This window comes from Pseudomonas sp. RIT-562 (assembly GCF_026241895.1).
GTDB classification, from domain to species: domain Bacteria; phylum Pseudomonadota; class Gammaproteobacteria; order Pseudomonadales; family Pseudomonadaceae; genus Aquipseudomonas; species Aquipseudomonas mandelii_F.
In genome coordinates, this window is the sequence record NZ_JAPJIV010000013.1 from 115,344 (window position 1) to 168,794 (window position 53,451).

Annotated in this window: 45 protein-coding genes (1 of these 45 cut by a window edge); 17 read left to right on the forward strand and 28 right to left on the reverse strand. The window is 59.9% G+C overall.

Translation table 11 applies throughout. The features are described from left to right. From ORL50_RS17120 to ORL50_RS17140, 5 genes are all read right to left on the reverse strand, one after another. A protein-coding gene (locus tag ORL50_RS17120; RefSeq protein WP_266016635.1) for a hypothetical protein crosses the window boundary here: on the reverse strand, window positions 1-1,046 show its 5' portion. The gene continues 217 nt to the left of window position 1, outside the view; the window shows 1,046 of its 1,263 coding nt (coding positions 1-1,046); the start codon lies at window positions 1,044-1,046; its stop codon lies off the left edge, out of view. Continuing rightward, the gene (locus ORL50_RS17125; RefSeq protein WP_266016636.1) at window positions 1,043-1,552 is read right to left on the reverse strand and encodes a CS1 type fimbrial major subunit; all 510 of its coding nucleotides are present in this window, start codon (window positions 1,550-1,552) and stop codon (window positions 1,043-1,045) included. Before ORL50_RS17125 ends, ORL50_RS17120 begins: the two co-directional genes overlap by 4 nt. Before the next feature lie 15 nt (window positions 1,553-1,567). Then, window positions 1,568-2,308 carry a molecular chaperone gene (locus tag ORL50_RS17130; protein WP_266016637.1) on the reverse strand — a complete coding sequence of 247 codons (741 nt, stop codon included), beginning with the start codon at window positions 2,306-2,308 and terminating at the stop codon, window positions 1,568-1,570. Between the two features lie 39 nt (window positions 2,309-2,347). Continuing rightward, the gene (locus tag ORL50_RS17135; protein WP_266016639.1) at window positions 2,348-4,870 is read right to left on the reverse strand and encodes a TcfC E-set like domain-containing protein; all 2,523 of its coding nucleotides are present in this window, start codon (window positions 4,868-4,870) and stop codon (window positions 2,348-2,350) included. A gap of 107 nt (window positions 4,871-4,977) precedes the next feature. Continuing rightward, on the reverse strand, window positions 4,978-5,472 hold the full coding sequence (locus ORL50_RS17140; RefSeq protein WP_266016641.1) for a CS1 type fimbrial major subunit: 495 nt from the start codon (window positions 5,470-5,472) through the stop codon (window positions 4,978-4,980). A gap of 466 nt (window positions 5,473-5,938) precedes the next feature. Here ORL50_RS17140 and ORL50_RS17145 point away from each other — a divergent pair, with 466 nt between their 5' ends. Next, on the forward strand, window positions 5,939-6,514 hold the full coding sequence (locus tag ORL50_RS17145; protein WP_266016643.1) for a PadR family transcriptional regulator: 576 nt from the start codon (window positions 5,939-5,941) through the stop codon (window positions 6,512-6,514). Beyond that, the gene (locus ORL50_RS17150; RefSeq protein ID WP_266016644.1) at window positions 6,511-7,296 is read left to right on the forward strand and encodes a siderophore-interacting protein; all 786 of its coding nucleotides are present in this window, start codon (window positions 6,511-6,513) and stop codon (window positions 7,294-7,296) included. Before ORL50_RS17145 ends, ORL50_RS17150 begins: the two co-directional genes overlap by 4 nt. On the opposite strand, the gene ORL50_RS17155 is transcribed toward ORL50_RS17150, so the two are convergent. Together ORL50_RS17155 and ORL50_RS17160 are read right to left on the reverse strand one after the other, a co-directional pair. Continuing rightward, window positions 7,263-7,925: a Pr6Pr family membrane protein gene (locus ORL50_RS17155; RefSeq protein ID WP_266016646.1), complete on the reverse strand. Its 663-nt coding sequence runs from the start codon at window positions 7,923-7,925 to the stop codon at window positions 7,263-7,265. The two genes, ORL50_RS17150 and ORL50_RS17155, sit on opposite strands and share 34 nt — an antisense overlap. Before the next feature lie 2 nt (window positions 7,926-7,927). After that, window positions 7,928-8,158 carry a VF530 family protein gene (locus ORL50_RS17160; RefSeq protein ID WP_007903672.1) on the reverse strand — a complete coding sequence of 77 codons (231 nt, stop codon included), beginning with the start codon at window positions 8,156-8,158 and terminating at the stop codon, window positions 7,928-7,930. 271 nt (window positions 8,159-8,429) lie between these two features. Here ORL50_RS17160 and ORL50_RS17165 point away from each other — a divergent pair, with 271 nt between their 5' ends. The 8 genes from ORL50_RS17165 (at window position 8,430) to cmoB (ending at window position 18,616) form a co-directional block, all read left to right on the forward strand. Next, complete coding sequence (locus tag ORL50_RS17165; protein WP_266016654.1) at window positions 8,430-9,812, forward strand: carbohydrate porin; 1,383 nt, start codon at window positions 8,430-8,432, stop codon at window positions 9,810-9,812. Window positions 9,813-9,982: 170 nt separating this feature from the next. Beyond that, window positions 9,983-12,394, forward strand: coding sequence for a glucose/quinate/shikimate family membrane-bound PQQ-dependent dehydrogenase (locus ORL50_RS17170; protein WP_266016656.1), 2,412 nt, complete (start codon window positions 9,983-9,985; stop codon window positions 12,392-12,394). A 137-nt stretch (window positions 12,395-12,531) separates the two neighbouring features. Next, on the forward strand, window positions 12,532-14,949 hold the full coding sequence (lon, locus tag ORL50_RS17175; RefSeq protein WP_266016658.1) for an endopeptidase La: 2,418 nt from the start codon (window positions 12,532-12,534) through the stop codon (window positions 14,947-14,949). A gap of 167 nt (window positions 14,950-15,116) precedes the next feature. After that, window positions 15,117-15,578, forward strand: coding sequence for a hypothetical protein (locus ORL50_RS17180; RefSeq protein ID WP_266016660.1), 462 nt, complete (start codon window positions 15,117-15,119; stop codon window positions 15,576-15,578). Between the two features lie 138 nt (window positions 15,579-15,716). Beyond that, window positions 15,717-16,109, forward strand: a complete 393-nt coding sequence (locus ORL50_RS17185; RefSeq protein ID WP_266016662.1) for a protease inhibitor I42 family protein — start codon at window positions 15,717-15,719, stop codon at window positions 16,107-16,109. 2 nt (window positions 16,110-16,111) lie between these two features. Continuing rightward, on the forward strand, window positions 16,112-16,753 hold the full coding sequence (locus tag ORL50_RS17190; RefSeq protein ID WP_266016663.1) for a lysoplasmalogenase: 642 nt from the start codon (window positions 16,112-16,114) through the stop codon (window positions 16,751-16,753). Between the two features lie 130 nt (window positions 16,754-16,883). Continuing rightward, a complete protein-coding gene (gene cmoA / locus ORL50_RS17195; RefSeq protein WP_266016665.1) occupies window positions 16,884-17,663 on the forward strand; it encodes a carboxy-S-adenosyl-L-methionine synthase CmoA in 780 nt (259 codons plus the stop codon). Further along, window positions 17,660-18,616, forward strand: a complete 957-nt coding sequence (cmoB, locus tag ORL50_RS17200; protein ID WP_266016667.1) for a tRNA 5-methoxyuridine(34)/uridine 5-oxyacetic acid(34) synthase CmoB — start codon at window positions 17,660-17,662, stop codon at window positions 18,614-18,616. The genes cmoA and cmoB overlap by 4 nt, the downstream gene beginning before the upstream one ends. Window positions 18,617-18,747: 131 nt before the next feature. Here cmoB and tadA read toward each other — a convergent pair whose 3' ends face one another. From tadA to ORL50_RS17230, 6 genes are all read right to left on the reverse strand, one after another. Then, window positions 18,748-19,245 carry a tRNA adenosine(34) deaminase TadA gene (gene tadA / locus ORL50_RS17205; protein ID WP_266016669.1) on the reverse strand — a complete coding sequence of 166 codons (498 nt, stop codon included), beginning with the start codon at window positions 19,243-19,245 and terminating at the stop codon, window positions 18,748-18,750. Next, the gene (locus ORL50_RS17210; protein ID WP_266016671.1) at window positions 19,245-20,621 is read right to left on the reverse strand and encodes a multicopper oxidase family protein; all 1,377 of its coding nucleotides are present in this window, start codon (window positions 20,619-20,621) and stop codon (window positions 19,245-19,247) included. The genes tadA and ORL50_RS17210 overlap by 1 nt, the downstream gene beginning before the upstream one ends. Before the next feature lie 182 nt (window positions 20,622-20,803). Next, window positions 20,804-22,381 carry a glutamine-hydrolyzing GMP synthase gene (guaA, locus tag ORL50_RS17215; RefSeq protein WP_266016673.1) on the reverse strand — a complete coding sequence of 526 codons (1,578 nt, stop codon included), beginning with the start codon at window positions 22,379-22,381 and terminating at the stop codon, window positions 20,804-20,806. Between the two features lie 96 nt (window positions 22,382-22,477). Next, on the reverse strand, window positions 22,478-23,947 hold the full coding sequence (gene guaB / locus ORL50_RS17220; protein WP_266016674.1) for an IMP dehydrogenase: 1,470 nt from the start codon (window positions 23,945-23,947) through the stop codon (window positions 22,478-22,480). 107 nt (window positions 23,948-24,054) lie between these two features. Continuing rightward, entirely contained in the window at window positions 24,055-24,603 is a 549-nt protein-coding gene (locus ORL50_RS17225) for a sugar ABC transporter ATPase (RefSeq protein WP_266016676.1), read from the reverse strand. A gap of 159 nt (window positions 24,604-24,762) precedes the next feature. Beyond that, window positions 24,763-25,530, reverse strand: coding sequence for a sulfite exporter TauE/SafE family protein (locus tag ORL50_RS17230; RefSeq protein WP_266016678.1), 768 nt, complete (start codon window positions 25,528-25,530; stop codon window positions 24,763-24,765). 99 nt (window positions 25,531-25,629) lie between these two features. On the opposite strand from ORL50_RS17230, the gene ORL50_RS17235 reads away from it, so the two are divergent. From ORL50_RS17235 to ORL50_RS17245, 3 genes are all read left to right on the forward strand, one after another. Next, window positions 25,630-26,577 (forward strand): LysR family transcriptional regulator, encoded by a 948-nt coding sequence (locus ORL50_RS17235; RefSeq protein WP_266016720.1) that lies wholly within the window; start codon window positions 25,630-25,632, stop codon window positions 26,575-26,577. An 89-nt stretch (window positions 26,578-26,666) separates the two neighbouring features. Continuing rightward, entirely contained in the window at window positions 26,667-28,046 is a 1,380-nt protein-coding gene (gene xseA, locus ORL50_RS17240) for an exodeoxyribonuclease VII large subunit (protein ID WP_266016679.1), read from the forward strand. A gap of 3 nt (window positions 28,047-28,049) precedes the next feature. Beyond that, window positions 28,050-28,871 carry a peptidoglycan DD-metalloendopeptidase family protein gene (locus ORL50_RS17245; protein WP_266016680.1) on the forward strand — a complete coding sequence of 274 codons (822 nt, stop codon included), beginning with the start codon at window positions 28,050-28,052 and terminating at the stop codon, window positions 28,869-28,871. 16 nt (window positions 28,872-28,887) lie between these two features. On the opposite strand, the gene ORL50_RS17250 is transcribed toward ORL50_RS17245, so the two are convergent. The 7 genes from ORL50_RS17250 to purL form a co-directional block, all read right to left on the reverse strand. Then, the gene (locus ORL50_RS17250) at window positions 28,888-29,157 is read right to left on the reverse strand and encodes a PAAR domain-containing protein (RefSeq protein ID WP_266016682.1); all 270 of its coding nucleotides are present in this window, start codon (window positions 29,155-29,157) and stop codon (window positions 28,888-28,890) included. Next, window positions 29,154-30,833: a type VI lipase adapter Tla3 domain-containing protein gene (locus ORL50_RS17255; RefSeq protein ID WP_266016684.1), complete on the reverse strand. Its 1,680-nt coding sequence runs from the start codon at window positions 30,831-30,833 to the stop codon at window positions 29,154-29,156. The genes ORL50_RS17250 and ORL50_RS17255 overlap by 4 nt, the downstream gene beginning before the upstream one ends. Then, window positions 30,830-32,860 carry a T6SS effector phospholipase Tle3 domain-containing protein gene (locus tag ORL50_RS17260; RefSeq protein WP_266016685.1) on the reverse strand — a complete coding sequence of 677 codons (2,031 nt, stop codon included), beginning with the start codon at window positions 32,858-32,860 and terminating at the stop codon, window positions 30,830-30,832. The genes ORL50_RS17255 and ORL50_RS17260 overlap by 4 nt, the downstream gene beginning before the upstream one ends. Next, window positions 32,857-35,418, reverse strand: coding sequence for a type VI secretion system Vgr family protein (locus tag ORL50_RS17265; RefSeq protein ID WP_266016688.1), 2,562 nt, complete (start codon window positions 35,416-35,418; stop codon window positions 32,857-32,859). The genes ORL50_RS17260 and ORL50_RS17265 overlap by 4 nt, the downstream gene beginning before the upstream one ends. Window positions 35,419-35,561: 143 nt before the next feature. After that, entirely contained in the window at window positions 35,562-35,849 is a 288-nt protein-coding gene (locus tag ORL50_RS17270; RefSeq protein ID WP_266016689.1) for a HigA family addiction module antitoxin, read from the reverse strand. A 279-nt stretch (window positions 35,850-36,128) separates the two neighbouring features. After that, a complete protein-coding gene (locus ORL50_RS17275) occupies window positions 36,129-36,440 on the reverse strand; it encodes a YqfO family protein (protein ID WP_266016722.1) in 312 nt (103 codons plus the stop codon). A gap of 5 nt (window positions 36,441-36,445) precedes the next feature. Continuing rightward, window positions 36,446-40,342 (reverse strand): phosphoribosylformylglycinamidine synthase, encoded by a 3,897-nt coding sequence (gene purL, locus ORL50_RS17280; protein WP_266016691.1) that lies wholly within the window; start codon window positions 40,340-40,342, stop codon window positions 36,446-36,448. A gap of 274 nt (window positions 40,343-40,616) precedes the next feature. Here purL and mltF point away from each other — a divergent pair, with 274 nt between their 5' ends. Next, on the forward strand, window positions 40,617-42,077 hold the full coding sequence (mltF, locus tag ORL50_RS17285) for a membrane-bound lytic murein transglycosylase MltF (RefSeq protein WP_266016693.1): 1,461 nt from the start codon (window positions 40,617-40,619) through the stop codon (window positions 42,075-42,077). 103 nt (window positions 42,078-42,180) lie between these two features. Here mltF and pdxJ read toward each other — a convergent pair whose 3' ends face one another. The 8 genes from pdxJ to lptF form a co-directional block, all read right to left on the reverse strand. Next, window positions 42,181-42,927 (reverse strand): pyridoxine 5'-phosphate synthase, encoded by a 747-nt coding sequence (gene pdxJ / locus ORL50_RS17290; RefSeq protein WP_266016695.1) that lies wholly within the window; start codon window positions 42,925-42,927, stop codon window positions 42,181-42,183. Between the two features lie 49 nt (window positions 42,928-42,976). After that, on the reverse strand, window positions 42,977-43,660 hold the full coding sequence (gene recO / locus ORL50_RS17295) for a DNA repair protein RecO (RefSeq protein WP_266016697.1): 684 nt from the start codon (window positions 43,658-43,660) through the stop codon (window positions 42,977-42,979). 166 nt (window positions 43,661-43,826) lie between these two features. Continuing rightward, entirely contained in the window at window positions 43,827-44,729 is a 903-nt protein-coding gene (gene era, locus ORL50_RS17300) for a GTPase Era (RefSeq protein ID WP_059403406.1), read from the reverse strand. Continuing rightward, window positions 44,722-45,411 carry a ribonuclease III gene (gene rnc, locus ORL50_RS17305; protein WP_010463056.1) on the reverse strand — a complete coding sequence of 230 codons (690 nt, stop codon included), beginning with the start codon at window positions 45,409-45,411 and terminating at the stop codon, window positions 44,722-44,724. Before rnc ends, era begins: the two co-directional genes overlap by 8 nt. 184 nt (window positions 45,412-45,595) lie before the next feature. Then, window positions 45,596-46,450 carry a signal peptidase I gene (gene lepB, locus ORL50_RS17310; protein WP_266016704.1) on the reverse strand — a complete coding sequence of 285 codons (855 nt, stop codon included), beginning with the start codon at window positions 46,448-46,450 and terminating at the stop codon, window positions 45,596-45,598. A 5-nt stretch (window positions 46,451-46,455) separates the two neighbouring features. Beyond that, window positions 46,456-48,255 (reverse strand): translation elongation factor 4, encoded by a 1,800-nt coding sequence (gene lepA / locus ORL50_RS17315; protein WP_247292143.1) that lies wholly within the window; start codon window positions 48,253-48,255, stop codon window positions 46,456-46,458. Window positions 48,256-48,426: 171 nt separating this feature from the next. Beyond that, window positions 48,427-49,488 (reverse strand): LPS export ABC transporter permease LptG, encoded by a 1,062-nt coding sequence (gene lptG / locus ORL50_RS17320; RefSeq protein ID WP_266016707.1) that lies wholly within the window; start codon window positions 49,486-49,488, stop codon window positions 48,427-48,429. After that, window positions 49,481-50,599: an LPS export ABC transporter permease LptF gene (gene lptF / locus ORL50_RS17325; RefSeq protein WP_266016708.1), complete on the reverse strand. Its 1,119-nt coding sequence runs from the start codon at window positions 50,597-50,599 to the stop codon at window positions 49,481-49,483. Before lptF ends, lptG begins: the two co-directional genes overlap by 8 nt. A 392-nt stretch (window positions 50,600-50,991) precedes the next feature. Between lptF and ORL50_RS17330 the strand changes: the two genes are divergently transcribed. From ORL50_RS17330 to ORL50_RS17340, 3 genes are read left to right on the forward strand one after another with little or no spacing between them, the layout of a single operon-like run. Further along, the gene (locus ORL50_RS17330) at window positions 50,992-52,482 is read left to right on the forward strand and encodes a leucyl aminopeptidase (protein WP_266016710.1); all 1,491 of its coding nucleotides are present in this window, start codon (window positions 50,992-50,994) and stop codon (window positions 52,480-52,482) included. Window positions 52,483-52,542: 60 nt separating this feature from the next. Continuing rightward, window positions 52,543-52,971: a DNA polymerase III subunit chi gene (locus ORL50_RS17335; protein WP_266016712.1), complete on the forward strand. Its 429-nt coding sequence runs from the start codon at window positions 52,543-52,545 to the stop codon at window positions 52,969-52,971. Window positions 52,972-52,979: 8 nt separating this feature from the next. Beyond that, on the forward strand, window positions 52,980-53,354 hold the full coding sequence (locus tag ORL50_RS17340) for a DNA polymerase III subunit chi (protein WP_266016714.1): 375 nt from the start codon (window positions 52,980-52,982) through the stop codon (window positions 53,352-53,354). Window positions 53,355-53,451: the final 97 nt, after the last annotated feature.

Below are 53,451 nucleotides of genomic sequence, written 5' to 3' on the forward strand. Positions count from 1 at the left end.
TGGGGAAGACTGACGCTGATCTTCAGTGGCACCACATCGCCTGATTCAGGCTCGCGTAACGAACAGGTTTTGCCGTCCTGGCTGTATTGGCATTCCAGGTTCATCTTGAAACGCGAACTCGCCGAGATATTGAATGTTTGATCCCGGAACAATCGCGTCGGCTTTCGGCCCTGCTGCAGCCAGGCTTGCCAGCCACCCTGGGGCACCAGTTCGACCTGGTTGCCACCCGGGGGAATATCGACTTTGAGCGTGTGTTTCACGTCCAAGGTGAAGTTGAGGGTCAGTTCCGATTTGTTGGGGATCATCACGTCGCCCATATCAAAATCGGCATTCGGACCGAGCCTGTATGTCAACTGTCCGAAATATTTGCCCGAAGACATGCCCAACGGGTTGGGCGTCTCCAGTTCGTACGCGAAGTCGAGGTTGTCGTAACGCAGCCAGGGAATCTCGAACTGGGCCTGCCGCGAACAAACCCCGTCAGCGGGCGTCTTCCAGAAAAAACTATAGGCGTTGGTCCATATCCACCCTATACCGCTATAAACACACGGCGCCGGCGGGTTGACCCAGGTCACGCCCCATAATTTCCAATGCGCATCTCGATAAGTCTCAGTAGGGCCGACCAGTTTCATGATGTCTTCAGTCACATACTTGGACCCCAATCCGGCAATGCGAACCCTCACCGTTTCCGCTTCACCGGTGGCTTCATGCACCACCGATAAGTCCCGCCATTGTGTCGGGACTTTGAACATGGCGCCCTGACGAACAGAGACATGGTTGGCCAGAATTGGCCCATTGGAGTCGAACTGGATCGGCACCTGCAGACTGAACATCTCATTGTCCCGACACTCACTGGGGTTGCTCGCGCAATAACCGCTGGAAGGCGTGTCGTTGATGAATTTATTGCGCTGCGGGTTGCCGGAGTCCGGTTTGAACGAGGCTTGAATCGAGACCTCTTCAGCCGATGCAATCGGCCAGCAGATCACCAGTAAAAAAAGCGTGGCGATACGACGACGCCCGCTTCGAACGAATGCCATTGAAGGGTTCATTCCATCCTGCCTTCCGGGAGCACGGCATTGAAGATCATGTTGACGCTGCCGAAATAATTGCCGGGTTTGTAAAGCCCGTCCGGGGGCGGCATTGGTACGATTTCCAGCAAGACGCGTTTGCCCATTGCGGCATCGCTCATGGAAACCACTTCTGTATTTTCTGCCTCGCTCAATACCAGGCCGTTAAACGAAACCTGCAAACGAATGTCATGGGCGTCGGTGCCGTTGGACAGGTACGGCCGCCCTTCAAGCCTCGCCTCGATAGAGCCGGCCTGGTTTTTCACATCGAAGTGTTTACGCAAGCTACCCAGCGTCGACGAAGCCAGGTTCCACGGCAGCCGCTGCTCACGATGAATCCAGCCAGGGTCGGACGCAATGACATAAAACGCCTGGGTCGGAATCGTCACAAACACCTCGAAGTGATGCACCTCGCGGGCGGCGAAGACCGAAGAAACTGCCAACACTGCAGCGCTCGACAAAAGTCCAACCGTCAGTTTCTGGAACATGCTCATCACCCGGAGTTACCCCTTTACATCGAGTATTTTGCTGCCTTCGCCTTCGACCAGCCTGAAGTTGTACTGCCGGCCGCCCTGCTTCTCGAACTGGAACGTGCGGCCCGCGAGAATGTGGTGTTTGGTGGTCGGCTGGCAGTCCTGCTCGCTTTTGATCGAGCAATCCTTGAACTCATCGATCACCACCACGGTGTTGCCGTTGTTGCGAATCCGGTAATGGCCCGGTTCGTTCTCGATCACGCTGTCGTAGCGAGCATCTTTAGGCCGCACGAAAAACACGGCGCCGTAACCGGCGAGCACGGTCACTCCTGCGGACAGCTCTTTTTTGTAGCCTTCGCGCTCTTCGCTGGACACCGCGAACTCATCTTCTTTCTCTGGCACCACCGGGACAAAGCGCACACGGAAATAGCGTTCCCGGTCGCGCTCGCCCATGTACAGCAGGCGCGTGCCCTGCATGCCGTTCGCCGGCACGATCAGCCGGGCGGGGCTGGCCATCAGTCCATCGCGGGCATTGCCGTCGGCCTGGGACTGGACCGGCACTTCGCGCGCAGTGCCGTCTGCTTCATAGAGGATCTCGAGGATATTGACCTTGACGAATGCAGTGCTGTCGCCACCATTGAAGACTCGTTTCAGGTACGTACTTTTTTCCCCGTCCAGATAGTCATACACGGTGCCTATATTGATGCTCGGGCCGGCGTACGCCGTCTGGGTGAACAAACTAAAACCAAGTACTGCCAAGAGACGTTTCATCGTCTTTACCTCATCGATTAATTGCGTATGACCGGGCGATCAGCCCGCCGTCGGAGCCATAAGATTCGCGTCTGCCAAGGTGTCCGGCGTGCAACGCAAATCACCGATCATCAACACATTGTTTTCAGTACGGCCTCTGCTGGTATCCAGACGGAACTGGCACAGCAATTGATTGCCATGTCGCACTTCCAGGGTTGGGGAGCCGGCGTTCATTTCCATGGAGAAGAAGCCGTCCACCTCACTCACGCCGCGACTGGCGTGATTGATAATGTGGTGGCCCTTGAGCGGGTTGCCCTGAGGGTCGATCAGGCGGCCCAGCACGGTGAGGGTTCGCATCACTTTGACCTGCCGGTATTCCACGCCGCCCTTGTTCAGGTGATAGCTGGAACGGGCGGGCTGAATGGTCGCGGCCGGGACGTGATTGCCTTCGAAATCAAAACTGACGGAGCTGCTTTTGTACGCCGTGAGCGGCACGAAATTGCGCCCGGGCTTGAGTACCGCGCTGCCGCCGCTCAGATCATCAGCACGCAGGGCGATGTCTTCGATGTCCGATTCGACGTCGATGATCATCCCCGCACCGTTGCGGTGGTACTGGCTGGTCATCACCATCTTCTGCCCGCCAACGGCCACGGTGCTGTCGAGGTTCAGCCCGCCGGTCAAATCGTTGTTATAGGACGAACGCTGGATAAAACCGTCGCCGTTAACCAGGTCGGTACTCATGGTGGCCATGGCATTCAACCCGACGCCGTAGGTATCGGTGATGGCCGTGGCGGAGACGCTTTGCAGCACATGGTCCTGAAGGGTTTTGCGGTAGCTGATCGAGGCATTGTTATCCCGACCGCCCTCACGAGCAGTGCGTGAGCCGATGCTTGCGGAAATCTGTTCGCCGACGCCGCCCAAGGCGACGTTCACACTCAAGTCGATACCGCGGTTGCGATCGTCCCCCGAGCTGACACTGCCCGGCCGGTCGAACAGCGACAGTCGCCAATTGGCGTCACTGCCAAACAGTTGAGTGCGCTGGGTCCAGCCAAGATCCACGCCGGTGCCGTTGGTATTACCTTCACTGTGGGAAACCCGGGCATTGACCGAGTTTTTGCTCGTAAGGCGGTGGTTGATCGACAGCGAAGAATTGCTGGTCTGGCCGACAAACACATTGCGCTGCCGCACGCGCGTGCCGTCGGGCAAGGTCTCGTACAGCCGGGTGGTGTCGAGCCAGCTGCGGTTATGGCTGGCGACAATGCTGCCGCTGCCATAGGAGTAGAGGCCCTGTACATCGAGCCCGGTGCCGTAGTCTTCGGTCTGATAGACGTTGGCGTAGACACTGGCATTGTTGACGATCGTCCAATCAACCGAAGTGCCGTACTGCAGCGAGTCGCGCACCTGTCGCCCGCTCAACCCCAGGATGACGCGTGGGTGCAGCAGGAAGTTGAGCGCCGCACCGGCGGTCACGTCTCCATCATCCTGCTCATCCCAGTTGCTGAGCACTTTGGACTCACGACCGGCAAACAGGTTGTAGCGCCAGCGATCTTCGTGATTGCGCCAGTTATTCGGTTTGTAGACCAGCTCCTGAGTGCTGGAGGTAATTTGGCCGTCTTCGATCAGGCGCACTTCGACTTCGTAGATCCCGCCCGGCAGCGGCCGGGTATCGAGGGTCTGCAACCCGGCGGGTATCGCCTGGGTATTGATCAGTAAACCGTCGCGGTAGATTTCGACCGAGCCTTGACGATTGGCCGTGACATAAATCGGATAGACCGCCGGTTTCGGGTTGTTGATCGCCAGGCTGTCGGAACTGCCATACATGACGCCCACCGCGCTGTCGGGGGTGGTGCCGAAAGTACGCGGTTGGCGGGTCAGCCCTTCGGACGAGGGCGTGAACAAACCCAGGCGCAGAAAACTGCCCTCGAGTTCGCGCTGGGTGTAGAGCTCATTCACCGAGTGATAAAGCTGATTATCCAGGCCACCGAGTCGTGACAGTTGAATGTTGACCGCTTGAGTCCAGTTGCCCAGGCTGCTACTGGCCTCAAGGCCATAGCGCCCGCCAAGGTCCTGGTTTTGACCGCCATTGAGATTCAACTGGTTGCGTACGATCAACCCGGTGCTGCCGTTTTCCGGCAGCCTGTAGTAACGCTGCAGCTGATCATCACGCTCGGCGTTCTGCGTGGCGATCGATACCAGGGAGTTTTCCAGGCTGTAGTGAACAGCCAATAGTTGCTCGGGGCATTTCGCCTGGCAGGCACCCAAAGCGACGCCCTGTTGCAGGTAGTGGGCCCAGATCTCGCGCTCACTGGGTTTGATCGTGCTGTCGCTGATATCGGCGAAGTCAACTAGGGTGAGGCGGTCATCGCGAGTCAACACGACCATCGCCTCACCAAGAAACTGTTGGTCAAGTTCCACACGCACCGCCAGCGGTACATCGAAGAAGTGCTCTTCGAATTCGCTCGGCAACCCTTTGGCCTGCGCCAACAAACTGCGGGGTGTATGGCCATTTTCCATAGGCGCGGCAAGTGCCGTTGTGCAGAAAATAAGGGCAAGCGCCGTCGCGATGGGCGTCATCGGGAACATGAACGAAATACTCTTTGGGTAAATTCGGTAAACCCGACCGGCAGGTGATTACTCAACTGCCGGTCGGTCTGGCCAGCCACCAAGGATCAACCTTGATCCGCAATCTTTTATGGAATACGTGGCATCGCGTCGAAGATCACCACCGGGTTGGCGGCATACAGGCCAACCTGGGTCGCCGTCGGCTTGGCCGCCTTGATGCGCAGCTCGGCACGCATGCCGCCATTGGACTCGGTATCACCAACCACCTCCTGGCTTACACCGGTCAACGTCACGCCGTTGAAGGTGTAGGTCAGGGCGATGTTTTGCGCTGGATTACCGTTGAACAGGGGTTGCGGACCACCTTCGACATACGCGCCGACCGAACCAAGGGTGTGCTGGATGTCGTACGTGCCGGTCACATCAGTCAGGCTGCCGGTACCGACAAGGTATTGCATTCTTTCGTCTTTACCGAAGTCCGGGTTGACTGGCTGTGCGTGAAAGACCTTGCTTGGAATGTCAGCGGTGATGTTGATGGAAGAGCGCGATTCCTCTGCAGCGAACGCCATCGAAGAACTCAGGGCCAGGACGGTCATAGGAACGGCGATTGCAAACTTCTTGAACATTGTTGAGTACCTGTATTTTTTCAAAGGAATGGTCTGTTGAAATTTGGGCCCTGTTGCCATCCGTGATGGCAATTTGATCCAACTTTCGACGGGGAGAATGATCAACCAATTCTTCAAGAAAGTAAGTACGTAACTTCCGATAAACATGTAGTAAAAGTGATCCACGACTCGCGGGAAAATTCATTTAAAAACAGCAACTAATAAGTTTAACCTTCAGAACTATACTACACACAGTTTTAACTAAAAAAGCATACAGAGTTAATCCCCTTTATTTCCGGGCATGTCGTCACTTATATATAAATAACAGCAGGATAATTAGGTTAATCACTCTAAAATGCAACACGGTTTTTTCGGTGAAAGGCTCAATTTCCTACAAGGCGAAGCCCTTGACCGCTCGTCCGTTGTGCTTGCGCCGACCATAAGATATATCTTACGTTGTATCTAAACACGACGAGAGAAGACGCAGATGAGAGACCATCATTCCCCCCACCGCGAACACGGCGACGGTCGCGACGGTTTCGAAAAACGCCCAGGGCGCGAGCGCGGTGGCCGCGGGCCACGGGTGTTTGCCCCAGGCGATCTGAAACTCCTGCTGCTTGCGCTAATCGCTGAGCAGCCCTGTCACGGTTATGACCTGATCCGCCAGATCGAAGGCATGTTCGATGGCGCCTACAGCCCCAGCCCCGGCGTGATCTACCCAACCCTGACGTTCCTGGAAGAGAGCGAAATGATCCAGGGCGACGCTGAAGGCGGAAAAAAACGCTACAGCGCGACCGATGCCGGACGTCTGTCCTTAAGCGAGCAAGCGATTGCACTGGAAGGCGTGCGCACACGCATCGATGTGAGCAAACGCTCGCTGCGCGGCCATGATCGCCCACCAGAAATCCACGAAGCGGTGCATAACTTGCGTCACGCTTTGCAACTGCACCACGGACGCTGGAGCGCACAAGAGATCGTGAGGGTCAGCGCGCTGCTCAACGACACCGCCAAAGCCATAGTCGACGGCCCTGCCGTTCAACCCGTACAGGAGAAAGCCGAATGACCGCAGTCGATACCCAGACCATTCACCGAGTGATGCATGAAATCAAACGTCGACGCCTGGAAGTCCTGCGCGTGGTGGACCTGACTCCGCGGATGCGCCGCATCACTGTGGGTGGGCCCGAGCTGGCAGGTTTTGTCAGCCTCGGCGCCGACGACCACGTCAAGCTGCTGTTCCCGCAGAACGCTGCAGAACAGGCCGCCATGGAGAACCTGGTGCTCGGCGCAGGCAAGGACAACGGTCCGATGCCGGCCATGCGCGATTACACCCCGCGCCGCTACGACCTTGATGCCCTCGAACTGGATATCGACTTCGTCCTGCACGGCGATGGCCCTGCCTCGACCTGGGCCGAGCAAGCCCGGCCCGGACAATTCCTGCACATTGGCGGCCCCCGGGGCTCGATGATCGTGCCGGATATTTTCGACAGCTACCTGCTGATCGGCGACGAGACCGCCCTGCCGGCCATTGCCCGACGCCTCGAAGATCTGGCGCCCAATCGGCGAGCGCTGGTGGTGATCGAGGTGGAGAACGGCGCCGAGCAGCAACGGCTGGAAAGCCCCGCACAAGTCGACGTGATCTGGGTGTTGCGCGAGGGTGGCAAGGATCACCTGTTGACTACCGTGCAACAACTGACCGTGCCTGGTGGCAGCCTTTATGCGTGGGTCGCAACGGAGTCCAAGGTGTCACGCCAGATCCGCCGGGTGTTGCTGGACGAGCATGGCCTGGACGAGAAATTCCTCAAGGCGGTTGGTTACTGGCGCCTGGATGACAGTGACGAGGAATGACCCCAACGGTCCAGACCGATCACTACCAGGGAAATCAACACAAATCCCGCAAGCAACCCGGCCGCATTGAGAAACACCTGTGGATAACCCAGCTTGTCCACGTCAATGAACGGATAGGGATAAACCGCCAGCTCATGCCCGCGAAGCAGCGAGTAGGCGAAGTACAGCAGCGGGTAAATCACCCAGAGGCCAATGTGGCGCAAGCGCAATGTGCCTTTGGGTACGCACCACCACCAGTAGCCCAGGAATAACAGGGGCATGACGTCGTGCAGCAACTCATCGGCCAGAAACTGCCAGCCTTCGGGATGCCACAAGTTTCGCAGCAGGATGCTGTAAGTCAGGCCGACCACGACGATGCTCACTGCCACGGCGCTGGACACCCATGGCTGCAGGAACCAGCGGCGCATTGCCGATGGCCGGGAAGTCCATTCGCAGGTCAGCACAGTCGCCACCAGGGTGTTGCTGAGCACCGTGAAGAAGCTGAAGAAGCTCATCAGGCCGCCCAGCAGACTGGCTTCAATGCTCCAGCGTGAGTACAGGATCAGATACAGCTGAATGCTCAGCCCCGCCCAACCGAGAATGGCGGCAACCGCGATGAAACGGTGCCGGGCGGCCGACGGGTCGATCATGCTCAGAGCGGCCGCTTGGTGCGCATCAGCTTCACGTACAAGCGCTCGACCTTCTCCCGGGCCCAGGGCGTCTTGCGCAGGAAGGTCAGGCTCGACTTGATGCTCGGGTCGCTCTTGAAGCAGCGAATGTCGATGCGCTCGGCCAGCCCCGACCATTCATAGTGCTCAACCAGGGCATTGAGGATCTGCTCCAGCGTCACGCCGTGCAGCGGGTTGTTGTTCTGTTCGGTCATGCCGGGCCTTCGAGCGAAGTGGGAATTGGAAGCCGCGCACCTTAGCCGAGGGCTTCGCCGGGGGGAAGTGATCTGTGTGCTGCCTGCTAAATGTAGCCATGGTTGCACCGACTGTTACCGATTTTGAAAGGCAGCATGTCCGTAAAAGCCCTTTCTCTATTTGTAACAGAACATTATCCTTACGCCCGTCACGGCTGAAACGCTTCTGCTGCCTGCTCCACCCTTGCTGCTTTCAGTTCATCCCCCAGAAAAAGATCAAGAATTTCTTCCCATGCCCGATTTCCCAGTTTCGCAAGACAGCGCTGTCTGCACGCCTGTTGCCCGCCTGAAAATGCTCTGCCTGATCAGCGGCTTCACCGCGATGAGCCTGGCCACCTGCGCCCAGGCCGCCCCCGCTTTCGACAGTGAGTCACCCTGGATGCTTGGTGACTGGAACGGCAGTCGCACCGAGCTTGCGGAAAAAGGCTACGACTTCAAAGTCGATTACACCGGCGAAATGGGCAGTAACCTGCATGGCGGCTACGACCATGATCGTACGGCACGCTACAGCGACCAGTTCGGCTTCGGCACTCACCTGGATCTGCAGAAAATCCTTGGCTGGAACGATGCCGAGTTCCAACTGACCGTCACCGAGCGCAGCGGCAACAACATCAGCAACGACCGCATCAACGATCCGCGCGTCGGCGGGTTCACTTCGGCCCAGGAAGTCTGGGGCCGTGGGCAGACCTGGCGCCTGACGCAGATGTGGTACCAGCAGAAATTCTTCGACCAGAAACTCGATATCAAGGCCGGCCGTTTCGGTGAAGGCGAAGACTTCAACAGCTTCCCGTGCGACTTCCAGAACCTGGCGTTCTGCGGCTCCCAGGTCGGTAACTGGGTCGGTGGCATCTGGTACAACTGGCCGGTCAGCCAGTGGGCCCTGCGAGTCAAATATCACCTGACGCCAGAGTTGTACGCGCAGGTCGGTGCCTACGAGCAGAACCCGTCCAACCTGGACCGCAACAACGGCTTCAAACTCAGTGGCAGCGGCACCCAGGGCGCAATCCTGCCGGTGGAGCTGGTGTGGTCACCGAAGGTCAATGGCCTGCCAGGCGAATACCGCGCCGGTTATTACTACAGCAACGCCAAGGCCACCGATGCCTACAAGGACAGCAATGGTCAGCCGGCAGCCCTCAGCGGCGAGGCCTACCGCAGCGCGTCGAGCAAGCACGGCGTGTGGCTTGGCGTGCAGCAGCAACTGACCAGCCGGGCCAGCGACAATTCCCGCGGCCTGAGCGTATTCGCCAACGGCACGATGCATGACAAGAAGACCAACGCCATCGACAACTATGTCCAGGCCGGAGTCGTCTACAAAGGGTTGTTCGATGCTCGGGCCAAGGACGATATCGGTTTCGCCATGGCGCGGGTGCACGTCAACCCGGCGTATCGCAAGAATGCCGAGGCGACCAACCAGGCTCGCAACGTGTCCGACTTCGACGACCCGACTTTCCTGCCGCCGCAAGACACCGAATACAGTGCCGAACTCTACTACGGCGTGCACGTCACCAACTGGCTGACCGTGCGCCCGAACCTGCAGTACATCCGCCATCCGGGTGGCGTGGACCAGGTCGATGACGCGCTGATTGGCGGGATCAAGATCCAGTCTTCGTTCTAATGCGCTACCCCTGTAGGAGCGAGCCTGCTCGCGATGCCATCGCCGGCAAGCAGGCTCCTGCAAGGACAGCGTTCACAGTTTGAGATTTATATCTGAACCATGCCCACGCCAGATCGTCATCTACAGTGAACTTGCGCGGGACTACTTAAAACGTCACGGAGAACCACACTATGAGCACTGATGGTGCTTTGAGTCGAAGCCGTCTACTGCCGACCCTGCTCGGCATTCTGCTTTTGCTAATGGGCCTGGCCATGCTGGCCGGGGGAATCAAGCTGAGCATGCTGGGCGGCTCGCTGTACTACCTGCTGGCCGGTATCGGCCTGACGCTGACCGGCGCCCTGCTGATCGCTGCACGCCGTGCTGCGCTTGGCTTGTACGCTTTGGTGCTGTTTGCCAGCACCGTCTGGTCGCTGTGGGAAGTCGGCCTCGACTGGTGGCAACTGGTGCCGCGTCTGGCACTGCTGTTCGCACTGGGCATCGTCATGTTGCTGCCGTGGTTCCGACGTCCGATGTTGCGCGAAGGCACCGGGCCACTGACCACCGGCGTCCTTGCCGTGGCCGTGGTGATCGCAGGTGCAACCGCACTTGCCAGCCAATTCACCAACCCGGGTGAAATCAAAGGCCAACTGGACCGCGACAGCGTACCTGGCATGGCCAATACCGCCCCGGCCATGCCGGACGGTGACTGGAACTCCTACGGCCGTAGCGCCCATGGCGATCGTTACTCGCCACTGGCGCAGATCACTCCGGAAAATGCCCACAAGCTGGTTCCAGCCTGGGAATTCCGCACCGGTGACATTCCGGGTCCGAACGATCCAGGTGAAACCACTGCTGAAAACACCCCGCTGAAAGTCAACGGCATGCTGTATGTGTGCACGCCGCACAGCCAGGTGATCGCACTGGACCCGGACACCGGCAAGGAAATCTGGCGTTTCGATCCGAAGCTCTCCACGCAGAACGCGGCGAACTTCAAGGGTTGGGCGCACATGACCTGCCGCGGCGTGTCGTATCACGATGACGCGGTGTACGCTTCCGAGCAGAGCCCAACGGGTACTGCCAGCCCTGCACCGGTCAGCAGCGTCTGCCCGCGCCGGATCTTCCTGCCAACCGCCGACACCCGCCTGATCGCCCTGAACGCCGACACCGGCAAGATGTGCGAAGACTTCGGCAACGCTGGCCAGGTAGACCTGAGCGCCAATATCGGCGGCTTCAATGCCGGCGGTTACTACTCCACCTCCCCTCCAGCCGTCACCAAAGACCTGGTGGTGATTGGTGGTCACGTGACCGACAACGTTTCCACCGACGAGCCAAGCGGCGTGATCCGCGCGTTCGATGTGCACACCGGCAAGCTGGTGTGGAACTGGGACAGCGGCAAGCCGGATGACACCACGCCGATTGCCGAAGGCCAGGTCTACACCCGCAACTCGCCAAACATGTGGTCGATGTTCGCAGTCGATGAAAAACTCGGCATGCTGTACCTGCCGATGGGTAACCAGACCCCGGACCAGTTCGGTGGCGCGCGTACCCCTGAATCGGAACTGCACGCTGCCGGCCTGACCGCGCTGGATATCGCCACCGGCCAGGTGCGCTGGCACATGCAGTTCACCCACCATGACCTGTGGGACATGGACGTGGGTGGCCAGCCAACCCTGATGGACCTGAAAACCGCTGACGGCGTCAAGCCAGCGGTACTCGCTTCCACCAAGCAGGGCAGCATCTACGTACTGGATCGCAGCACCGGCAAGCCGATTGTGCCGATCAACGAAGTGCCAGTGCCGCAGGGCGCTGTCGAAGGTGATCACACTTCGCCAACCCAGCCGAAATCCGACCTCAACCTCATGCCACCGCCGCTGCAGGAGCGTGACATGTGGGGTGTGACTCCGTTTGATCAACTGATCTGCCGGATCGACTTCAAATCCATGCGCTACGACGGCCCGTTCACTCCGCCATCGCTGCAAGGTTCGATTGTCTATCCAGGTAACTTCGGCGTGTTCGACTGGGGCGGTATCTCGGTTGACCCGGTGCGTCAGATCGCTTTCGTGAACCCGAGCTACATGGCGTTCAAATCGAAAATGATCCCGGCGGCCGAAATCGCTGCTCAGGGCCCGCGTAAAAGCGAAACCGAAGGCGTGCAGCCGAACAAAGGCGCGCCGTACGGCGTAGTCCTCGAAGCACTCCTGTCGCCAATGGGCCTGCCGTGCCAGGCACCGGCCTGGGGCTACGTGGCGGCAGTCGACCTGACCACCTCGAAAGTCCTGTGGAAGCACAAGAACGGTACCGTGCGCGATAGCTCGCCGGTTCCGATCCCTCTGAGCATGGGCGTTCCGAGCCTCGGCGGGACCTTCGTCACCGCCGGTGGCGTGGGCTTCCTGAGCGGCACCCTCGACCAGTACCTGCGTGCCTACGACGTGAAAAACGGCAAGCAACTGTGGGAAGGCCGCCTGCCAGCCGGCGCGCAGACCACCCCGATGACGTACACCGGCAAGGACGGCAAGCAGTACGTGCTGGTCGTGGCCGGCGGTCACGGCTCGCTGGGCACCAAGCAGGGTGACTATGTGATTGCTTACAAACTGTCGGAATAACAGTTAACGACGGTTAAACGAAAGGCGACTCCTGCGAGGGGGTCGCCTTTTTTTGTGCCCGCCGATATTACCCCTGCCATTGAAACCACCCGCCACCTGCCCCATCTAAGACCCATATCCCATTGCGCAGGTGCCCCATGAGCGACCAGCAAGAATTCCCTGAAGACCTCAGCGAGTACGCCGACCCCGAGAACGCCGAGCATCACTCCACCGGCAAAGGCCTCGCACTGCCGGGCCAGAACCTGCCGGACAAGGTCTACATCATTCCGATCCACAACCGCCCGTTCTTCCCGGCTCAAGTGTTGCCGGTAATCGTCAACGAAGAACCCTGGGCTGAAACCCTGGATCTGGTGAGCAAATCCGATCATCACTCCCTGGCCCTGTTCTACATGGACACGCCGCAGGAAGATCCGCGCCACTTCGACACCTCGGCCCTGCCGCTGTACGGCACGCTGGTCAAGGTGCACCACGCCAGCCGCGAAAACGGCAAGCTGCAATTCGTTGCCCAGGGCCTGACCCGCGTACGCATTCGCACCTGGCTCAAGCACCACCGCCCACCGTATCTGGTGGAAGTCGAATACCCGCACCAGCCCACCGAGCCAACCGACGAGGTCAAGGCCTACGGCATGGCGCTGATCAATGCGATCAAGGAGCTGCTGCCGCTCAACCCGCTGTACAGCGAAGAGCTGAAGAACTATCTCAATCGCTTCAGCCCCAACGATCCATCGCCGCTGACTGACTTTGCAGCCGCCCTCACCTCCGCCACCGGCAACGAGCTGCAGGAAGTGCTCGACTGCGTGCCGATGCTCAAACGCATGGAAAAAGTCCTGCCGATGCTGCGCAAGGAAGTCGAAGTCGCGCGCCTGCAAAAGGAAATCTCTGCCGAGGTGAACCGCAAGATTGGCGAGCACCAGCGCGAGTTCTTCCTCAAGGAGCAACTCAAGGTCATCCAGCAAGAGCTGGGCCTGACCAAGGACGACCGCAGCGCCGACATCGAACAGTTCGAACAGCGCCTGGAAGGCAAAGTGCTGTCCGCCCAGGCGCAAAAACGTATTGCCGAGGAAATGAACAAGCTGTCTATCCTCGAAACCGGCTCGCCGGAATACGCGGTTACCCGCAACTACCTCGACTGGGCGACTTCGGTGCCGTGGGGCGTCTACGGCAAGGACAAGCTCGACCTCAAGCATGCCCGCAAGGTCCTGGACAAACACCATGCTGGCCTGGACGACATCAAGGACCGCATCCTCGAGTTCCTCGCCGTGGGTGCCTATAAAGGCGAAATCAGCGGCTCGATCGTGCTGCTGGTCGGCCCGCCGGGTGTGGGCAAGACCAGCGTCGGCAAATCCATCGCCGAATCCCTGGGTCGCCCGTTCTACCGCTTCAGCCTCGGCGGCATGCGCGACGAGGCGGAGATCAAGGGCCATCGCCGCACCTACATCGGTGCGCAACCGGGCAAGTTGGTGCAGGCGCTCAAAGACGTCGAAGTCATGAACCCGGTGATCATGCTCGACGAGATCGACAAGATGGGCCAGAGCTACCAGGGCGACCCAGCCTCGGCGCTGCTGGAAACCCTCGACCCGGAACAGAACGTCGAATTCCTCGACCATTACCTGGACCTGCGGATGGACTTGTCCAAAGTCCTGTTCGTGTGCACCGCCAACACCCTGGATTCGATTCCCGGCCCGCTGCTGGACCGCATGGAAGTGATTCGCCTGTCGGGCTATATCACCGAAGAAAAGATTGCCATCGCCAAGCGTCACCTATGGCCGAAACAACTTGAGAAGGCTGGCGTGTCCAAAGGCAGCCTGAGCATCAGCGACAGCGCCTTGAAAGCCTTGATCGACGGTTATGCCCGTGAAGCCGGAGTGCGCCATCTGGAGAAAGAACTGGGCAAACTGGTGCGCAAAGCCGTGGTGAAATTGATCGACGAGCCCAAAGCGGTGATCAAGATAGGTCCCAAAGACCTCGAAGCCTCCCTCGGCCACCCGGTGTTCCGCAACGAGCAGGTCCTGTCCGGCACTGGCGTGATCACTGGCCTGGCCTGGACCAGCATGGGCGGCGCAACCCTGCCGATCGAGGCCACCCGCATCCATACGCTAAACCGTGGTTTCAAGCTCACCGGGCAACTGGGCGATGTGATGAAAGAATCGGCGGAAATCGCCTACAGCTACGTCAGCTCCAACCTGAAGTCTTTTGGCGGCGATCCAAAGTTTTTCGACGAAGCGTTCGTGCACTTGCACGTTCCAGAGGGTGCCACACCCAAAGACGGCCCGAGCGCGGGCGTGACCATGGCCAGCGCCCTGCTGTCGCTGGCGCGTAATCAGCCACCGAAAAAAGGCGTGGCCATGACGGGTGAACTGACCCTGACGGGACACGTGCTGCCGATTGGGGGGGTGCGCGAGAAAGTGATTGCAGCGCGGCGGCAGAAGATTTTCGAGCTGATATTGCCCGAACCCAACCGTGGAAGTTTTGACGAGTTGCCGGACTACCTGAAGGAAGGGATCACTGTGCACTTTGCCAAGCGGTTCGCGGACGTGGTGAAAGTGCTGTTCTAAGTTAAGAGCGCAGACAAAATGGCCAGGCATAGTTGCCTGGCCATTTTCATTTCAAACTGGATATTTGTTGAAATAATTAACTATTCAAAACCGCCATTTCTATCAGTATCAGATTCTTATATATGACTATACATTCAACGTTCAAACGCACTTACAGGTAATCGTTTATGGACATTGAACAACGCAGAAGTCTTAGCGACAACTGCTTGAATAACGAAATGAAATTTCACCCGTGCTGCCGCGATAACTATTGGAGTGCCAATATTGCCGAGCGCGAGCCATTTGAATCGGAAGTGCTCTACACCAGCGTAGGCACACGGGAAATATTGGCGATTTTCAAAGCTGGGGAAAGCAACACCCCTCGAGATCGTGCCTTCGATATCTACCTTCCCAAAGATATCAAAAGCGGCATCTACCCTTTGAACATTCCGACTCGCCTGATCCAGATTGCCTTCACCGAAAATTTTCCGGCGTACACCACTTACTGGGCGACTGAAGGCGTTGTTGATCTTCAAGTGAGTCCTGATGCGCAGGTATTCAGCGGCAGCTTCGAAATCAAATTCAAAGACCGGCAGAACCGCGAATTTGCCTCCGACGGCAAGTTTGCTTTTTCCCTGGATCAACGCTGAGATTAACGCAGCTCAATAAATCCCAGCATTTGTGAACAGCCTGTTGGAAAAGAGTTTTCTCCAGCAGGCCCTGGTCACACTTTGTCTCATCTTCAGTTATGCTCGCCGTTCGTCGTCAACGCCGGAGCCGCTGAACTTATGTCCCCGATTCGCTTGCTTGTCCCCCTGAGCCTTGCCGTGCTGGCCGCCTGCTCCTCGCAACCGGCACAGAACCTGACCGTGGAAAAACAGAGTCAATGCCCGGCCAAGCTGCACAGCGGTCAAAACCTGATTCTCACCCTGCCCAGCAACCCGACCACGGGCTACCGCTGGGCGATTCAGGATTCGGCTGGCGGGGTGCTGCACGCACTGGGCCCCGAGGTGTACAGCAACCCGGAAGACGCGGGCATCGTTGGCTCCGCGGGAATCTCCACCTGGCGTTTCCAGGCATTCGCCCCCGGTACTGGACGCTTGCGTTTGACCTCCCAGCAACCCTGGGCACCGGAAGTGAAACCGGTGGATACCTTTGACTGCGCGATCTCGGTGAACTGACCGTGGGCTGGCTGATTCTGGCGCTGATGGGCGCGGTTACTTTCCTTTACGGGGTGAGCGTGGATGCCACGCTTCTGTGCCTGCTGGTCAAGCCATTGCCGGTACTGGCCCTGCTGGGTTGGCTGCATGATGCGCCGCCCAGTGAATATCGCCGCTGGATTAGCCTCGGCTTGATTTTCTCCCTGCTTGGCGATGTGTTGCTGGCGTGGCCGATGGATTTGTTCGTCTTTGGTCTGGGGGCGTTTCTGGTGGCGCACCTGGCATACCTGAAGGCTTATCTGAGTGATTGCCGCCGGTTGGCGCTGCTGCCGTTGATTCTGGCGCTCGGTGTGGGTGCCGTATTGCTGGGGATTCTGATCGCCAGCGGTTTAGGTCCGTTGTTGATTCCGGTGATCGTCTACGGGCTGGCAATCAGCGCGATGCTCTGGCGCGCCCTCGCCCGTCTGGGCACCGAGGTGCCACAACGCTCGGCACTGCTGGCGGCGGCCGGCGCAGTGGCGTTCGTGTTTTCCGACAGCGTCATCGGCATCAGTCGCTTCGTGATGCCGTTCCACGCGGCGCCCTATGTGATTATCCTGAGCTATTGGCTGGGGCAGTGGGGGATTGCGGCTTCGGCATTCACCACCGAACCGCGCCGCGCCTGAGAAAAAGATCGCAGCCTGCGGCAGCTCCTACACAGATCGCATTTCAAACGTAGGAGCTGCCGTAGGCTGCGATCTTTTGATTTGGCGGTTTATCAGAGAACCCGCGCATCCCGGCGCCAAGTTGGCTAAAATGCCGGCCTTTTCCATCCAAGCCGCTGGAACCGCCGTGAGCAAAGAACCCGATCGCCTTTTCGCCCAGCCGTTGGCCCAGGTGCCTGACTTCGCCTTCAACGAGGACGTGGTGCGGGTCTTCCCGGACATGATCAAACGCTCGGTGCCGGGTTACCCGACCATCGTCGAGAATCTCGGGGTGCTCGCCGCGCAGTTTGCCCAGCCCAACAGCGTGCTCTACGACCTGGGCTCGTCCCTCGGTGCCGTGACCCAGGCGTTGCGCCGGCACGTGCGCACCGACGGCTGCCGGGTGATCGCTGTGGATAACTCGGCGGCCATGGTCGAACGCTGCCGCGAATACCTCAATGGCCAGGACTCGATGTTCCAGGAGCTGCTACCTGTCGAAGTGATCGAAGGTGACATCCTCGCGCTGGAGTTCCAGCCGGCCTCGGTAGTGGCGCTGAATTTCACCTTGCAATTCATCGCCCCTGAGCAGCGCACAGCGTTGTTGTCGCGCATTCGCCAGTCGTTGCTGCCAGGTGGCGCGCTGATTCTGTCGGAGAAGCTGCGCTTCAACGACCTTCAGGAACACGCCCTGCTCACCGACCTGCACGTCGCCTTCAAACGCGCTAACGGCTACAGCGAACTGGAGATCGCGCAGAAACGCAGCGCCATCGAAAACGTCATGAAGCCCGACAGCCTCGAAGAACATCGCGAGCGCCTGCTGGCAGCCGGGTTCTCGAAAGTCGTGCCTTGGTTCCAGTGTCTTAACTTTGCTTCGTTGATTGCCCTGCCATGATTGATCTGTCTCCCCTCGCCCGCCGACTGGCTGGTACTCCACTGGCCGACTGGGCCAACAGCCTGCAAGCCCAGCTCGACAAAAAAATGGAAAAAGGCCACGGCGACCTCGAGCGCTGGCAGAGTGCGCTGGATGCGCTGCCGAAGATTCAGCCAAGCGAAGTCGACTTGTTGAATGGCCTGCGGCTGGACACCGATTGCGACGACGACACCCGCACGCAAATGCGCACAGCGTTGATGGGCCTGTCGCCATGGCGCAAGGGTCCGTTCGACTTGTTTGGCGTGCACGTCGACACCGAGTGGCGCTCGGACTGGAAATGGTCGCGAGTCGCGCCGCACCTGGATCTCAAGGGCAAACGCATCCTCGATGTCGGCTGTGGCAATGGCTATTACATGTGGCGCATGCTTGGCGCCGGCGCCGACAGCGTGATCGGCGTCGACCCCAACTGGCTGTTCTTCTGCCAGTTCCAGGCGGTGCAGCGCTATCTGTCGGAGCCGAATGCCTGGCACTTGCCGTTTCCCTTTGAAGACCTGCCGCCCAACCTTGAAGGTTTCGACACGGTGTTTTCCATGGGAGTGTTCTACCACCGCCGCTCGCCGATCGAACACTTGCTCGCGCTGAAAGATTGCCTGGTCAAAGGCGGTGAACTGGTGCTGGAGACCCTGGTTATCGAGGGCGATCAGCAGCAGGTACTGGTGCCGGAAGACCGTTATGCACAGATGCGCAACGTGTGGTTCCTGCCGTCGGTGCCAGCGCTGATGCTCTGGTTGCGCCGGGCCGGGTTCACCGATGTGCGTTGCGTGGACGTGAGCACCACCACGGTCGAGGAACAGCGCGGCACGGAATGGATGAAGTATCAGTCGCTGAGCGATTTCCTCGATCCCGAGGATCACAGCAAGACCATTGAAGGTTTGCCAGCGCCGATGCGGGCGGTGATTGTCGCTCGCAAGTAAACCCATCTCTCGGTCTATGCAGATCAAAATGTGGGAGCGGGCTTGCTCGCGAATGCGGTGTGTCAGTCAACTTCATTGTTGAATGACACACCGCATTCGCGAGCAAGCCCGCTCCCACATTAGGTCTGTGTTTAATCGGAAGATCTGGCTCTGCGGGCCTTGAAGAACTCGCTCAACACCGCACCGCACTCCTGCGCCAACACCCCGCCCTCAAACAATACTCGGTGATTCAAAAAGCCCTGGGTAAAGAACTGCCCCTGACTCTGCACAATCCCCGCCTTGGGCTCCAGCGCCCCATACACTACCCGCGCGATTCGCGAATGCACGATCAGCCCGGCGCACATGCTGCAGGGCTCGAGCGTTACGTACAGTGTGCTGCCGGGCAGACGATAGTTGCTGGCAGCCAACGCGGCAGCGCGGATCGCGACCATCTCGGCATGGGCACTTGGGTCATTGCCACTGATCGGGCAATTGAAGCCGCGGCCAATGATTTCACCGTCCTGCACCAGCACCGCACCCACCGGCACTTCACCGAGCGCCGCGCCTTGCGCAGCCAGGGCCAGGGCTTCGCGCATGAAGTCGCGATCGCGACTACGGTCGATGATCGCGGCGGGACGTATCTGACGCATCACGCCACCTCGATAGCGGCCATCAGGCCGGTTTCCATGTGATCGATCACGTGGCAATGGAACATCCACACCCCTGGGTTATCCGCCACCAGGGCCACCTGCGCGCGCTCGTTCTTGCCGAGCAGGTAGGTGTCCGTGAAGTATGGAATAACCTTGTGCCGGTTTGAGGCAATCACTTTGAAGCTCATGCCGTGCAAGTGAATCGGATGCTGGTACTGGGTCATGTTTTTCAGTTCGAAGATGTAGCTCTTGCCCCGTTCGAGCTTGGCGATCGGCCGGTCCGCGCAGGTCTTGTCGGTGATGTCCCAGGCCTGGCCATTGATCTGCCACAGGCTGGGTGGCTTGCCGTTGTCGACGTTCACCGACACCGAGCCGACCCACTCGAAGTTGAAGTTGAGTTTCTCGGCACTGGCCAGGTCCGGCTCGGCCACCGGGTTGGCGGGCAGCGCGGGTGGCCATGTGCTCGGCGTGTCGTTATTGGCCACGGAACGGAACGTGCCCAGGCGAACCGGGCCGTTGCGCAGGGATAATTCTTCGCCAGCCGGCGGAGCCTTGATCGCCAGGCAAATTCGCATGCCCGGGCCAAGCCAGTACTCCTTGCCCAACGGGCGCGGTGCAATCGGGTTGCCGTCCAACGCATAAATCTGCGCCTCGACACCCGGGATGTTGAGGCGATAAGTCAGGGTGTTGTCGAGGTTGAGCAGACGCACACGAGTGATTTGCCCGGCGGGTAGTTCGATCACCGCCTGGGACACTCCGTTGATGGTCGACAGGCGCCCCGCCGTGCCGCCCCGGGCCGCTTCACGAGGAATGCTGAACGCGACGAACGCGCCCTCTTCATCGACGTGCCAGCTTTTCAGGCTCAAGGTTTTTTCGTAGTTGAAACCGGTAGGCTCGCGCTCCTCGACGATCAGCGGACCGACCAGGCCACGGCCAAGTTCTTCGCTGCTGTTCACGTGCGGGTGATACCAGTAGCTGCCGGCATCCGGGACGCGGAACTTGTAGTCGAAATACTCCCCCGGCAGTACCGGAAGCTGCGACACATAGGGCACGCCGTCCATCTCCAGCGGCAGGCGGATGCCGTGCCAGTGGATGGTGGTCGCGACCGGCAGATGATTGATGAAGCGCACCCGCAGCCATTCACCCTGGCGCACGCGCAGCTCGGTGCCCGGCGCCGACGGGCCGAACGCCCAGGCTTGGGTGGTGTGACCGGGCACCAGTTCGACGTCCAGCGGAGCCGCAATCAGCTCATAGTCGTGACCCGCGTCGGCGTCAGCCATCTTGCCTAGCCAGTACCGCGATGCGCCACCCGCTCCGAGACCAACGACAACAAGACCGGCCAGGCCACCGAGGATTTGGCGACGGGTAAAGGACATGAACTCAACTACCTCACGTATCAACGACTGGCCCTGGGGCCTGTAAAAGGCGAATACGATACACCTGCGGTTGAGAAACAGTAAGGGCGGCGCGGCGACAGGTGTAGCGCAAACGTAAAAGACCCCGTGAATTCGCACTCACGGGGCCTTTCAGGTGTTACGGACGATCAGTCAGATCGGGATCATTCCCACTCAATCGTCGCTGGCGGCTTGCTCGACACGTCGTAAGTGACGCGGGAGATGCCTTCGATTTCGTTGATGATCCGGCCGCTGACGGTTTCCAGCAGTTCGTAAGGCAGGTGAGCCCAACGTGCGGTCATGAAGTCGATGGTTTCCACGGCACGCAGGGCCACGACCCAGGCGTAACGACGGCCATCGCCGACAACGCCAACCGATTTCACCGGCTGGAATACCACGAATGCCTGGCTGACTTTGTGATACCAGTCGGCCTTGCGCAGTTCTTCGATGAAGATGTGGTCGGCGCGACGCAGCAGGTCGGCGTATTCCTTTTTCACTTCACCGAGGATCCGCACGCCCAGGCCTGGGCCCGGGAACGGGTGACGGTAGACCATGTCGTACGGCAGGCCCAGTTCCAGGCCCAGACGACGCACTTCGTCCTTGAACAGTTCGCGCAGTGGCTCGACCAGTTTCAGGTTCATTTCTTCCGGCAGGCCACCCACGTTGTGGTGCGACTTGATTACGTGGGCCTTGCCGCTTTTGGCGCCAGCCGACTCGATCACGTCCGGGTAGATGGTGCCCTGGGCGAGGTACTTGATGTTGTCCAGTTTGTTGGACTGGGCATCGAACACGTCGATGAAGGTGCGGCCGATGATCTTGCGCTTCTTCTCCGGGTCGCTTTCGCCAGCCAGGTTGTCGAGGAACTGATCTTCAGCGTTGGCGCGGATCACCTTGACGCCCATGTTCTCGGCGAACATGGCCATCACTTGCTCGCCTTCGTGCAGGCGCAGCAGGCCGTTGTCGACGAAGACGCAGGTCAGCTGGTCGCCGATGGCTTTGTGCAACAGCGCGGCAACTACCGAGGAGTCAACGCCGCCGGACAAGCCGAGCAAGACGTTGTCGGTGCCGACCTGGGCGCGAACCTGGGCGATGGCGTCTTCGGCAATCTTCGACGGAGTCCACAGGGCCTCGCAGCCGCAGATGTCGAGGATGAAGCGCGACAGGATGCGACCGCCCTGCTTGGTATGGGTCACTTCCGGGTGGAACTGCACGCCGTAGTAGCCGCGAGCGTCGTCGAACATGCCGGCAATCGGGCAGCTCGGGGTGCTGGCCAGGATGTGGAATTCCTGCGGCATCTTGGTGACCTTGTCACCGTGGCTCATCCATACGTCGAGGCCAAACAGGCCGTCGGCGTCGATGTGATCTTCGATGCCATCGAGCAGGCGGCTCTTGCCGACCACGTCGACACGGGCGTAACCGAACTCACGCAGCTCGGAACCTTCGACCTTGCCACCCAGCTGTTCAGCCATGGTCTGCATGCCGTAGCAGATACCGAAGACCGGTACGCCCAGGTCGAACACCGCTTGCGGGCAGCGCGGGCTGTTGGCTTCGTGCACGGACTCGGGGCCGCCGGCGAGAATGACGCCTTTTGGAGCGAATTCGCGAATCGCGTCTTCATCCATGTCGAACGGATGCAGTTCGCAGTACACGCCGATTTCACGCACGCGGCGGGCGATCAGCTGGGTGTACTGGGAACCGAAGTCGAGGATCAGGATGCGGTGAGCGTGAATGTCGAGGGCCATGGGGTCAGTCTCGTCTATGCAATTCGGGTGAAGAGAATCAGAAACAACTCGGGGCTGAATAAAACAGCCCCGGTGCTTAACTTTTTGCTTGAAGGCTCAACCTACGCGGTAGTTTGGCGCTTCCTTGGTGATCTGCACGTCATGCACGTGGGACTCGGCCATTCCGGCGCCGGTGATCCGCACGAACTCGGGCTTGGTGCGCATTTCTTCGATGTCGGCACTGCCGGTGTAGCCCATCGAGGAACGCAGGCCGCCCATCAGTTGATGGATGATGGCGCTCAGGGTGCCCTTGTAAGGAACACGCCCTTCGATGCCTTCCGGAACCAGCTTCTCGGCGCCTGCCGAGGAGTCCTGGAAGTAACGGTCGGAGGAGCCTTGAGCCTGGGACATGGCGCCCAGCGAACCCATGCCGCGGTAAGCCTTGTACGAACGACCCTGGAACAGTTCGATCTCGCCTGGCGCTTCTTCAGTACCGGCGAACATCGAGCCCATCATCACGCAGGAAGCACCGGCAACGATGGCCTTGGACAGGTCACCGGAGAAACGGATGCCGCCGTCGGCGATCAACGGCACGCCTGTGCCTTCAAGGGCAGCGGCGACGTTGGCGATGGCACTGATTTGCGGGACGCCGACACCGGCGACGATGCGGGTGGTGCAGATCGAGCCAGGGCCGATGCCGACCTTGACTGCATCGGCGCCAGCTTCGGCCAGGGCCTTGGCGGCAGCGCCGGTGGCGATGTTGCCGCCGATGACCTGCACTTCAGGGAAGTTCTGCTTGACCCAGCGAACGCGGTCGATCACACCTTTGGAGTGACCGTGAGCGGTGTCGACCACCACCACGTCAACGCCGGCATTGACCAGGGCGGCGACGCGATCACCGGTGTCTTTACCGGTACCCACCGCAGCGCCAACGCGCAGACGACCTTGATCGTCCTTGCTGGCCAGCGGGTAAGCCTTGGCTTTTTCGATATCGTTGACGGTCATCATGCCCTTGAGGGCGAATTTCTCGTCGACGATCAATACGCGTTCGATGCGGTGTTTGTGCAACAACTCGCGAACGTCGTTCTTGTCGGCGCCTTCCTTGACCGTGACCAGGCGCTCTTTAGGCGTCATCACTTCACGGACAGTGGCTTCCATACGATTTTCGAAACGCACGTCACGGGAAGTGACGATGCCGACCAGGTCGCCATCGTGCAGCACCGGAACGCCGGAGATATTGTGCTGGCGGGTCAGTTCGAACAGTTCACGCACCGTGGCGTCTGCCTCGATGGTGATCGGGTCCTTGACCACGCCGGCTTCGTAACGCTTGACCTTGCGCACTTCGGCAGCTTGCTGCTCGATGGTCATGTTCTTGTGGATAATGCCGATGCCACCTTCCTGAGCCATGGCAATTGCCAGTCGGGCTTCAGTGACGGTGTCCATGGCGGCAGAAACCAGAGGAATATTCAGCTCGATGCCACGGGTTAGGCGGGTCTTGAGACTGACTTCGTTAGGAAGCACCTCGGAATAACCGGGCACTAGGAGAATGTCGTCGAATGTCAGAGCTTCTTGGCTGATACGCAGCATCGCGGGGGCTCCCGAGCGGGAAAATGGAAGCGCGCCATTATAGTCAGACACCCCCTCGGGTTCAATGTAAAACTCTGTCTATTATCGATACAGTGATCGACGGGGCACTACAGCTCGACTTTGACCCAACTCACCGGCTGGTCGAGCCAATCGGCAAACTCGTCGATAAAACTCTGCTTGAATCCAGCCTCGGCCCAATTGTTGAAGATAAACCCCAGGTTGGAGAACCCGCATTCCTGCAGGAACAGAAACCCGTTGATGTCATCTTCATGCCCGCATTCGGGACAAGTGAAGTTATCGGTACGCCCCGGCATCCAGTCTTCCAGGCTTTCGAACAGTGCTTCACCGACTTCCTTGCGGCACTCGGCGCAGCCCGCCTCCTCCAGAAAACCCTTGGCTGGCGTATAGATGCAGCGCTTGGTAATGATCTCCAGGCCATTGATCGGCTCACCAAAAGGCAGTGCTTCTGGGTGAAGCACCACTGCACGGGCGCCGTCGGCCAGGGCATAGCCCATGCGATTGCCGGTGCGCCCGCAGGTGGTGAGTTCTTCCTTGACGATGTTCTTGCGCACCAGCCAACGCACGATCGCCCGGGCCCGGGGTTCGTGCACCGGCAAAGTGGAGATTTTCGGGACGATGATGCTTTGCGAATTCATGGTGCAAGCCTAGTGCGTCAAATGGATGTTCTGCGGCGATCGTATTGACGTCTTCGCGGGCAAGCCCGCTCCCACAGGGTAAATGCAATCAAGTGTGGGAGCGGGCTTGCCCGCGAAGGCGTCGGAGCGGACGGCAGCTTAATCCCTGACACACACAGGTCAAGTACTCAAATACCGCCCGATCAGTGCGATACCGCTGGCCAGCACCAGCCAGGTCACCAGCCGCACGAACGCCTCGCGGGACAATCTCCTGGTCAACCGCCGACCGACCCACAACCCTGACGCCATGGCCGGCAACAAACACAGCGCCAGTAGCAACAAGGGTAGCTCGGCATACACACCCGCGACAGCAAACAGGCTCAGGCGCACCACCGTGCTGCAGCTGATCAGCGCGCTTTGGGTGGCGCGCGCCGCGTCCTTCGGCAGACGGCTGCTCAGATAGATCGCGTATAAAAAACCGCCGCTGCCAAACAGGGCTCCAAACATCCCGCCGATCGTGCCCATCGGTACCGCCCAGGCGGCCGACAACTGGGAGGGACGGGTTTTGACCCACAGGCTGTAAATCGCATAAGCGCTGATGAACAACCCCATCAGCAGTAACAACAGATCGGATTTCAGATTCAGCAGAAAGATCACGCCCAGCGTGCACCCCAGCGCCATGCAGGGCAGCAGTCGCAGCAACTCCGGCTTGGCCACGTCCCGCCGCGAAGGCAGCAGGTTGCCGAACGCAGCGACAAAATCCAGCAACACCAGCAACGGCACGATCTTCGACAGCGGCATGAACAGAATCAGGACGGGCCCGGCGACCAACGCAGTACCGAACCCGGCGATGCCGAACACGATGTAAGCCAGGGCGATGGCCAGGCCGATCACCAGCCACTCCGTGGCGCCGAATGGCCACTGCTGTAACAACTCAAGCACATTCATCTGCACGGCTTCCTTGAATACCTGTGATGACTTTAGCCAGTGCCGAGTCTCGCGACTAATATCTTCAAAGCCACCCACCCATCTCAAAAAGGCATGACTGTGCTTTCAATCCGCCAATTGCGTTACTTCGTGGAAATCGCCGACAGCGGCAGTTTCAGCGCAGCGGCTGAACATCTGTTCGTTGCTCAGTCAGCGCTGAGCCGGCAAATAAAGGACATGGAAACCCAACTGCAAACGCCGTTGTTCGAACGCACCGCGCGCCAGCCCCGGCTGACGGCGGCGGGTGAAGCCTTTTTGCCCCGGGCCAGAAACCTGCTGCATGAACTGACCAAGGCCAGCGACATGGCCACCCAGGTCGGCTCTGGCCAACTCGGCACCTTGCGCTTGAGCCATTCCAGCACCGTGCCAATGAGCGGCTGGTTGTTAGGCAACATCAGTGCTTATCTGGATCAATACACCGGCGTGTCCATGGACATCGTCAAACTGTCGTCCGAAGCGCAACTGGAAGAATTGGCCGAGGGACGCCTGGATGTCGGTCTGTTGCGTTTGCCGGTGCTGCGCCAGCGTGAAGGGGTGCAGATTGTGCCTTTATATAGTGAGCGCTTGTTGCTGGCCGTGCCGCCGAATCATCGACTGGCTGTGGATAACTCGGGGCGAGGCGTCGATCTGGCGCAGTTGAAGGATGAAGCGTTCATCTCCATCCCTCATCCGCAACGCGGCGGGTTGAGTTACTTGTCGGCCGAGCTGTGCATGCGCCAGGGATTCTTCCCGAAAGCCGCACGGGTGGTGTCGCGCAAGACTACGCAACTGCAGCTGATTCAGGCCGGGTTCGGCATCGCCCTGTTGCCAGAATCAATGCAAGACATTGCCCCGCCCGACATCCGTTTCCTACCCCTGGCCGACCCGGATTGCCAGAGCACGGTGGCCCTCGCCTGTCGGCAGAATCCCACCGCATTGGTCGAACGCTTCATCAAAACTTGCACCGTTCACTGTAGGAGCGAGCCTGCTCGCGATAGCGGTGCAACATTCAATAGTTCTGTCGACTGACACACTGCATCGCGAGCAGGCTCACTCCTACAAGGGGATTTGCGCGCGCGCATGGAGATTGTTCGCCGAATGCCTTTATCATGCACCCCATGATTAAAGATCCCTTTGCAAGACTCGGCCTGGACCGTGAAGTCCTGACTGTCAGCCAGCTCAACGGCCGCGCGCGGGTGTTGCTGGAAGACGTGTTCAGCAACATCTGGGTCGAAGGCGAAATCTCCAACCTCGCGCGTCCGGCGTCCGGCCATGTGTACTTCACCTTGAAGGACAGTGGCGCCCAGGTGCGTTGCGCGCTGTTTCGGCAGAACGCCGCACGGGTTCGCCAGGTGTTGAAGGATGGCCTGGCGGTCAAGGTCCGCGGCAAGGTCTCGCTGTTCGAGGGCCGCGGGGATTACCAGCTGATCCTCGATACCGTCGAGCCAGCCGGTGATGGTGCCCTGCGCCTGGCGTTCGACGCCCTGAAAGAAAAACTCAGCGCCGAAGGGCTGTTCAGTGCCGAACGCAAGGTCCCGCTGCCCGCACATCCGCAACGCATCGGCATCATCAGTTCGCCGACGGGCGCGGTGATTCGCGACATCATCAGCGTGTTTCGCCGCCGGGCGCCGCAGGTTCAGCTGACGCTCATCCCGACAGCCGTGCAAGGTCGCGAAGCCACTGCACAGATCGTCAGGGCGTTGAAGCTGGCGGACGCCCGTGGCTTTGATGCGTTGATCCTGGCCCGGGGCGGCGGCTCGCTGGAAGACCTCTGGTGTTTCAACGAAGAAGCCGTGGCCCGCGCCGTGGACGCCTGCGTCACACCGATTGTCAGCGCGGTAGGTCACGAGACTGATGTGTCAATCAGTGACTTCGTCGCCGACGTCCGCGCACCGACCCCTTCAGCGGCCGCCGAACTGCTGGCCCCGGATTCCAGCGACTTGGTGCGCCGGGTCGAGAGCCTGCATCGGCGCCTGGTAATGCGCATCCGCGATCGCCTGATCCGTGATCGCCTGCGCCTGGAAGGCATGTCCCGCCGCCTGCGCCATCCCGGTGAGCGGCTGCGCCAGCAAGCGCAACGCCTGGATGACCTGGACATGCGCATGCGACGCGCCTTCGAGCGTAGCCTCAATACTCGTCGCGAACGGCTTATCCGCCTGGAAACCCGCCTGGCAGGCCAGCATCCCGGTCGGCAACTGGCGATGCTGCGCCAGCGTCTCGACAGCTTGGCCGAGCGCCTGCCCCGAGCCATGCGCGAAGGTCTCAAGGACCGGCGCATGCAACTGCAAAGTCAGATGCAGACACTGCACGTGGTCAGCCCGTTGGCGACCCTTGGCCGTGGCTACAGCATTCTGCTGGATGAGCGCGGCAATGCAATTCGTAATGCCGCCCAGACCCACACCGGCCAGCGCCTCAAAGCCAGGCTTGGCGAGGGCGAGCTGCACGTAAGGGTCGAAGACAATCACCTGACGCCCGTCACCCTTTCTTTACTGGATTGATCCATGCCGCGCTTTCTCGCCTCGCTGTTTTTGCTGTGCCTGACCTTCAACGCCCACGCCGACAGTTACATCACTCGTCTGCTCAACAAACCGGTGCCGGGCGGCGTGGCCGTGGTGGACCTGGGCACTTCCGCGCAACCACCGAAGGCCAGCTATCAAGGCAAACCGGTGCTGGTGATCAAGGAACAGAACAACTGGCTGGCCATCGTCGGCGTGCCGCTCACCGTCAAGCCGGGCCCGCAGCAAGTCAGCAGTGGCGGTCGCAACCTGGCGCTCAGCGTAGGCAACAAGAAATACCCGGAACAGCACATCACCCTGAAAAACACCCAGCAGGTCAATCCGAACCCGGCCAACCTCAAGCGCATCGAAGCCGAGCTGGCCGAACAGATTCAGGCCTATCGCAGCTTCAGCCCGAACACCCCGAGCAACCTGCTGCTGGATAAACCGGTCAACGGCCCCCTCTCCAGCAAGTTCGGCGTGCGCCGCTTCTTCAACGGCGAGGAACGCAACGCCCATTCCGGACTCGACTTCGCCGTGCCTGCCGGAACCCCGATCAAGACTCCGGCCGCCGGCAAAGTGATCCTGATCGGCAACTACTTCTTCAACGGCAACACGGTGTTTGTCGACCACGGCCAGGGCTTCATCAGCATGTTCTGCCACATGTCGAAAATCGACGTGAAAGTCGGCCAGCAAATGTCCCGTGGCGGCGTAGTCGGCAAAGTCGGCGCCACCGGCCGCGCGACGGGCCCGCACATGCACTGGAACGTCAGTCTGAATGATGCGCGGGTGGATCCGGCGATTTTCATTGGGGCGTTTCAGCCTTGAGTAATGATGGCCCGTTTCACATCACGTGCACGTTCAACGCAGTCGATGCCAGACCGTGACAACCGCAGGCCAGGCGATGACCTTGCAGCACCACGGGAATGCCATTCATGCGCCTGCGCGGATGCCCTTCAATGAAAGCGAACACCCCCTGGTGTAATGGGCAGGTTGCCTTGTCTCCTAACACTGCGGGTGTCTTGCCATTGAGCCGATGAGTGTCCGAAAGCTGGCAGGACACGACCACCCCGCCGCTGCTGGTCGAGTCGCCGAGGCAGATGGGATGAGTCATGGTCTTGGCCCCGGCATGCGGAAGACGAAGGGATCGACGCCGTGGGTTTGCTGGTTTTTCGCTTTGCGGGCGGCGTCCGGTGGGCGGACCATTTGTACGGTGACGCTGTCGTCATCGCCCGCGCAAACCACCGCACTGACGCCGCCAGCTTTGTAGCTGGCAATGGTGGCGAGGTTGATTTCGACCAGGGCGCTGCTGACGCCAGTGTTGCCCAGGCGCCGGCCGATATCGTAGCCCTCTGCGACGTTGCTTAATTCGACGCCATGCCCGTCGGTGTTGAGGCCGTGGAGCGCGTTGGTCAGCGCGATTTCGCCTTGGGAGTTGTCGGTGCTGTCGTAGAAAACCCGTATGGGTTTTTCGCCTTCGGGCAGGGTCTCCAAGGCCTGCTGCCAGCCTGCCTGGAGAGCCTTGGCCTGAAGCGCCGGCTTGAGCAACTTGGCGGTTTCGTCACGCATGGACACTTTGATCGGGCGGTGCAGATAACCAAGGATCGGAGCCTTGTCGAACTCTTTGACTTGATGATCGGCCCAGCGCACTGGCAACCACGGGGAAGGCTCGAAGTAGCCAGGGCCGTGGTTGCTGAGGGTTTTCCAGAGATCGGGGAGCTGGGAATGCCAGTACGCCGAGGACATGGTGCTTGGAGCCCTCGGTCTTTTCACCCCTTTTGCCCGCTGTTCATTTTCATACCAATCGATGAACGCTCGATCACGATCCCAGTAAAACGCCCAACACTTACCGAAGTCAGTCTGCTTGTTCAGATTGTCTTCCGAGTCCTGTGTCGCGAAGGGTCGGACGAATCGATCTATCCGATTCGAACGCGAGACCAGAATACCTGCGACGCTTTCGAACACCTTTGGTACAACCTGAACATTCTGTAAACCAGGGGTACCTGGCTGTCGATAGATGTCACGAGGAACATCCCCATCCCTACTCACCAGCAGTGCCTGTGGAACCTGTGGGTTATCGTCAAAAAATCCGAAGAGGCGCTCGATCATCGCTTGTGCGTGAGGGGTGTTTTCGTCGTCCTGCCAGAGAAACTGCGTAACGCCCAAGGTGGCAGCATTTCGACCAGAATTGATCAAACCTGCGGCTTTGAAACCCGTGTCGAAAGGATCCGGTGGCCCAAGTGCAAATACCGGGATCGGCCAATAGGCCACCGAGTCGCCAGCAGAGTGCGTAAAGGCAGCTCGGACGGCCAGCCGGCTGGCGTTGGTTCTGGAGGTTACCGAGGCACTGTAGTCTTCGGGAGACTGCGAATAAATCGAGGAAAAATTGTCGGATTTTTTCTCTATTTCTCGCCACACCGATGATTGATACCAGCCTTTTACGGCAAGCCCCACTCCTCGTATTTCCAGTGAATAAGTACGCTCGTTGGTAGCGATTTGCTCGAGTCGTCCAGCCATGGCTGCAGATCGGTACGTTGCAAGTTCTTCCTTTTCATCAGCGACGACTTTGCCAAACCAATGACCGCTGTAGACCAACACCAACACACCGATGACACCTGCGATGCCCCAGCGCAGAAGTTCACGCACCTCCTGTGACTTCAGATCTTCAATTGGGCTCGCATTAATTTTGTAAACTAACACCCCCATCCAGATTGCGATGAGGATGACTGTCCCCCACAAATAACCCTTCAGCTGAGGTCGCGAAGATCGCGCTTGTTGGCGAGCCCTCATTTCGCGTCTCCTTGTCTTACCGGGGGCTGGACAAACGCCGGGGGTGTCATCGACACACATTCATCCGAGGGAAATACTCCCTTGTCGTAGTAACGGTAACTGGCGTTTACCAACGACTGCGCCTCTGGGCTCAAGCGGGACCAACCCCGTGAACCACTGACCTGATCGAATCGAACTTCATCCAACTTCCAATCCGCAATCGCCACCAACACTTCGCGCATATCAGGATCATCCAGACACTTCGCCTGCCCGATCGCGACATCCATCGCCGTCACCCAGCGATGATTCTCCGGGCTGCGCAGCACCGCCGAGTGATAACTGTTTTCACTCCATTCCCCGGTGTCGACTTCCATGCGCGCACGGATCTCGTTGGGGGTTTCCTCACGCTCGTAGCGGTAGTGATCCGGGGTACCGAGCAGCTCAATCCCGGACACCGCGCTTCGGCGGAAAGCCTGGGTCTGGTCGTCCGGCTCTTTGCCCTTGTTCCAGCGCTCGCGCACGACTTGCACATCGAGCCGGTCCTGGAGGGTTTGCACGAATTTCCATTTGAAGGCGGCGCTGGGATTAGCCAACGCGGTGTTTTTCGACACGGCATCGGGGCGGTCCATCCCGGACTTTTGCGCGGATCCGCTCAGCGCTTCGCCACCGAACATCTGCGGCGCGTGAGGGGGGTGCAGTTGTTCGGCGTTGATGTTGCGCTGCTGGCCTTCCTGGATCGGAGCCCGCGTAACGATCGCGGTGGCCGACCATCCGCCGGGATAACGCGGCTCCCCCTTGGCTCGCAGGTATTCCTGTTGCGCCGCCTTGCCCACCAGAACCGGTTGGCCATCGCGCAGGCGCTTGGTCCACAGGCGCTGGTAAAAACCCATCGACTGCAAAACATTCATGGCTGGCGCGCCATTGGGCAACTTGTCAGGCACGCCGTAGGTGCCAATGCCTTGCACATTATCCAGCGCCACGGTGGTGTCGTCGGGGCAGAAGTACAGATAGACCTTGCCGCGATTGTCGCGCTCGGGGAATACCACGGTTTTACTGTCCCCACTTAAACGCCGGCCTTGCTCAGGTGACCAACGCGGACCGGAGCGCCCCCCGTATCCCGGCACACCACAGCGCACGGCAGCAAGTGAGGGCTGAGGATGCGGTGCATGAGTGATCTGTTGCACGATATCAATCAGGACTTGCAGCGTATTCGAGTGCTTTGGCGTCGTGCCTGGCAACACTGAATAAGGCGAGTCCACCATGATGACGCAGTCAGCGCAGCGCTTTCCCCGATCAGCCAGCATCGCTTGCGCCAGCAGGGTGATCAGCGTGCCCTGGCTGTGCCCCATGATGGTGACGGTTTCATCGGGAGACACGCGGCGGATTTCACTGACCAGCATCGCCAGGCGGGTGGCCGCCAAAACAAAATATCGCCGATGCGGCCCCTTGCCCATGTACAGCGAGTTGGGCAATCCCAGTTGAGCCACGTAGCGCACCTTGGCGGCGAATCCAGCCGCGTACATCTCCTGCAAATTGTTGGTGGCATTGGCGAAAAAACCACCGCCCTTGGCAAAGTGACGGTCCAGGCGGTTATGAAATTTGTCCTGGAACTGATTGCGCAGCCTGGCCGGATCACCCCTTTCGTCCCGCTGGATTTCCGCTGGCTCGGCGCGGTATCCCCAATAAAACGGGATCATCAAGCTACGCGTTCCGGGGTTTGTCGTGTCGCGCTGGTAAAGGTAGGTATCTGGATCATCCAGCACGGTCATGTGCTCATCTTCGAGCTGCTCGCGCGGCAAGGCTTGCGCCTTACTGTAATCAGCCCCGTACCGCCCTGCCCTGAGATCCGGTCGATCCAGCCGCTCGTTCAGCCCCTGACACAAACCCGTCTCTACCGACTCGTATGCCCCTCCAGGATCGTTGACTCCGTGCAGGAAAATCACCACCCCAGGCAAATCCCCAGGTACTTCCAGCTTGCGCTCGGTCGTGCAGTTGGGAATCAACCGGGTCGCCGCCCGCGCTACGGTATGAACACTTGAGTCGGTCATTTGCCGTCTCCTGCAGTTCCGGCTTTGCGGGTGGCCTTCACCTGTGCGCGATGCATCACCTCCCGCTCGACCCGCTCGGTCAAACCCAGCGCATCCGTCAGGCCTTGCACCACGCTGCCATCCCCCACCTCGATCTGGTACCCGTGGTCTGCCGCCATTCTCGGGCGGTCGGCGGTGTGGCCTGGGTAGTGAAACGCCAGGCGTTGCGCTGCCGGATCGCGGCTGAAGGACGGGATGGCAACGCTGTCGGTTTTCGCGCCGAGCCAGTCGTGGTCACTGGCGTGCACCAGGACTTTGTCCTGCGTACCCATCTCGATGCCGCCACCGATCTTGATGTAGCTGCCGTCATCGGCCACCAGGCGGATAGTCGACGCAGTAATCACCACTTCGCCTTCAGTGGCCGACAACTGCAGGTTCTTTTGTGCATTGAGCGCGATGTCATCTTCCTGGGCTTGGACGAGCACCTTGCCGCGGTTGGCGATGGCGCTGATACCGCCTTCCTGGGCAAAAGCGCTGATGCCTTTTCCCGCGTTGAGGTGCATGGTCGCGCCGCTGGTCAACTGCAGGTGATCCTGGGCTGTGGTGTCGTGATTTTCGCCGGCGTAGTGCACTTGTGAACGAGGGGTGGCGCTGGTGATGCCCGCTTTGGCTGCCACGGCCAACACGGGATCGCCCGCGCTGGCGCTGTCGGGTGCAGGCCATTTAGCCATCGACTGACGTAATGCTTCGATGCCCTGGCTATCAATCTGCCGGCTGCCACGGGCGGCGGCGGTCTGGCCCAGCGACTGGAACAACTCACCACACTCGGCCAGCAGCTTCAACAGTTCTTCGCGGTCCAGCTGCGCGCCCCGGGCATCGTGGCGCGCGTAGGTAGTCAACAACATGCCCTGTGCCGCTCGCAGGGCAATGGCGGCGTCGGTACGCAGCTCGGCCCCATTGCCACGGGCCTGGGCCCGCCCATCGGTTCTGGGAGTGGTGAGTCTGCCGAGGTTCAGCGCGGTGGCGTGGTGGGTCGTGCTCATGCGCACGCGCAACGCACCGGGGCTGTCGTCAAACAGCAGCTCATTGAAGCCGTTACCCTGGTGTTCCCGGCTCCGTATCCCCGACAACGTCCGATTACCCGGTAAACCTGCCGCGTTACTGAAGTGCGGGGGGCAATGATCGGCGTTGTACAGCACGGAGGTAACCAGCGGGCGATCAATGTCACCGCCCAAAAAGGTCACCAGCACTTCCTGGCCGATGCGCGGTAAAAACTGATGGCCAAACCCGCGACCGGCACTGGGCATGGCGACCCGTAGCCACGTGGTGCATTGCACGGGGTCCTGGCGGCGTTGCCAATGGAAGCGCACCTGCACTCGTGCCTGCTCATCAGTGAAAACCTCTTCTCCTTCGGGACCGGTCACGATGGCGGTGAGCGGGCCGGCAATGGTCGGGCGAGGAATGGTGATCGGCGCGCGATAGGCGATCTTGTGGCGGATGCAGACGAAGTGGTTGCGGTACTGCGCCGGTTCCTGCGACAAGTAATTGTTGCTGCCACTGTGTTCGATTGCCAGCAACAGGAACTGTCGATCGGTTGGGCTATCACGGTCATGAGCAAAATGCCCGTTCAGTTCAAAGGTTTGCCCGGGCAGCATCGCCCGACAGTTGCTGGCACCCTGAAACGTCTTGGCTTGCACTTCCAGGGCTTCAAGTCGATGCCGAATCAACGCCTCGCCACCCTCGGGCAGTGAGTGACTGTAATGACCGGGAAAATCGTAGATTTCGTAAGCTGGGACCTCACCCTGTTCATTCAGGCTTGGCATGCTGACCTGGAGTGGATTGCGCGGCTGCCGATAGTCAAAAGTCTGGAGGGTCATGCCGCCCGATTGCAGGACTCGGTTACTGCTCCATTGAGTAATCGAGTCGGCAGTCTCGGTGACGGAAGCACTGTGGTAACGGATCTGCGGTTGCTGCGCGAGCGGCGTCAGGTCCCGGGAATGGTCGGTGATGACCAGCTGATGCCCGCTCTGCGAGTGATCGAAGTAAAAAAACCACCCCTCGCGCTCCATCAGGCGCAAGACGAAATCGAGGTCACTCTCGCGATATTGAGTGATGTAGCTGTGGGGCTCGAGCGGGTGCTGCAGGCGAAACACAAAGTTGGGCAGCGCGCCATAAGCCGCAAAAACCTGGCGCATGACGTCTTCTATCGTCTGCTCTTGAAATATCCGCGAATCAAAACGTCGCGAGAGCATCCACAACCAGGGACTTAGTGTTGCTGAGTAATGCGCGAGCCCGCCGTCACTGCGTTGCAGGCTGAAACGACTGATGCAGCCGTGAATGTAGCGAGATCCACCGCTGGCCAGCTCAATGTCCACCAAAGCCGGCTGGCCGATGAGGGCCTTGAGCTGAAGATGCGCATCCTGACTGATCAGCGCCAGTTCAAAGCTGAACAACGTGGACAACCCCTCATTGCCCGAATAACGCTCCAACAGTAACTCTTGCGCGCCGTCAGTAGCCGATGTGAATTTGATCAGACGGCGATTCTGCGGCGAAAATATTGTTGTAAGTTCCATTAGCAAGTTTCCTGCGGCCTGGGCTTTGGGTGCTTGATTTGTTGTATTTGCTTGGAAACACAAGCACGCAAATTAAGACGCCAGGCGAAACAGGATGTATGTAGGACGCTTCCTTTTTTACAGTAGAGAAATGGAATTAATGCTAATACTCAATCGATGCGAGCAAAACGCTCGATCTGAGGCTGCTCGCGATGTTCGGCCTGCCATAAGTCGTAGCTGGTCTGCATCGATAGCCAGGTGTGAGCCTTGCTGATACCGGCACGTTCCAAGCGCACAGCCAGATCGGGGCTGATCGGCGCATGACCGTGCAGTATTCTGGAAAACGTTTCCCGGGCATACCCGAGCCGTCGAGCCATTTCAGTGATGGTGATTCCCAAGCCGGGAACCACGTCCTCAAGCAAAATTTCCCCAGGATGAGGAGGATTGTGCATACCCATTCAGGTGCCTCTGCTCAGTGGTAGTCGCTAACGATCATGGGACGGGCGCGACGTAATACATCACGCACTGCAATGGCGGAGTGAAGGATTTTTGTTCGAGATTCATGGCGTCACTCTCTTAGGTAGTCAAACCAAAGAAACTAGAGACACGGGTTCCGAGCGACAACCCTAAAAACCTGTAGGACCCCTCCTAAGCACACGTCAGTCGCGAGATCACAGGCAACAAAAAACCCGCCGACCAAACTGGCCCAGCGGGTTTTTTGTCTTAGCAGACAGAGATCAATAATCCTCCAGCCGCCACACCTCGTATGCAGGTGTCTCATACGGGTGACTGAGTTTCAGCGCGGCCACCACGGCCACGATCAGCTCATCCGCCACGACCAGCTCGACCTTCCATTCCTCGACCTGCTCGACCTGGCCAACTTCGCCAATGAACGGCTGACTGCCGTCCAGCGGGCGGAACTGGCCCTGGCCGAGGACTTGCCACGAACAGTGGTCATAGGCGCCTATTCGACCGCCACCGGCAGCGAACACCGCACTCTTGACCCCATCGACGTGACTGGCCGGAACGAAAAAGGCGAGCTTGAGCATCAGGCTTAGTTCACCCACACGCGAGCGTTGCGGAACATGCGCATCCACGGTGCGTCTTCGTTCCAGTCTTCCGACCGCCACGAGTTCTGCACGGCGCGGAATACCCGCTCCGGGTGCGGCATCATGATGGTCACGCGACCGTCACGACTGGTCAGCCCGGTGATACCGCGCGGCGAACCGTTCGGGTTGGCTGGATACTTCTCGGTGACCTTGCCGTGGTTGTCGACGAAACGCATCGCTACGCAGCCCGACAGATCAGCTTCCAGCAACGCCTCTTCACTGGCGAACTCGGCATGGCCTTCACCGTGGGCGATGGCGATCGGCATGCGCGAACCGGCCATGCCCTGCAGGAAGATCGAGTTCGACTCCTGGACCTGAACCATCGCCACGCGCGCTTCGAACTGCTCGGAGCGGTTACGCACGAAGTGCGGCCAGAACTCGCTGCCCGGGATCAGCTCGTGCAGGTTGGACATCATCTGACAACCGTTGCACACGCCGAGGGTGAAGCTGTCGTTACGCTCAAAGAACCCTTGGAATGCATCGCGAGCACGGCTGTTGAACAGCGCGGACTTGGCCCAACCTTCGCCGGCACCAAGAACGTCGCCGTAGGAGAAACCGCCGCAAGCGACCAGACCTTTGAACTCGTTCAGGTCGACACGGCCGGCCAGAATGTCGCTCATGTGCACGTCAATCGCGTTGAAACCGGCACGGTCGAAAGCAGCAGCCATTTCCACCTGGCCGTTGACGCCCTGCTCACGCAGTACGGCAACCTGTGGGCGGATGTTTTTCTTGATGTAAGGCGCGGCGACGTCCTGGTTGACGTCGAAGCTCAGCTTGACGCTCAGGCCCGGGTTGTCTTCTTCCAGCAGCACGTCGAACTCTTGTTCGGCGCAGTCGGCGTTATCACGCAGGCGCTGGATCTGGTAGCTGGTCTCGGCCCACTGCCGTTGCAGCAGACGACGCTGACCTTCGAACACGGTTTCGCCGTTGAAGGTGATGTTGATCTGGCCGTTGTTCATCGGCTGACCGATCACCGACACGCACTCGCCCAAGCCGGCAGCGCTGAACTGCGCGAGGATGTCCGGAGTGGCGTCCTGGCGCACCTGGATCACCGCGCCCAGTTCTTCGTTGAACAGGATCGCGGCGATGTCGGCGGAAGTTTCTGCCAGGCCGTCGAGGTTCAGGCTCAGGCCGCAGTGGCCGGCGAAGGCCATTTCCACCACGCTGGTCAGCAGACCACCGTCGGAACGGTCGTGGTAAGCCAGCAGGTGACCATCGGCATTGAGGCCCTGGATCACCGCAAAGAAGGCTTTCAGGTCTTCGGCATCATCGACGTCCGGCGCTTGCGAACCGAGCTTGCCGTGAACCTGGGCCAGGATCGAGGCGCCCATGCGGTTCTGGCCACGGCCCAAGTCGATCAGGATCAGGTCGGTAGTGCCCTTGTCCATGCGCAGTTCCGGGGTCAGTGTCTGACGGATGTCAGCCACTGGCGCGAAACCGGTCACGATCAGCGACATCGGCGAAGTGACAGTCTTGTCGACGCCTTCGTCGTTCCAGCGAGTGGCCATGGACATCGAGTCCTTGCCCACCGGAATGGTGATGCCCAGGTCCGGACACAGTTCCATGCCGACCGCTTTCACGGTGTCGTACAGACGTGCGTCTTCACCCGGGTGACCGGCAGCGGACATCCAGTTCGCCGACAGCTTGATGTCGGAGATCTTGTTGATGCGCGAAGCGGCGATGTTGGTCAGGGTTTCGCCGATAGCCATGCGGCCCGACGCCGGAGCGTCCAGCAGAGCCAGCGGAGTACGCTCGCCCATGGCCATGGCTTCACCGGTGTAGACGTCGAAGCTGGTGGCGGTGACGGCAACGTCGGCCACCGGAACCTGCCACGGGCCAACCATCTGGTCACGGGCCACGAGGCCGGTGATGGTACGGTCGCCGATGGTGATCAGGAAGCTTTTGCTGGCGACGGCCGGGTGATGCAGAACGCGCTCGACGCAGTCGGCAATCTCCAGGGTCGACGGATCGAAGTCGTCGCCCAGTTCGTTCTCGCGAACGGCCGAACGGTGCATGCGCGGGGCTTTGCCCAGCAGCACTTCCAGCGGCATGTCCACAGGGCTGTTGCCGAAGTGGCTGTCGGTAACGGTCAGCTGCGGCTCGGCAGTGGCTTCGCCAACCACGGCGAACGGGCAACGCTCACGTTCGCAGATCGCCTGGAAGCGTTCAAAGTCCGCCGGGCCGACCGCCAGAACGTAGCGTTCCTGGGATTCGTTACTCCAGATTTCGTGCGGGGCCATGCCCGGCTCGTCGTTTGGAATGTTGCGCAGTTCGAAGCGGCCACCGCGGTTGCCATCGTTGACCAGTTCCGGGAAGGCGTTGGACAGGCCGCCCGCGCCGACGTCGTGGATGAAGCTGATCGGGTTTTTGTCGCCCAGTTGCCAGCAACGGTCGATGACTTCCTGGCAGCGGCGTTCCATTTCCGGGTTTTCGCGTTGTACCGAAGCGAAGTCCAGGTCGGCCGAGCTGGTGCCGGTGGCCATGGAGGAAGCAGCGCCGCCGCCCAGGCCGATCAGCATTGCCGGGCCGCCGAGCACGATCAGCTTGGAGCCGACGGTGATCTCGCCTTTCTGTACGTGTTCGGCACGGATGTTACCCATGCCGCCGGCCAGCATGATCGGTTTGTGGTAACCGCGAACTTCGTCGCCACGTGGGGTGGTGATCGACTGTTCGAAGGTACGGAAGTAACCGGTCAGGGCTGGACGACCAAATTCGTTGTTGAACGCGGCGCCACCCAGTGGGCCTTCGATCATGATGTCCAGCGCGGTAACGATGCGCTCAGGTTTGCCGTACGGCACTTCCCACGGCTGTTCGAAGCCCGGGATCTGCAGGTTCGATACGGTGAAACCGGTCAGGCCAGCCTTTGGCTTGGCGCCACGACCGGTTGCGCCTTCGTCGCGAATCTCGCCACCGGAACCGGTGGATGCACCCGGGAACGGGGCAATCGCGGTCGGGTGGTTGTGGGTCTCGACCTTCATCAGGATGTGCACCGGTTCCTGCACCGCGCCGTACTGGCGGGTTTCAGGGTCCGGGAAGAAACGGCCGGCGACGTTACCGACGATCACCGAAGCGTTGTCCTTATAAGCGGACAGAACGCCTTCGCTGTGCATCTGGTAGGTGTTCTTGATCATGCCGAACAGGCTTTTTTCCTGGCTCTGACCGTCGATGTCCCAGCTGGCGTTGAAGATCTTGTGGCGGCAGTGCTCGGAGTTGGCCTGGGCGAACATCATCAGTTCGATGTCGTGCGGGTTGCGCTTCAAGCCGACGAAGGCGTTGACCAGGTAGTCGATCTCGTCTTCAGCCAGGGCCAGGCCCAGCTCGGTGTTGGCTTTTTCCAGCGCGGCGCGGCCGCCACCCAACACGTCGATCGCGGTCAGGGGCTTGGGTTCAGCGTGGCTGAACAGACCTGCGGCCTGCTCCAGGTTCGCCAGCACGATCTGGGTCATGCGGTCGTGCAAGGCGTCCGAGATCAGCTGCGCTTCGGCTTCGCTGAACTGGCCGGCGACATAGAAGGCGATACCGCGTTCAAGACGCTGGATCTTGCCCAGGCCGCAGTTGCGAGCGATGTCGCTGGCTTTGCTGGACCATGGCGAGATGGTGCCGAAACGCGGCAACACCAGGAACAGACGACCGGTCGGCTCCTGGACTGGAACACTTGGGCCGTACTTCAGAAGGCGCGCGAGCACCTGCTGTTCGTCGCCGGTCAGGACGCCGGTAACTTCGGCGAAGTGAGCGAATTCAGCATACAAGCCACTGACAGCCGGAACTTTCTGGCTCAGTTGCTCAAGGAGTTTGCTGTGGCGAAAGGCAGAAAGGGCAGGAGCGCCGCGCAGGATCAACATCTTCGGGACAGCCTCGGGAAGGGGTGTGCTTTGAGGCCGTGCATTCTAGCCTAAACCGCCCGCGACAGCACCCGAAACGGTATGCACGGGCGTACCCGAACGTCGGGCCGGGGATTCGGGGCAGGAACGGGAGGCCTGCGGCGGATATTTTTTCCATCGAGAAGTGTCGTAAAGGCCCGTTCCTGCGGGTTTTGTGGGGATTTTTACTGCTCTAGCAGACTGGCCCTGTGCTGTCGAGATATGGCGCTCGTGGTCCTTTGCGTATACTGCGCAGATGTTTTCCCCAACGGCTTTGCGTCCGCGGTACGCCAAATGGCTGATCGCAACCGGACTCTTCCTGATGCTCGGTGGTTGTGTTGATAAACCCAACACACTCGAGCGAGTAAAGGAGGATGGCGTGCTGCGGGTGGTTACCCGAAACAGCCCCGCCACCTACTTTCAGGATCGCAGCGGTGAAACCGGCTTTGAATATGAGCTGGTGAAGCGTTTCGCCGACGATCTGGGGGTCGAGCTGAAAATCGAGACCGCCGACAACCTGGACGACCTTTTCAATCAGGTGGGCAAGCCCAACGGCCCTGTGCTGGCTGCTGCCGGACTGGTCAGCAGCGAGCAACGCAAAACGCAGGTACGGTTTTCCCACTCCTACCTGGAAGTCACCCCGCAAGTCATCTATCGCAATGGCCAGTCACGGCCGACCGACGCGGGAGACCTGGTTGGCAAGAAAATCATGGTGCTCAAGGGCAGCACCCATGCCGAGCAGCTGGCAGAGCTGAAAAAGAAATTTCCGCGCATCGAGTACGAAGAGTCCGACGCGGTTGAAGTCGTAGACCTGTTGCGCATGGTCGACGAAGGCCAGATCGACCTGACCCTGGTCGACTCAAACGAAGTGGCGATGAACCAGGTCTACTTTCCCAACGTGCGGGTTGCCTTTGACCTCGGTGATGCCAGCAACCAGAGCTGGGCCGTGGCGGCAGGCGAAGACAACAGCCTGCTCAACGAGATCAACGACTACCTCGACAAGGTCAAGAAGAACGGCACCCTGCAGCGATTGAAGGACCGCTACTACGGCCACGTCGATGTGCTCGGCTACATGGGCGCCACCACCTTCGCCCAGCATCTGCAGCAACGCCTGCCCAAGTACGAACAGCACTTCAAGAATTACGCCAAGAAAGAAAAGGTCGACTGGCGCCTGCTGGCGGCAGTGGGTTACCAGGAATCCCTCTGGCAAGCAGCCGTGACGTCCAAGACCGGCGTGCGTGGCCTGATGATGCTGACGCAGAACACTGCGCAGGCGATGGGCGTCTCCAATCGCCTGGACCCCAAGCAAAGCATCATGGGCGGCGCCAAGTACCTGGCCTATATGAAGGATCAGTTGGACGATTCGATCAAGGAGCCCGACCGCACCTGGTTTGCCCTTGCGGCCTATAACGTCGGCAGCGGTCACCTGGATGACGCGCGCAAACTGACCGCCAAGGAAGGGCTGAACCCGAACAAGTGGCTGGATGTGAAGAAGATCCTGCCGCGCCTGTCGCAGAAACAGTGGTACAGCAAGACCCGCTATGGTTATGCGCGAGGCGGTGAACCGGTGCATTTTGTCGCCAACATCCGCCGCTACTATGACATCCTGACCTGGGTGACCCAGCCGCAGCTTGAAGGCGACCAGGTGGCTGAAGGCAATCTGCATGTGCCGGGGATCGACAAGTCCAAGCCGAACCAGGAAACCCCGCAGCTTTAGGTTTCTGCCCCCTTTAAAGACGCCATCGCGGGCAAGCCTTGCTCCCACAAGTCAGTGTCTACCTGTGGGAGCAAGGCTTGCCCGCGATGGCAGCGCCTCGGTTTCAGCCCTTCAACGCAGCAGCCAGAATCAGCGCCTTCATCTCGGAGACAGCCGACTTGAACCCCACAAACAACGCATGCGCCACCAGCGCATGGCCGATGTTCAGTTCATTGATGCCCTTGATCGCCGCCACCGCCTCCACGTTGTGGTAGTGCAGACCGTGGCCGGCATTGACGATCAGCCCCTGGGCCAGGCCAAACGCCACACCATCGGCTACCCGCTTGAGCTCTTCCGCCACGTCGGCGGGAGTTTCTGCATCGGCATAACGCCCCGTGTGCAGCTCGATCGCCGGCGCTCCCACTCGACGGGAGGCCTCAATCTGGCGCTCGTCTGCATCGATGAACAATGACACTTCGCAGCCGATTTTCGCCAGGCGCTCCACCGCAGCCTTGATCCGTGCCTCCTGCCCCGCCACATCCAGGCCGCCCTCGGTGGTCAGTTCCTGGCGGGTTTCCGGCACCAGGCAAATATGCGCAGGGCGAATGCGCTCGGCGAACACCATCATCTCTTCGGTCACACCCATCTCGAAGTTCATGCGGGTCTGCAGCACATCCTTGAGCAGCAGCACGTCGCGCTCCTGGATGTGGCGACGGTCTTCACGCAGGTGCACGGTGATGCCGTCAGCGCCTGCCTCTTCCGCGTCCAGTGCGGCCTTGACCGGATCCGGATAACGCGTGCCCCGAGCCTGGCGCAGGGTGGCTACGTGGTCGATGTTCACGCCGAGAAGAATGCGATTGCTGGTGGTCACGGAAGCGCTCCTGAAGAGGGAAAAGTTCGGTGCACAGCATACGGGGTGATCAGGGCTTGCGAAATAGCTCGCGACTGACCAGGGGCCGACCGCCCAAATGAACCGCCAATGCCTGGCGCATCAGGCGCTTGGCGGCGGACAGCGCTCCAGGTGCCGACCAGTCGGCGTCGGCCATGGCCAGCAGTTCGGTCCCGTTGAACAGGCCAGGCTGCAGTAGATAGACCCGCTCCAGCCCCGCGTCCACCTGCAGGCGGTAGAGCCCGTCGGCCGCCACCGGCTCGCCGTGGATATCGCTGTTCAGCGCAAAGCCGTAGCCCAGATCATCCAGCAAGCGCCACTCGAAGGAGCGCAGCAATGGCTCCAGCGGACGACCTTCGGCCAGCGCCAGCAAGGTTGCTGCGTAGTGATCGAACACTCCAGGCAAGGGGTCTTCGGCGGGAAGCAGGCGAATCAGCAATTCATTGAGGTAGAGGCCACTGAACAGCGCCTCGCCGTTGAGCCAGGTGGAAACCCCCGAAGCTTCCATGCGTCCGACGTTCTTCAGCTCGCCCCGCCCGCGAAACTCAACTTCCAGCGGCACAAACGGCCTGGCCAAGGTCCCAGCCTTGCCCCGCGCACTGCGCAACACTGCCCGTAGCCGACCTTGCGGCGTGAGGAAGTCCACCAACGCGCTGCTTTCGCGGTAGGCGCGGGAGTGGAGCACGAAGGCGGGTTGGAGGATGGGCTGGGACATGAAGTACTCAATGACGGAACGCTGTTTTACAAACGACCCAAAACCAAATGTGGGAGCGGGCTTGCTCGCGAAAGTGGTGTAACAGTCAACATCAAGGCTGAATGTTACATCCTATTCGCGAGCAAGCCCGCTCCCACAGGGGTCCACCGATGTATCTGGAACCGGGTTAGAGGTCGCCGTAACCCAGCGAACGCAGCGCGCGCTCGTCATCGGACCAGCCACCTTTCACTTTCACCCAGAGATTGAGCATGATCTTGGAGTCGAACAGCAGCTCCATGTCCTTGCGCGCCTCGGTGCCGATACGCTTGATGCGCTCGCCCTTGTCGCCAATGATGATTTTCTTCTGGCCGTCACGCTCGACGAGGATCAAGGCATGGATGTGCAGGGTCTTGCCCTGCTGCTTGAACTCTTCGATTTCGACGGTGATCTGGTACGGCAGCTCTGCACCCATCTGGCGCATGATCTTTTCGCGTACCAGTTCGGCGGCGAGGAAGCGGCTGCTGCGGTCGGTGATCTGGTCTTCCGGAAAGAAGTGATCGTTTTCCGGCAGGTAACCGGCAATCACCCGCTCCAGCGCTTCGAGGTTGTGCCCGTGCTGGGCCGAGATCGGCATGATCTGCGCGTTCGGCAGCTGCTCCTGCAACCAGCTCAGGTGCGGCATCAGCTCGGCTTTGTCTTCGATGCGATCAGTCTTGTTCAGCGCCACGATCAGCGGGCCGGTGACGTACTGCACGCGCTCCAGAACCATCTGGTCTTCATCGGTCCACTTGGTGCGGTCGACCACGAAGATCACCACGTCGACGTCTTTCAACGCAGCCGAAGCAGTCTTGTTCATGTAGCGGTTCAAGGCTTTCTCGCCACCCTTGTGCATACCCGGGGTGTCGACGTAGATCGCCTGCACGGCGCCTTCGGTCTTGATGCCCAGCATGTTGTGACGGGTGGTTTGCGGCTTGCGCGAAGTGATCGCGAGCTTCTGCCCGAGAATGTGGTTCAGCAGCGTGGACTTGCCCACGTTGGGACGGCCGACGATGGCAACATAGCCACAGCGTGTTGCGGTTGAATCAGTCATTGCCATTCTCCACACCCAGGGCAATCAGTGCTGCGGCGGCCGCTACCTGTTCGGCAATACGGCGACTCACACCCTGACCTCGGCTTTTTTCATTCAGTAAGGTGATTTCACATTCGACGAAGAACGTCCGGCAATGCGGCTCACCCTGGATATCCACCACTTCGTAACGCGGCAGCTCACACCCACGCGATTGCAGGAATTCCTGCAGGCGGGTTTTTGGATCTTTGTTGGTATCGACCAACGTCAGGCCTTCGAACTCACCGGCCAGCCAGGCCAGCACGCGCTCGCGCGCCATGTCCATGCCAGCATCCAGGTAAATAGCACCGATGAGCGCTTCAAGGGCATCGGCCAGAATCGACTCGCGACGAAAGCCGCCGCTCTTCAACTCACCGGAGCCCAGGCGCAGGTACTCACCCAGGTCAAAACCGCGGGCCAGTACTGCCAGGGTCTCACCTTTCACCAGGCGTGCGCGCAAACGCGACAACTGGCCTTCGCGAGCCAACGGGAAACGATCGAACAGCGCCTCGCCCGCCACGAAGTTGAGGATGGCATCACCGAGGAATTCCAGGCGCTCGTTGTTGCGCCCGGCAAAGCTGCGGTGAGTCAGGGCCAGGACCATCAGTTCCTGGTCCTTGAAGGTGTAGCCGAGCTGACGCTCTAGACGGCTTAAGGAAACGCTCACGGTGTACCCACGCTGAGTTCGTGGCTGGATTCCACCGCCAGCGCCGGGGTGCGGCGCAGGCTTGGGACAATTAACGCTGTGTTCAAAAATTACGTCCTGAATATCATTGTTTTCATGCCTCTGGAGCCGATTGTAGCGGCTCCAGAAATGCATTCGGCGCTGTGTTCAACAGCGCCGTGTGTGATTACTTGATCAGGCCAACCCGCGAGAAATTCGGCAGGTGACTGAGTTTGGGTTCCGGCCAGCTCATCCAGACCGCGAAGGCCTTGCCGACGATGTTCTTGTCGGGGACCATGCCCAGCAGGTCTTTGGGAATGGCTGGATCATCCCAGTAGCGACTGTCGTTGGAGTTGTCGCGGTTGTCGCCCATCATGAAGTAGTGCCCGGCAGGCACGGTCCACGAACGGTCCGGCGTTGCGCGGTAGCGGCTCATTTCCTTGCGGATCAGGTGCTCGGCGACGCCGAGTTTTTCCTTGTAGAGCTCGGCGCTGCCCAGGGTGCCCGGCTCGGAACCGACCAACTGCTCGGCGACCGACTCGCCATTGACGAACAGCCGCTTGTCGGCGGTATAGCGGATCTGGTCGCCCGGCAAGCCCACTACACGCTTGATGTAGTTGACGTTCGGGTCGCTCGGATAACGGAACACCATCACGTCGCCGCGTTGCGGGTCACCAATTTCGATGACCTTCTTGTCGATCACCGGCAAGCGGATTCCGTAGGAGAATTTGCTCACCAGAATGAAATCGCCAACGTCCAGGGTTGGCTTCATCGAGCCGGATGGGATCTGGAACGGTTCCACCAGGAACGAACGCAGCACCAGCACGATGAACAACACCGGGAAGAACGACTTGCCGTATTCGACCAGCAGCGGCTCTTTGTTCAGTTTTTCCACCACCATCCCGTCAGGCTGGCTGACGCTGCCCTGATAGGAGGCAATGGCAGCACGCCGACGCGGCGCGAGGAAAACCAGATCGAGCAACGCCAACAGGCCGCAGACGAACACGGCGATGACCAGCAACAGCGGGAAATTTAGTGACATAGGACCTAACTATCCAACCTGAGCACTGCAAGGAAGGCTTCTTGTGGAATTTCCACGTTACCGACTTGCTTCATGCGTTTCTTACCGGCCTTTTGCTTTTCCAGCAGTTTTTTCTTACGGCTAACGTCACCGCCGTAGCATTTGGCCAATACGTTCTTTCTGAGTGCCTTGACGGAGGTCCGCGCAATAATCTGCCCGCCAATGGCGGCCTGGATTGCGACGTCGAACATCTGACGTGGAATCAGTTCTTTCATCTTCTCGGTCAACTGGCGACCTTTGTAGTGCGCGTTATCCTTGTGCACGATCAGCGCCAGGGCGTCGACCTTGTCACCGTTGATCAGCACATCCAGTTTCACCAGATTAGCTGACTGATAACGATCGAAATGGTAATCCAGCGAAGCATAGCCGCGGCTGGTGGACTTCAGACGGTCGAAGAAGTCCAGGACCACTTCGTTCATCGGCAGATCGTAAGTCACCTGGACCTGGGTGCCGAGGAACAACATGTCGTGCTGTACGCCACGCTTCTCGATGCACAGGGTAATGACGTTGCCCAGGTGCTCTTGCGGTACAAGAATGTTGGCCCGCACGATCGGCTCGCGCATGTCTTCGATGGAAGACAGGTCTGGAAGCTTCGACGGGTTATCGACGTAAATCGTTTCACCGGTTTTCAGCAGCAGCTCGAAAATTACCGTCGGCGCCGTGGTGATCAGGTCCAGGTCATACTCGCGCTCCAAGCGCTCCTGGATGATTTCCATGTGCAGCATGCCGAGAAATCCGCAACGGAAGCCGAAGCCCAGGGCGTCGGAACTCTCGGGGGTGTACTGCAGCGACGAGTCGTTGAGCGTGAGCTTTTGCAGGGCTTCACGGAAGTCTTCGAAGTCGTCGGAGCTGACCGGGAACAGGCCAGCGTAAACCTGCGGCTGAATGCGTTTAAAGCCTGGCAGCACGTCGACGTCCGGCGTGGAGCTCAAGGTCAGGGTGTCACCCACCGGGGCACCGTGAATGTCCTTGATGCCGGCGATGATGAAGCCTACTTCACCGGCCTTGAGGTCAGTGGTAGCAGTGTGTTTCGGGTTGAATACACCGACGCTGTCCACCAGGTGGATCTTGCCGGTGGACTTGACGAGGATCTTGTCGCCCTTCTTCACACGGCCGTGGCGCACGCGCACCAGGGACACAACGCCCAGGTAATTGTCGAACCAGGAGTCGATGATCAACGCTTGCAGCGGATCTTCGTAGTTGCCGGTCGGCGCAGGAATGGTGTGCACCAGGCGCTCGAGGACTTCATCGACGCCCAGGCCGGTCTTGGCGCTGCACTCGACGGCATCAGTGGCATCGATGCCGATGATCTTCTCGATTTCTTCCTTCACGCGATCCGGATCGGCCTGAGGCAGGTCGATCTTGTTCAGCACGGGCATGACTTCCAGGCCCTGCTCGATAGCGGTGTAGCAGTTGGCAACCGACTGCGCCTCTACGCCCTGACCGGCGTCGACCACCAGCAAAGCACCTTCACAGGCCGCCAGCGACCGGCTGACTTCATAAGTGAAGTCAACGTGGCCCGGGGTGTCGATGAAGTTCAGCTGGTACTTGATGCCATCGCGAGCGGTGTAATACAGAGTGACGCTGTGGGCCTTGATGGTGATCCCGCGTTCACGCTCCAGGTCCATGGAGTCCAGCACCTGGGCTTCCATTTCGCGCTCGGCAAGGCCGCCGCACATCTGGATGAATCGATCAGCCAGCGTCGACTTGCCATGGTCAATGTGGGCGATGATGGAGAAATTGCGGATATGACTCAAATCACTCACGGATCAACACTCAAAAAGGCTGCAGGCATAGCCCGCCGAAAAATAGCCGGGAATTGTACCTGATCCACGGCGCAAGCGTCACCTGCGCAGGTCGGACGGCACTTACAAAAACGCCCCGGTCTCACGACAAGGGCGTTTTTAAAGGCTTCACTGCGGCGCAATTACCTGCAATCAACCGGCCCGGCGCAACAACCAGACCCCGGCCAGGGCGCACACGCTGGCGGGCACCAGAACCGCAAACAGTGGCGAGAAACCGAACACCAGGCTCGATGGCCCCAGCAAATCCTGGACGATACGGAAGGTGAAACCCACCAGCACCCCGGTGAATACCCGCTGCCCCAAGGTTACCGAGCGCAGCGGACCAAAGATGAAGGAGATGGCCATCAGCACCAGTGCCGCGGTGACCAGTGGCTGCAACACCTTGACCCAAAATGCCAGCCAGTAACGACCGTTATTCAGCCCCTGGTCAGCCAGGTAGTGGATATAACCCCACAAACCGCTGATCGACAGCGACTCGGGCGCCATGACCACGGTGCTCAGAAGCTGCGGGCTGAGGGCAATCTCCCAGCGCTCAACCGGCGCCGTGACCACTTCGGTACTCTTTTCATGGAAAACCGTGGTGGTGACATCGCTCAGTTGCCAGTGATCCTTGTCGAACTCCGCACGCTTGGCGAAGCTGGCCGACAACATATGCCGCTCTTTATCGAAGTGGTAGCGAGTCACGCCGTACAGCAAGCCGTTAGGCTGCACCGAGTTGACGTGAATGAACTCGTCACCCTGACGATGCCACAAGCCATGGCGGGCACTTTGCGCATCGCCGCTGCCCTGGGCCAGCGATCGGTTCGCCTGGGCAGTGCTTTCGGTGGCCGGCGCTACGTACTCGCCGATCAGCACACCAACGACCATCAGCACCAGCATGGGCTTCATGACCGCCCAGACGATCCGGCCAATCGATACGCCGGCGGCACGCATGATGGTCAGTTCGCTGTTGCTGGCCAGGCTGCCCAGGCCGATCAGGCAGCCGATCAGGGCCGCCATCGGCAACATGTCGTACAGACGACGAGGCGCCGTCAGCAGCACGTAGCTGAGTACATCCAGCAGGGTGTAGGTGTCGCTCGCGTCGCCCATCTCGTCGATGAAGGCAAACAGCGTCGCCAACCCGAGGATGATGCCCAGTACCGCCAGGATGGCCATGAATACGCTGCTACCAATGTAGCGATCGAGCTTAACCACGGGCCACCTCCAGCGTGCTGCGGCGACTCGCCATCTTCAAGCGCATGGGCTCCCAGTAGAGCAAGCCCAGGCCAATCGCGAGGAAGATTCCGTGCACCCACCACAAGCCCAGGGCCATCGGGATCTTGCCTTTTTCGAGGGCGCCGCGAGCAGCAATCAGGATGGTCAGGTAGGCCATATAAAGAAGAATCGCTGGCAACAGCTTGAGGAAACGCCCCTGGCGCGGGTTGACTCGCGACAGCGGCACCGCCATCAGCGTGACGATGAAGACCAGCAACGGCAGGGAAATGCGCCATTGCAACTCGGTGCGCGAGCGCACGTCATCGCTGCCGAGCAAGCTGCTGGTCGGCATCGCGTCACGGTCGGTGACTTCATCGCTGACATCCGGTTTAGGCAGCAGCACGCCGTACTCGTCGTACTTGATCGCCCGATAGTCGGCCTGGCCCGGCTTGCCGTCATAGCGGTAGCCATTGTCGAGAATCAGGTAGCGGTTGCCGTCAGGGCGGATTTCCTGGCGGCCTTTCTCGGCCACCAGTACGGAAATCCCGCGGTCCTTCTGGTCGGTACTGGTGTTCTTCTGGGAGATAAACACACCACCCAGGTTGATGCGATCGTCCGACAGCGTTTCGGTGTAGGTCACCCGCGTGCCATCACGCAGGGCCTGGAAGCGGCCCGGTTCAAGGGTGTCGAATTCAGTCAGGGCGTCTTGCTTGTTCAGCAGCAACTGGAACTGGTTGGCCCCTTGTGGCGCCAGGCTCAGGCTCAGCCATGCCACCACCAATGCCACCAGGGTCGCCGGAAACAGGGTCATGGCGAACAGACGTTGCTGGCTCATGCCGGTGGCCGACAGCACGGTCATTTCGCTTTCGAGATACAGGCGGCCGTAGGCCAGCAAAATGCCGAGGAACAGGCCCAGTGGCAGGATCAGTTGCAGGAAGCCTGGCAGGCGAAACCCCATGATCAGGAACAGGGAGCCAGGATCGAGCAGGCCCGCGGCGGCCTGGGCGAGGTATTTGATGAAGCGTCCGCTCATGATGATGACCAGCAGCACGGCACTGACGGCGCTCAAGGTCAACAGGACTTCGCGGGATAGGTAACGGAAGACAATCAAACCAGACACTCCAGGGTTGTCAGGCGAAGGCGGCCAAACAAGCAAACATAGCAGGCGGACCGCAAGGCAGGGCCGCCAAAAAAGATGGCGCATTATCCTGTGATTGCATGCGCCTGTCACTGCGCGCGTTTTCTGTGTGGGGGCGAGCCTGCTCGCGATGGTCGTGAGCGATAACGCGGGGTATCTGACAGCCCGCGTCGGTCTCTGGTTCATCGCGAGCGAGCCCGCTCCCGCATGGAGCGTCGAAACCATGAAGATCGTGAGACCGAGGGTTGTCAGGCGCGACCAGCGAGGTTCAAACTGCGGCCTTTGTCGCAAGCCTGCCTTGCGTATTTCTATTTATAGGCAAGTTCAGACACTTGCCTGATGACCATCGATTCAGGGGCCCCAACATGGAACTGGTTGTAAAGAGCGTTAATCCGGAAACGTTGAAGACCGCCACGCTGGTGGTTGCCGTCGGCGAAGGCCGCAAGCTGGGTGCCGTGGCCAGCCAGCTCGACACACTGAGCGGCGGCGCGATCAGCGCAGTGCTCAAGCGTGGCGACCTCGCCGGCAAAGTTGGCCAGAGCCTGGTGCTGCACAGCCTGCCTAACCTCAAGGCCGAGCGGGTGTTGCTGGTCGGCATCGGCAAGGACGAAGAGCTCGGCGACCGCCCGTTCCGCAAAATCATTGCCGGCATCCTCAATACCCTCAAGGGCCTGAACGGCAGCGATGCCGTGCTGGCCATGGACGAAGTGGTCATCAAGGGTCGTGACAGCTACGGCAAGACCCGCCTGCTGGCGGAAACCCTGGTGGACGGCGGATATACGTTCGACCAATTCAAAAGCCAGAAAGCCGAGCCGCGTGCCCTGAAGAAAATCACCCTGGTGACCATCAAGGCCGCCCAGGCTGAAGTCGAGCGCGCAGTGGCCCACGCTACGGCGATCGCCAACGGCATGGCGTTTACCCGCAATCTGGGTAACCTGCCGCCGAACATCTGCCACCCGACTTTCCTGGGCGAGCAGGCCAAGAGCCTGGGCAAGGAATTCAAGAGCCTGAAAGTCGAAGTGCTCGATGAGAAGAAGATCAAGGATCTGGGCATGGGCTCGTTCTACGCCGTAGGTCAGGGCAGCGCCCAGCCTCCGCGCCTGATCGTCATGCAATACAACGGCGGCAAGAAGTCCGAGAAGCCGTTCGCCCTGGTCGGCAAAGGCATCACTTTTGACACCGGCGGCATCAGCCTCAAGCCGGGCGCCGGCATGGACGAAATGAAGTACGACATGGGCGGTGCCGCGAGCGTCTTCGGCACCCTGCGCGCCGTACTCGAACTGAAACTGCCGATCAACCTGGTGTGCATCCTGGCCTGCGCCGAGAACATGCCAAGCGGCAACGCTGCGCGCCCAGGCGACATCGTCACCACCATGAGCGGCCAGACCGTGGAAATCCTCAACACCGACGCCGAAGGCCGTCTGGTGCTGTGCGACGCCCTCACCTACTCCGAGCGCTTCAAGCCACAAGCCGTGATCGACATCGCGACCCTGACCGGCGCTTGCGTCGTCGCGCTGGGCTCCCACACGTCTGGTCTGCTGGGTAACAACGACGAGCTGATCGGCCAACTGCTGAGCGCTGGCAAGGCTGCTGACGACCGCGCCTGGCAACTGCCGCTGTTCGATGAGTATCAGGAACAGCTGGACAGCCCGTTCGCCGACATCGCCAACATCGGCGGCCCGAAAGCCGGCACCATCACCGCCGCCTGCTTCCTGTCGCGCTTCACCAAGAACCTCAACTGGGCGCACCTGGATATCGCGGGCACCGCCTGGACCAGCGGCGGCAAGGACAAGGGCGCCACTGGCCGCCCTGTGCCCCTGTTGACCCAGTACCTGCTGGACCGCGCCAAAGCCTGAAACCGATGACCTGTGGCGACGGCGCTTGCGAGCGCCGCCGCCACTGGCTCAGGAACCCCCATGACCAAAGTCGATTTTTATATCCTGCCCAGCGCCGATCCGTCGGCGCGGCTGGATTTCGCCTGCAAGCTCACCGAAAAAGCCTGGCGCATGGGTCATCGCATCTACCTGCATTGCAGCGATGCGAGCCAGCGCGACGATCTCGACGCGCGCCTGTGGGCGTTCAAGGGCGAGAGTTTCGTGCCCCACGGCCCTGCCGAAAGCGAGCCGCAGAGCCTGATTGCGCTGGGTCTGGGTGACGACTGCGGTGAACATCAGGATCTTCTGGTCAATCTCGACCTGAAAGTACCGGCCTTTGCCAACAAATTTGCCCGTGTGGCGGAAGTGGTGGTGGAAGATCCGGTGATTCGCCAGGCCGCACGGGAGAGTTTCCGTTTCTATCGTGAACAGGGCTATCCTTTGCAAGACCACCGTTTACAGCGACTCTGAGTATTCCGATGGACACTCCAAAACAGCAACAGTCCGCGCACCTGCTGGACGACCTCGAGTCGATCCGCCAACTGCTCGGCGATGACAACCTGCAACCACCGTTGTTGACCGACACGGTCGAAGAAGATGACCAGGAACAGATTCCCATGCTGTTCGAGGCTGCTGGCAACCCGCCTGCTGCCAGCGAACCACCGCCTGCCGCCCCTGCCGCCCCTGCCGAAGATAAAGGTCCGGACGCCTTGCTGCATCTGGACGGCGAACTGCGCGCCGCGGCGATGCTGATCATGCAGGACGTGATCGACGACTTTGCGCCGCACATCGAAACCGAAATCAAACGCCGCCTGGCGGCGCGGATGGAACGGTTGCTCAGCCAGTACGAGTAAACGCATCATCCCTGTGTAGGAGCTGCCGGAGGCTGCGATCTTTTGATCTTGATCTTTCAACGATGCCTGCAAGATCAAAAGATCGCAGCCTTCGGCA

What these genes read in the sequence shown, in the direction of transcription:
- ORL50_RS17255 (WP_266016684.1), bottom strand. Translation starts at nt 30,833, where the DNA reads ATGAGGGCTCGCCAACAAGCGCGATCTTCGCGACCTCAGCTGAAGGGT.
- ORL50_RS17170 (WP_266016656.1), top strand. Translation starts at nt 9,983, where the DNA reads ATGAGCACTGATGGTGCTTTGAGTCGAAGCCGTCTACTGCCGACCCTG.
- xseA (WP_266016679.1), top strand. Translation starts at nt 26,667, where the DNA reads ATGATTAAAGATCCCTTTGCAAGACTCGGCCTGGACCGTGAAGTCCTG.
- ORL50_RS17140 (WP_266016641.1), bottom strand. Translation starts at nt 5,472, where the DNA reads ATGTTCAAGAAGTTTGCAATCGCCGTTCCTATGACCGTCCTGGCCCTG.
- guaB (WP_266016674.1), bottom strand. Translation starts at nt 23,947, where the DNA reads ATGCTGCGTATCAGCCAAGAAGCTCTGACATTCGACGACATTCTCCTA.
- guaA (WP_266016673.1), bottom strand. Translation starts at nt 22,381, where the DNA reads ATGGCCCTCGACATTCACGCTCACCGCATCCTGATCCTCGACTTCGGT.
- ORL50_RS17340 (WP_266016714.1), top strand. Translation starts at nt 52,980, where the DNA reads ATGGACACTCCAAAACAGCAACAGTCCGCGCACCTGCTGGACGACCTC.
- lepB (WP_266016704.1), bottom strand. Translation starts at nt 46,450, where the DNA reads ATGTCACTAAATTTCCCGCTGTTGCTGGTCATCGCCGTGTTCGTCTGC.
- era (WP_059403406.1), bottom strand. Translation starts at nt 44,729, where the DNA reads ATGACTGATTCAACCGCAACACGCTGTGGCTATGTTGCCATCGTCGGC.
- ORL50_RS17275 (WP_266016722.1), bottom strand. Translation starts at nt 36,440, where the DNA reads ATGCTCAAGCTCGCCTTTTTCGTTCCGGCCAGTCACGTCGATGGGGTC.
- ORL50_RS17130 (WP_266016637.1), bottom strand. Translation starts at nt 2,308, where the DNA reads ATGAAACGTCTCTTGGCAGTACTTGGTTTTAGTTTGTTCACCCAGACG.
- ORL50_RS17270 (WP_266016689.1), bottom strand. Translation starts at nt 35,849, where the DNA reads ATGGGTATGCACAATCCTCCTCATCCTGGGGAAATTTTGCTTGAGGAC.
- ORL50_RS17165 (WP_266016654.1), top strand. Translation starts at nt 8,430, where the DNA reads ATGCCCGATTTCCCAGTTTCGCAAGACAGCGCTGTCTGCACGCCTGTT.
- cmoB (WP_266016667.1), top strand. Translation starts at nt 17,660, where the DNA reads ATGATTGATCTGTCTCCCCTCGCCCGCCGACTGGCTGGTACTCCACTG.
- ORL50_RS17185 (WP_266016662.1), top strand. Translation starts at nt 15,717, where the DNA reads ATGTCCCCGATTCGCTTGCTTGTCCCCCTGAGCCTTGCCGTGCTGGCC.
- ORL50_RS17250 (WP_266016682.1), bottom strand. Translation starts at nt 29,157, where the DNA reads ATGACTCATCCCATCTGCCTCGGCGACTCGACCAGCAGCGGCGGGGTG.
- lon (WP_266016658.1), top strand. Translation starts at nt 12,532, where the DNA reads ATGAGCGACCAGCAAGAATTCCCTGAAGACCTCAGCGAGTACGCCGAC.
- purL (WP_266016691.1), bottom strand. Translation starts at nt 40,342, where the DNA reads ATGTTGATCCTGCGCGGCGCTCCTGCCCTTTCTGCCTTTCGCCACAGC.
- ORL50_RS17150 (WP_266016644.1), top strand. Translation starts at nt 6,511, where the DNA reads ATGACCGCAGTCGATACCCAGACCATTCACCGAGTGATGCATGAAATC.
- ORL50_RS17135 (WP_266016639.1), bottom strand. Translation starts at nt 4,870, where the DNA reads ATGTTCCCGATGACGCCCATCGCGACGGCGCTTGCCCTTATTTTCTGC.
- mltF (WP_266016693.1), top strand. Translation starts at nt 40,617, where the DNA reads ATGTTTTCCCCAACGGCTTTGCGTCCGCGGTACGCCAAATGGCTGATC.
- ORL50_RS17160 (WP_007903672.1), bottom strand. Translation starts at nt 8,158, where the DNA reads ATGACCGAACAGAACAACAACCCGCTGCACGGCGTGACGCTGGAGCAG.
- recO (WP_266016697.1), bottom strand. Translation starts at nt 43,660, where the DNA reads ATGTCCCAGCCCATCCTCCAACCCGCCTTCGTGCTCCACTCCCGCGCC.
- ORL50_RS17330 (WP_266016710.1), top strand. Translation starts at nt 50,992, where the DNA reads ATGGAACTGGTTGTAAAGAGCGTTAATCCGGAAACGTTGAAGACCGCC.
- tadA (WP_266016669.1), bottom strand. Translation starts at nt 19,245, where the DNA reads ATGCGTCAGATACGTCCCGCCGCGATCATCGACCGTAGTCGCGATCGC.
- cmoA (WP_266016665.1), top strand. Translation starts at nt 16,884, where the DNA reads ATGCCGGCCTTTTCCATCCAAGCCGCTGGAACCGCCGTGAGCAAAGAA.
- ORL50_RS17335 (WP_266016712.1), top strand. Translation starts at nt 52,543, where the DNA reads ATGACCAAAGTCGATTTTTATATCCTGCCCAGCGCCGATCCGTCGGCG.
- ORL50_RS17145 (WP_266016643.1), top strand. Translation starts at nt 5,939, where the DNA reads ATGAGAGACCATCATTCCCCCCACCGCGAACACGGCGACGGTCGCGAC.
- ORL50_RS17225 (WP_266016676.1), bottom strand. Translation starts at nt 24,603, where the DNA reads ATGAATTCGCAAAGCATCATCGTCCCGAAAATCTCCACTTTGCCGGTG.
- ORL50_RS17245 (WP_266016680.1), top strand. Translation starts at nt 28,050, where the DNA reads ATGCCGCGCTTTCTCGCCTCGCTGTTTTTGCTGTGCCTGACCTTCAAC.
- ORL50_RS17125 (WP_266016636.1), bottom strand. Translation starts at nt 1,552, where the DNA reads ATGTTCCAGAAACTGACGGTTGGACTTTTGTCGAGCGCTGCAGTGTTG.
- ORL50_RS17260 (WP_266016685.1), bottom strand. Translation starts at nt 32,860, where the DNA reads ATGACCGACTCAAGTGTTCATACCGTAGCGCGGGCGGCGACCCGGTTG.
- ORL50_RS17180 (WP_266016660.1), top strand. Translation starts at nt 15,117, where the DNA reads ATGGACATTGAACAACGCAGAAGTCTTAGCGACAACTGCTTGAATAAC.
- ORL50_RS17210 (WP_266016671.1), bottom strand. Translation starts at nt 20,621, where the DNA reads ATGTCCTTTACCCGTCGCCAAATCCTCGGTGGCCTGGCCGGTCTTGTT.
- ORL50_RS17230 (WP_266016678.1), bottom strand. Translation starts at nt 25,530, where the DNA reads ATGAATGTGCTTGAGTTGTTACAGCAGTGGCCATTCGGCGCCACGGAG.
- ORL50_RS17155 (WP_266016646.1), bottom strand. Translation starts at nt 7,925, where the DNA reads ATGATCGACCCGTCGGCCGCCCGGCACCGTTTCATCGCGGTTGCCGCC.